The organism is Sphingobacterium sp. UBA5996 (genome assembly GCF_002429765.1).
Classification (GTDB): Bacteria; Bacteroidota; Bacteroidia; order Sphingobacteriales; family Sphingobacteriaceae; genus Sphingobacterium.
Window position 1 is genome coordinate 1 of sequence record NZ_DJAS01000010.1, and the last position, 57,671, is coordinate 57,671.

35 protein-coding genes (1 of these 35 running past the window's edge) are annotated in these 57,671 nt (G+C 42.3%); 24 read left to right on the forward strand and 11 right to left on the reverse strand.

What is annotated here, in order from left to right; all coding sequences use genetic code 11:
• Positions 1 to 55 precede the first annotated feature (55 nt).
• Positions 56 to 271: a hypothetical protein gene (locus B3E00_RS06700; protein ID WP_209575016.1), complete on the reverse strand. Its 216-nt coding sequence runs from the start codon at positions 269 to 271 to the stop codon at positions 56 to 58.
• 582 nt (positions 272 to 853) lie between these two features.
• Between B3E00_RS06700 and B3E00_RS06705 the strand changes: the two genes are divergently transcribed.
• From B3E00_RS06705 to B3E00_RS06715, 3 genes are all read left to right on the forward strand, one after another.
• A complete protein-coding gene (locus B3E00_RS06705) occupies positions 854 to 3,961 on the forward strand; it encodes a SusC/RagA family TonB-linked outer membrane protein (RefSeq protein WP_293937773.1) in 3,108 nt (1,035 codons plus the stop codon).
• Between the two features lie 7 nt (positions 3,962 to 3,968).
• A complete protein-coding gene (locus tag B3E00_RS06710) occupies positions 3,969 to 5,582 on the forward strand; it encodes a RagB/SusD family nutrient uptake outer membrane protein (RefSeq protein WP_293884960.1) in 1,614 nt (537 codons plus the stop codon).
• A gap of 249 nt (positions 5,583 to 5,831) precedes the next feature.
• On the forward strand, positions 5,832 to 7,466 hold the full coding sequence (locus B3E00_RS06715; RefSeq protein ID WP_293884961.1) for an alpha-L-fucosidase: 1,635 nt from the start codon (positions 5,832 to 5,834) through the stop codon (positions 7,464 to 7,466).
• Between the two features lie 20 nt (positions 7,467 to 7,486).
• On the opposite strand, the gene B3E00_RS06720 is transcribed toward B3E00_RS06715, so the two are convergent.
• A complete protein-coding gene (locus B3E00_RS06720) occupies positions 7,487 to 9,178 on the reverse strand; it encodes a trypsin-like peptidase domain-containing protein (RefSeq protein WP_293884962.1) in 1,692 nt (563 codons plus the stop codon).
• A gap of 234 nt (positions 9,179 to 9,412) precedes the next feature.
• Here B3E00_RS06720 and B3E00_RS06725 point away from each other — a divergent pair, with 234 nt between their 5' ends.
• From B3E00_RS06725 to B3E00_RS06755, 7 genes are all read left to right on the forward strand, one after another.
• Positions 9,413 to 10,000, forward strand: coding sequence for an RNA polymerase sigma factor (locus tag B3E00_RS06725; protein WP_293886269.1), 588 nt, complete (start codon positions 9,413 to 9,415; stop codon positions 9,998 to 10,000).
• 66 nt (positions 10,001 to 10,066) lie between these two features.
• On the forward strand, positions 10,067 to 11,263 hold the full coding sequence (locus tag B3E00_RS06730) for a FecR family protein (protein WP_293884964.1): 1,197 nt from the start codon (positions 10,067 to 10,069) through the stop codon (positions 11,261 to 11,263).
• Between the two features lie 112 nt (positions 11,264 to 11,375).
• Positions 11,376 to 14,747, forward strand: coding sequence for a SusC/RagA family TonB-linked outer membrane protein (locus tag B3E00_RS06735; RefSeq protein WP_293937775.1), 3,372 nt, complete (start codon positions 11,376 to 11,378; stop codon positions 14,745 to 14,747).
• Positions 14,748 to 14,770: 23 nt separating this feature from the next.
• Entirely contained in the window at positions 14,771 to 16,264 is a 1,494-nt protein-coding gene (locus B3E00_RS06740; RefSeq protein WP_293937777.1) for a RagB/SusD family nutrient uptake outer membrane protein, read from the forward strand.
• Between the two features lie 11 nt (positions 16,265 to 16,275).
• Positions 16,276 to 17,082, forward strand: a complete 807-nt coding sequence (locus B3E00_RS06745) for a DUF4843 domain-containing protein (RefSeq protein ID WP_293884967.1) — start codon at positions 16,276 to 16,278, stop codon at positions 17,080 to 17,082.
• A 1-nt stretch (position 17,083) separates the two neighbouring features.
• Entirely contained in the window at positions 17,084 to 18,532 is a 1,449-nt protein-coding gene (locus B3E00_RS06750; RefSeq protein ID WP_293937779.1) for a PKD-like family lipoprotein, read from the forward strand.
• Positions 18,533 to 18,592: 60 nt separating this feature from the next.
• Complete coding sequence (locus tag B3E00_RS06755; protein WP_293937781.1) at positions 18,593 to 19,735, forward strand: TlpA disulfide reductase family protein; 1,143 nt, start codon at positions 18,593 to 18,595, stop codon at positions 19,733 to 19,735.
• 131 nt (positions 19,736 to 19,866) lie between these two features.
• Here B3E00_RS06755 and B3E00_RS06760 read toward each other — a convergent pair whose 3' ends face one another.
• From B3E00_RS06760 to B3E00_RS06795, 8 genes are all read right to left on the reverse strand, one after another.
• Positions 19,867 to 20,718, reverse strand: a complete 852-nt coding sequence (locus B3E00_RS06760) for a sialate O-acetylesterase (protein WP_293937783.1) — start codon at positions 20,716 to 20,718, stop codon at positions 19,867 to 19,869.
• 71 nt (positions 20,719 to 20,789) lie between these two features.
• A complete protein-coding gene (locus B3E00_RS06765) occupies positions 20,790 to 22,520 on the reverse strand; it encodes an RICIN domain-containing protein (RefSeq protein ID WP_293937785.1) in 1,731 nt (576 codons plus the stop codon).
• 30 nt (positions 22,521 to 22,550) lie between these two features.
• Positions 22,551 to 24,236: an endo-1,4-beta-xylanase gene (locus B3E00_RS06770; RefSeq protein WP_293937787.1), complete on the reverse strand. Its 1,686-nt coding sequence runs from the start codon at positions 24,234 to 24,236 to the stop codon at positions 22,551 to 22,553.
• A 23-nt stretch (positions 24,237 to 24,259) separates the two neighbouring features.
• Positions 24,260 to 25,285, reverse strand: coding sequence for a DUF5627 domain-containing protein (locus B3E00_RS06775; protein WP_293937789.1), 1,026 nt, complete (start codon positions 25,283 to 25,285; stop codon positions 24,260 to 24,262).
• 16 nt (positions 25,286 to 25,301) lie between these two features.
• Positions 25,302 to 27,065, reverse strand: coding sequence for a RagB/SusD family nutrient uptake outer membrane protein (locus tag B3E00_RS06780; protein ID WP_293937791.1), 1,764 nt, complete (start codon positions 27,063 to 27,065; stop codon positions 25,302 to 25,304).
• Between the two features lie 21 nt (positions 27,066 to 27,086).
• Positions 27,087 to 29,966, reverse strand: a complete 2,880-nt coding sequence (locus B3E00_RS06785; RefSeq protein WP_293937793.1) for a SusC/RagA family TonB-linked outer membrane protein — start codon at positions 29,964 to 29,966, stop codon at positions 27,087 to 27,089.
• Between the two features lie 26 nt (positions 29,967 to 29,992).
• Positions 29,993 to 31,891, reverse strand: coding sequence for a RagB/SusD family nutrient uptake outer membrane protein (locus B3E00_RS06790; protein WP_209574978.1), 1,899 nt, complete (start codon positions 31,889 to 31,891; stop codon positions 29,993 to 29,995).
• A gap of 13 nt (positions 31,892 to 31,904) precedes the next feature.
• On the reverse strand, positions 31,905 to 35,087 hold the full coding sequence (locus tag B3E00_RS06795; RefSeq protein ID WP_293937796.1) for a SusC/RagA family TonB-linked outer membrane protein: 3,183 nt from the start codon (positions 35,085 to 35,087) through the stop codon (positions 31,905 to 31,907).
• A 441-nt stretch (positions 35,088 to 35,528) separates the two neighbouring features.
• Here B3E00_RS06795 and B3E00_RS06800 point away from each other — a divergent pair, with 441 nt between their 5' ends.
• The 12 genes from B3E00_RS06800 (at position 35,529) to B3E00_RS06855 (ending at position 54,763) form a co-directional block, all read left to right on the forward strand.
• Entirely contained in the window at positions 35,529 to 39,605 is a 4,077-nt protein-coding gene (locus B3E00_RS06800) for a two-component regulator propeller domain-containing protein (RefSeq protein WP_293937798.1), read from the forward strand.
• 182 nt (positions 39,606 to 39,787) lie between these two features.
• A complete protein-coding gene (gene fsa, locus B3E00_RS06805; protein WP_209574973.1) occupies positions 39,788 to 40,456 on the forward strand; it encodes a fructose-6-phosphate aldolase in 669 nt (222 codons plus the stop codon).
• A 7-nt stretch (positions 40,457 to 40,463) separates the two neighbouring features.
• Positions 40,464 to 41,321 (forward strand): transketolase, encoded by an 858-nt coding sequence (locus B3E00_RS06810; RefSeq protein ID WP_293937800.1) that lies wholly within the window; start codon positions 40,464 to 40,466, stop codon positions 41,319 to 41,321.
• 28 nt (positions 41,322 to 41,349) lie between these two features.
• Complete coding sequence (locus B3E00_RS06815) at positions 41,350 to 42,309, forward strand: transketolase family protein (RefSeq protein ID WP_209574970.1); 960 nt, start codon at positions 41,350 to 41,352, stop codon at positions 42,307 to 42,309.
• A 12-nt stretch (positions 42,310 to 42,321) separates the two neighbouring features.
• A complete protein-coding gene (locus tag B3E00_RS06820) occupies positions 42,322 to 43,155 on the forward strand; it encodes an alpha/beta hydrolase (RefSeq protein ID WP_293937803.1) in 834 nt (277 codons plus the stop codon).
• Between the two features lie 107 nt (positions 43,156 to 43,262).
• Positions 43,263 to 45,719, forward strand: a complete 2,457-nt coding sequence (locus B3E00_RS06825) for a glycoside hydrolase family 95 protein (protein ID WP_293937805.1) — start codon at positions 43,263 to 43,265, stop codon at positions 45,717 to 45,719.
• A 28-nt stretch (positions 45,720 to 45,747) separates the two neighbouring features.
• Positions 45,748 to 47,307, forward strand: a complete 1,560-nt coding sequence (locus tag B3E00_RS06830; protein WP_293937807.1) for a glycoside hydrolase 43 family protein — start codon at positions 45,748 to 45,750, stop codon at positions 47,305 to 47,307.
• A gap of 6 nt (positions 47,308 to 47,313) precedes the next feature.
• Complete coding sequence (locus B3E00_RS06835; protein ID WP_293937809.1) at positions 47,314 to 48,690, forward strand: glycoside hydrolase family 43 protein; 1,377 nt, start codon at positions 47,314 to 47,316, stop codon at positions 48,688 to 48,690.
• 133 nt (positions 48,691 to 48,823) lie between these two features.
• Complete coding sequence (locus tag B3E00_RS06840; RefSeq protein ID WP_209574965.1) at positions 48,824 to 50,887, forward strand: hypothetical protein; 2,064 nt, start codon at positions 48,824 to 48,826, stop codon at positions 50,885 to 50,887.
• Between the two features lie 332 nt (positions 50,888 to 51,219).
• Positions 51,220 to 52,620: an MFS transporter gene (locus B3E00_RS06845; RefSeq protein WP_209574963.1), complete on the forward strand. Its 1,401-nt coding sequence runs from the start codon at positions 51,220 to 51,222 to the stop codon at positions 52,618 to 52,620.
• Between the two features lie 14 nt (positions 52,621 to 52,634).
• Positions 52,635 to 53,786, forward strand: a complete 1,152-nt coding sequence (locus B3E00_RS06850) for an endo-1,4-beta-xylanase (RefSeq protein WP_293884986.1) — start codon at positions 52,635 to 52,637, stop codon at positions 53,784 to 53,786.
• 5 nt (positions 53,787 to 53,791) lie between these two features.
• Positions 53,792 to 54,763 (forward strand): glycoside hydrolase family 43 protein, encoded by a 972-nt coding sequence (locus tag B3E00_RS06855; protein ID WP_209574961.1) that lies wholly within the window; start codon positions 53,792 to 53,794, stop codon positions 54,761 to 54,763.
• Positions 54,764 to 54,780: 17 nt separating this feature from the next.
• On the opposite strand, the gene B3E00_RS06860 is transcribed toward B3E00_RS06855, so the two are convergent.
• Entirely contained in the window at positions 54,781 to 55,644 is an 864-nt protein-coding gene (locus tag B3E00_RS06860; RefSeq protein WP_209574959.1) for an AraC family transcriptional regulator, read from the reverse strand.
• Between the two features lie 397 nt (positions 55,645 to 56,041).
• On the opposite strand from B3E00_RS06860, the gene B3E00_RS06865 reads away from it, so the two are divergent.
• Positions 56,042 to 57,058, forward strand: a complete 1,017-nt coding sequence (locus B3E00_RS06865) for a zinc-binding alcohol dehydrogenase family protein (RefSeq protein ID WP_209574957.1) — start codon at positions 56,042 to 56,044, stop codon at positions 57,056 to 57,058.
• A 578-nt stretch (positions 57,059 to 57,636) separates the two neighbouring features.
• Positions 57,637 to 57,671: the beginning of a hypothetical protein gene (locus B3E00_RS06870; RefSeq protein ID WP_209574955.1), read on the forward strand. The gene runs 139 nt beyond the window's last position; the window shows 35 of its 174 coding nt (coding positions 1–35); its start codon is at positions 57,637 to 57,639; its stop codon lies off the right edge, out of view.

Here is a 57,671-nt window from a genome sequence, read left to right on the forward strand (position 1 = left end):
CTGTCATTTTGAGACAGCCTCATAATGACCTTAGTCCAATAGCTAAAAATAATGTCTATTTTTCCTCAAAGATAGATTGGCATGGATTGGTCTGTTTTCCTCTAATATTTTTAACCCCCTTGCTGTTTAGCCATTCGGTAAAATGATCGGGATTTTCTGGTATAAACTGGATGACTTGACCATTTTTCAGGAGCAAGGAAAATATACCACAATTAGCAATGAATTTTTTGATTTCATCGGAACGGTGTTTCAATGGTGAAAAATATTCCATAACATTTGGCTCTTTTTTTAGTAGGTTGGATAAAATATCCAAAACATCATTAAATGGTTAATTCATTCGATTGCTTAAATCATATCAAAGATGCAAAAAAATATCTAATATTTCTTTAAATGATTAGAAATTATTGTGCTGGTTTTTTGATGTAAAATTGTTTTCGTTGAGCGATTGAATTACCGTATTTTGATACAAAATCTTAGCAACCGTTTCTAAAAGAGCGTGATTTTGTGGTATTTGGCGCGATATTCAACATCTTCATTGGCCGCTTCGATCCTGTGTTTTAAACATTTTTACCCTTCTTTTAAATATTTGTTGCAAAGGAATCTTAATGAAAACAATAGTTTTGCTTTATAACCAACTAGCAAATGGCTAACTCATTTTACAAGGAATGAGCTGATAAAGGGAATGATGATTTTTTAAGCATACACCTTATTGAAGAAAGCTTATATTATGTGGCGATATGCCACATATTGGGTGAGTATATACAATTTGAAAGTAAGTAATAACCAATTCATATCAATAAATAACCAAGTACCTGCCTTAATAGGCAGCAAGAAATTTATATCAAGTAAGATTATGAACAGAAATTATGTGTCATCTTTCTTTTGTTTTTCCAAAGAGAGGAATAGGAAAGTGAAGTGGTTGTTAATAGCTTCCATGTTAATGTCCATTGGACGACTGTCTGCTCAAGAAAAAGTGATCCATGGGAAGATCATAAGTGATCAGGGAAAGCCCATTATCGGGGCATCGATCAGAGTGAAAGATAAAACACTCAGTACATCCACAAATGAGAAAGGTGAATTTGTGCTCAAGCTCAATCCGGGCGAGACTATTATTGTGTCCAATGTAGGTTATAAACTCGTCGAATATGTCATTGGTAACTCTTCAGAGGTGAGCATTCCACTTGTTGCCACAACCATTGCGGTGGATGAGGTTGTGGTGGTTGGATATGGTAATCAGAAGAAGGTGGATCTAACATCTTCTATTGCGGTTGTCGATACTAAAGATCTTGTAAAAGTACCTGGAGGAACGATAGCCACGCTTCAGAGTGCTGTGCCCGGTGTGCAGGTAACCAATGGAGCTATTCGTATCCGTGGTGTAGGATCCATTAACGGAACTGATCCCCTCTATGTGGTAGACGGCATGATCGGCGGGGCAATGCCCGACGAGAATAATATTGCCAGCATTCAGGTGTTGAAGGATGCTGCATCTAGTGCCATTTATGGTGCCCGGGGTGCCAATGGCGTTATTTTGGTCACCACAAAACGGGGTAAAGCCGGAGATGTGAAGATTGATTACAATGCTTTCGCTGGCATCAAAAATATCTCTCATGATGTACCGCTATTAAACGGACAGCAGCTGGCGGAATTGATTAATGAGGAAATGTATAATAAAGATCCTTCACGTCAAGACTACCTGGCTGCGCTCGCTAAACCGACGGCCATTGGGGAAGGATATAACATGATGGATGAACTGTTGCAGACCGGCAATTACCAACGGCATAATCTTTCCCTTTCGGGTGGTTCTCAAAATGCCAATTTTCGGTTAAGTGGTATTTATGCTACAGATAAATCCATTATTATTCAAGATAAAAACAAGTATTATGGCGCCCAATTCATCTCTGATTTTACCAAAGGTAAACTTAAGATAGGGGAAACACTTTCCTTGGGCTATACCCGCCGGAACTGGAGTGATAAAAATATCATCGATGCGCAGAAGTGGTCTTCGACATTGCCGCTATATGATGCGAATAGCAGTACCGGATTTGCAGGAGCTGGCAACGGAACCGACGTGCAGAGTGCATTGGCAAATGCATACCTCAATAAAAACTTCAATGATAACTTTTCGGTAAACGGGAATGCCTGGGCTACCTATGAAATTATAAAAGGACTGGTCTATAAATTTAATATGGGAATAGACCTTAGCCGGGTGCGGAATGAGGGTTACATTGGCAACTACTCGGTCGGTCAATATCAAAACCATAGTCCTGATGAACTCAATATATCCAGTAGTCAGAATAACCGATGGTTATTTGAAAATACGCTGACTTATGAAAATAATTTTGGCAAACATGCCATTTCGGCTTTGGCAGGTATCACGTCGGAAGAATCCCGTTATAATGCGGTGAATGCCGGGGCCCGGGGGTTGCCAAGTCCAGATGTTTTGATTCTCAATTCGGCCTCCTTGGCGAGTTCCCGCCTGGTTGGGTCAGGCGTGGGGCAGTCGGCCATGTATTCTATGCTTGGACGTGTCAACTATAATTACGACAATCGATATCTCCTGACATTTAATATGCGACGGGATGGATCGGCCAACTTTAGCAACCAATATCGTTATGGAAACTTTCCTTCGGTATCTGCGGGATGGCGCATCAGTCAGGAATCATTTATGAAAGCATTTCCTGCAATCAGCGAATTGAAGCTCCGCGGTAGTTATGGACTTCTGGGTAATTCGGATATTGCACAATATCAATATCAACGGACGGTTAGTTTTGATCATGTGTGGTATTATCTCAACAATGTGATGGTGACTGGTGCTTTACCACAGACTCCTTCTAATCCGAATGTAAAGTGGGAAAGCCAGTACTCTACTGATATTGGTGTCGATTTGGAACTTTTTGATCATAAATTGGCTTTGACTGTCGACTATTACAATAAAAGGACTGAAGACATGCTGATCAATGTGCCTATTTCGTTCACTGCTGGGTATGGCAACAACTTTCCGGTGCTGAATGCCGGTAGCATACGGAACAGGGGCTGGGATGTCTTAGCATCGTATAAAGATCGAGCAGGCAATTTTAGCTATCAAATCGGAGCCAATATATCTTTTGTGAAAAACCGTGTGCTCAGCTTGGGCAATAATAATGAAATTTTGTGGGGAAGTATCTCACCTGGCGGAGAAAATGTAACGAGGACAGCCGTTGGCCGTTCAGTGGGGGAATTTTGGGGCTACACAACCAACGGTTTATATACAAACCAAGCCCAATTAGATGAAGATAAAGCTTTTGCGCCCAATGCAGCACTTGGGGATGTGCGGTTCAACGACCGAAATGGCGACAAGGTCTTAAATGATCAGGATAAGGACTTTTTGGGAAGCCCAATACCCGATTTTAGCTATGGGTTCAATGCTGACGTGAGTTATAGCAGTGCTATCGGGATTTTTGATTTGTCGATGATGTGGCAGGGAAGTCAAGGGAACGATATCTACAATAATAGCCGCTATTGGGGCGAGGGAATGTACCATTACTATAACAATTTTGCTTCTACGCTGGATCGCTACCGTGCGGAGGAACTTATCTTCAAAAATCCAGTATCCGGTGAAACGACAGTGTATCCCAAAAATACAGATACCGATATTCCACGTGCTGTGCTTGGTGATCCTAATCAGAATTTAAGGGCTTCGAGCAGGTTTGTTGAGGATGGTTCTTATCTGCGGCTCAAAGTCGTCAATATTGGTTACAGTTTTTCTAGCCCAACGCTTGAACGCTGGAAGATCGACCGATTACGGTTTTATGTCGGCGCAAAAAACCTGCTGACCTTTACCAAATATTCGGGGTATGATCCTGAAGTGGGGTCGGGCGATACACGCTCGAATTTGAGCCGTGGAATTGATGGGCAAACGCCATGGGGACTAAGCTTCCCAAATTCTAGAGAGTATTTTATGGGTATTCAATTTACATTCTAACCACGATATGGACATCATAAATAGACACTATATAAAACTTGCTGCTGCTGCTCTGCTGTTACAGTTTTCGAGTTGTAAACCAAATTTGGATCTCTCCAATCCGCAGGAATTGTCGACAGACACCTATTATAAGACAGCAGATCAATTGGAGAATTCGGTTATACCTGCATACCAGGCGCTGATCGGGCGTACGCAGGGTGGATATGCACGTAGTTTGTATTTTGAGCTTTTGGCTCCTGGAGATGATTACAACCACACGTTTAAGTGGGAGCCTATGTATCAGGATAGCTACAATACGCCTGCGAGCGATGGGATGACAGCTCAGACCTGGAGAGATTTTTGGAACGGGGTATTTGCGGCTAATTTAGCTATCGACCGTATTCAGAAATTTGAGGGCGAAATAGACCAGAATAGAAAAAATAGACTGCTGGGGGAAGCGTATTTTCTGCGAGGTTTGAATTATCTGCATCTGGGAATGTTGTTTGGAGAAACCATTCCGCTAATGAGTAAACCTGTTGAAACAAATGAAGATTATTATCCAGGCAATGCACCGGCGGGAGCCGTTTATGCGCAGATCGTGGATGATTTCAAGAAGGCATCGGGATTGTTGCCAACACGGGCAGCACTTTATGCCGACAGTAAAATGATCGGTAGAGCGACAAAGGGTGCTGCACAAGCTTATCTCGCCAAAACTTACCTTTATAAACCCATTTTGGCCAAAGGACAGGCGGCGGATTTTGCAAATGCTGAGATTCAATTAAAAAGTGTTATTGATAGTAAGGAGTACCAGTTGATGTCCTCTTACAGGGACAATTTCTTGGAGACAAAAGAGAATAATCAGGAGTCTGTTTTTGAAGTGCAGCTTTATAATGGCCCGGGTTGGCTAGGTGACGATATATCGAGTTCGTGGCGATGGCAGGAAATCGGCATGTTTGACGGTACTGGTGGCGCTTGGTGGAATCTCGCTCCCAATAAAATGGCGCATGATCAATTTGAGGACGGCGATCCTAGAAAGTTCATGACTTTATGGTGTGAGAATGGTGCGAATTTTACGCAATTGGATGGTAAGGTCACCACTTATACGGACTGGATGAAAAATTTAGCGACTAATAAGGATTTATATGGCACAAGAAAATATTGTCCTGATGTTCAAATAGCGGATTATGATAATGGTAACAACGACCGCATTTTTCGGTATAGTGATGTGCTGCTTCTTTATGCGGAGTGCCTCAACGAGCGGGGGGATGTCACCGGAGCCAAGCAATACATCAACCTGGTTAGGAAGCGTGCCAATAATATCGTTCCCGATGAACAGCCGCATCTTTGGTATCAAAAATCGAATGGAACAATTCCTGACGTAGACGGATTGCTTGCGCAGGGTTTAGTAAAAAACGGTGTTTCATTGAATACCGTCAAAAATATTATCGTTCATGAGCGATTTGTCGAATTCCTCGGTGAATATCAACGGTATTTTGACTTGTTGCGGTGGGGAATGGCTGATCCTGTCTGGTTGGAGCCGTTGAAGAAAGGGGGCTGGTCGCCAAAAGCCATGTATTATCCTTTCCCTCAAGCTGAACTGGATAATAATAAAAATTTAAAAGGTAATGAGATGAACAATTGATCTGAGAAAGTTATTGGTTATTTATTCATAGTTAGTGTTAGGTGGGGGTGCCCTTTTTAGGGCACCTTTTTTATTGCCTAACGGCACAAAAAAAGGTGTCTGTGTCGATATTGTATTAGTATTCATCGATTATGTAGTTTCTTTGTTGGTTCAATTCAGGTATTTTTGATATTCAAGAAGATAACAGATTATAAACCAAATGCCTTTGTCGAACATCTTTAGGTGAGGCATTTCGCAGATCATCATATCATGGACAGAAGAACAGCAATTAAGTTTCTCGGTGCAACTATTCCGACCCTTTTCCTTGGTAAATTCAGCGCGGCACATGCGTACCTCGGAAAAGCTCCTTTTCACCCCGACTGGCGTTCGCTAGAAAGCTATCAGGTTCCTAATTGGTTTAGGGATGCTAAATTTGGTATATGGGCACATTGGGGGCCACAGTGTGAGCCGGAAAGGGGGGATTGGTATGCGCGAGGCATGTATCAGGAAGGGTCGGATCAATATACATACCATGTTCAAAAATATGGGCATCCTTCCATTTTTGGGTTTAAGGATGTTATTCATCAGTGGAAAGCTGAAAATTGGAATCCTGAAGAATTGATGGAATTGTACAAAAATGCTGGAGCCCAATATTTTATGGCCCTAGCGAATCATCATGATAATTTGGACCTTTACCGCAGCAGCCACCATAAATGGAACAGCGTCAATGTTGGCCCTAAAAAAGATATTGTGGGCGGTTGGGAAAGTGCAGCAAAAAAAAGAGGGCTTAAATTTGGCGTGAGCGTTCACGCAGCACATGCTTGGACCTGGTATGAAACGGCTCAGCGAAGTGACAAAGAAGGAAAGTTTGCCGGAGTTCCTTATGATGGTAAATTGACAAAAAAAGATGGTGTAGGGACATGGTGGGCAGACTACGACCCTCAGGAGCTTTACGCGCAGGAGCATGAACTTAGTTTGGATAGCAAAGACGATCATACCGTCCATCGGCAATGGCATTGGGATGTCGACTCTGGCGTGAGTGTACCTAATAAAGCATACTGTGAAAATTTTAAAGCGCGGACGATGGAATTGATCCATAATTACAATCCTGATATCGTTTATTTCGACGATACGGTGCTACCGCTTTATCCAATAAGTAATGTTGGACTGGAGATTGCCGCCGATTTTTATAATAAGAGCATGCAGGAAAATAATGGTAAAGTTGATGTAGTCATTAATGGGAAGATCCTGAATGAACAGCAACGTAAATGCTTGGTATGGGATATCGAACGGGGGCAAAGCAATACCATTGAACCGCAGCCTTGGCAGACCTGTACTTGTATAGGCTCTTGGCATTACGACCGTCGTATTTATGATAATAATCACTATAAATCTGCTAAAACTGTGGTCCACATGTTGATTGATGTGGTCAGTAAAAATGGTAATTTATTATTAAGTGTACCTTTGCGGGGAGATGGTTCTATTGACGAGAAAGCGAAGGCGGTGGTGCAAGGAATAGGAAACTGGATGGCTGTTCATCAGGAAGCCATCATTGGAACGAGACCATGGCTTATCTTTGGGGAGGGACCTGCACAGGAGGAGGCTCCGTCATTGAGTGTTCAGGGTTTCAATGAAGGGAAAGGAAAAGCTTTTACCAGCGATGACGTCCGTTTTACCACGAAGGGGAATGTCTTGTATGCCTTTATTATGGGGATGCCGACCGAAAAGCAAATCAAAATTAAGTCTTTAGGCCGTTCGGCCCCGAATTCGAGAAAAGTAAGGCGGATACAGCTGCTCGGGAGTGATGATCGTATTTCCTATCAGCAACTCGACAATGTTCTTCAGGTCTCCTTACCTGAGAGCTTCGTTCAAAACAACATTGCGATGGTATTAAAAATAACGTAAAGTTTTGATTTTTTCTGTTGCTACAGCATGTGTTGGAGGCTGGATAAAAACGCTATAATTGTATCTCGCGGGATAGCAAGGCAGGCGGTATGACTAAAGCGTGCAATGTTGAAGCCTATGAAGTTACCGTTGCTATCGATCATCGGACTCCCGCATTCGTCGGAATGGATACGAGAATCGTGGATAAATACTCGCGGAAAATTATCCCTTCGCAATGACTTCCCTTGCGGAATGTTGTTTGCGGGATGCGGGTTTTCCCGAAGGTTCCATTTGGAAAGAATAAGTTTCGTTTGCAGCTCGTTCACGCCACGTCGGAAGCGAACTTCGAGTGTATCACCTGCATAAAATTGTTGCATCGCCGCGTTGATTTTAGCGGCGCTCGCCACATCATGTCCGTTTAATGCGATTATTTCATCGCCAGGATGAAGTCCAGCTCGGTCTGCAGCACCCATGCTATCTAATTGTGTTAAGGTTGGAAGGCCTTGAATTTCTTGCATCTGCGCATCGAAAGTTCCGGGGATGGAAATTCTTGGAAATCTTTGGGGCAACATGCCGAGGACGCCGGTTTTACGCTGACTGGCCGAAAGTAGCGACCACAACTTTATTCCAAGTAAGGAATCAGGAATGCCTTGTGCGGTAGTCTTGGTTATTGTGAAAGCGGGAAATTTATGGTCACTGACCAGCGCTATAAGGTCGTTTTTGTCATCTCTAAGCAGGATCTTCAAGGCATAGGCTTTGTCTCCAAATTTGATAATTGGCGCTTCGCCGACCTGACTGCTTTTGGATAAAATTACCTGTTTATTGTTTGTCAGGTTAAAAGCAGTGCCTAAAATATGCAGGCTATCTCCACCTAATGTACTACTGATCGAAATGGACTGAAATTTTGTTTTCGGAGGTTTTGCTGTTTTTTCTAATCCTAATGCCATGAGTTTCACCGCTAAAGGATCACTGTCCATTGAATCGTTCGCCGTGGGGTAACTATGGATCGCTGCTGGCTGGGTCAATGATCGCCAGTATCTGCGGTAGCTGTTTACGGGAACTTCGAAATTGGTGCCTTCAGGAGCATCAATACGGCTATGAAGACCAATTACGCGCCCTAGCGCATCAAATAAGGGACCGCCAGAATCGCCTGGTTCCATAATACTACTGCTTTGAATAAAACCATATTCATCCATTTTTTTTAGAATGCGTCCAGCACGGAGAAAGGGAATATTGAAAGGTAGTGTTTCCGGATACGATAGTCCAAAGCAGCGTTGGTTTTCAATGATGGATGAGGACCAGCCCATTTCTGCAAAAGGCCAGGGGCCTTCGCCCTGCATTTTCATCATGGCAATATCGGGCAAGTTATGCTGTTGGTCGACGACCAATCTTCCGAGCGCCTTAGCAATACCTTGGCTGCCATCGGAAAAAATAACTTGATAATAATTGCCGGGCTTTGTGGCATGTGCCACAGTGAGAATAAAGCCATCTGAGCGTACAATGACACCACTGAAAGGCGCACTATTTTGTTGGCGGCTTGCACTGTCGATACCAAATAGTTTTATGGAAGCCGCTAGGGCACGTTCAATAATAGGCCTCGGTATTTCGCGGTCGGCGGTATGCCTCTCCTGTGCTGGGCAGTAGGCGGAAAATGTGGTGAGACACAGGATTTTCCAGATCATAAAATATCGGAGCATGCTGTTTTCAGGAAATTGTCTGGCGGAACGTGTCATACTACAAAGAAGCTGATTTAACGGTTTAGGTTTGGCTTTGAAAAGCATAGCTCAAAGGTAGCGGATTTGTGAGCCAAAAAACAAGAGTAAGGATACAGTTCTGAATAAATTACTGACTTTAACTGATTTTCAAAGCAGTTTGCTGAAAAATTTATGGCTGAATTACTAAAATTATGAAAAACTCAATTATCTTTATCCACGAAAAGATGTACCGCTAGCTAAACGAATCTACCCATGAATTATACGAGCGAAAAAGAACTCCTTGAAGCTTTCCTAAAGGGAGAGGAGCAGGCTTGTGCGCATGTTTATAATCGTTATTTCAGCCGTATCTGTTTATATGCATCAAGCTTTGTGGATGAAAGCAGAGAAGCGCAAGATATTGCCGAAGAGGGCTTTATTCGCTTGTGGGAAAGTGGACGACGCTATGAGAGCCTGTCACATCTGAAGGCAGCCCTCTATCAGGCTACCCGGCACGTTGGGATCAATCATCAGACCGCCCGGAGCAGAAGATTGAATCGGGTGGATAGTTATATGGCGCAGCAGGAACAGCATCAAAAATCCTATCTGCATGAAATAGTTTATACTGAAGCGATGGCCGAGCTTTATGAAGCTATTCAGAAGCTTCCACCCAAAGCTCGCGAAATTATACAGTTGAGCTATCTCGAAGGCAACAGCAACCAGCAAATTGCGGATCTACTGCAGTTAAGTATCCAAACGGTAAAAAATCAAAAATTACGTGCTCTAAGCCTTTTACGCCAACATTTGAAGCGCGATTCTTTTAATTATCTACTCTCATTGATCGTTCTTTTTGGAAAAATTTAATTTTTTTTCAGTTGTCTTTGGTACTTTTTTAAATCGGTGTGGTATCTATAGATGAAATAGCTCAAAATGGATCCTAAAGAAGAAGAAAAACTTATCCTTATCAGTTCGCTTGTACTGCGTGAAATGCGGGGAACGCTCAGTGGCGAAGACCGTCTTTTTTTGGAGAGCTGGCTGCAAGAATCGATATGGAACCAACAGGTCTATCAACGTTGCCTGGATGAGGCACAACAACGTGAGGGGTATGCCCGTCTGGCGCATTTTGATAAGCAACATAATTTCGAGTCGCTAAAGACTAAAATTTCGTTCCATTCTTCAAAGGAAAGAGTTGGACTCGTGAAGCGTCTATGGCCTTACGTCGCTGTCGCGAGCGTGCTTTTGGCACTGTCTGTCGTCTGGTATTGGTTTCAGGACAACGGTCATCCGGTTGAAACGCAGCGCACAGTTGCAATTGACCGGCTTCCAGCCTCACATCAGGCTATCATTACACTTTCGGACGGTAGACGGTATGCATTGAATAAAGATGAAAAACAAGTGGTTATCAATGGGGGTAATATACGCTATGACGACGGTCATGAAGTAGCCTCGATCGATGCGGCGGTGTCTGCCAAAATAGAAACTCCTCGTGGTGGTACCTATGATGTCACTTTGCCCGACGGCACGCGGGTTAAGCTGAATGCCGGAACGATACTTTCTTATCCAACGGAGTTTGCAAAGGACAAACGCGAGGTCAGTCTCCAAGGCGAGGCATTTTTTGAAGTTGCCAAAAGAAAAGATCAGCCTTTTATAGTCCATACCAAAAATCAGCAGGTACAAGTATTTGGAACGCAGTTTAATATTAACGCGTATCCGACATCAACCCAAATTAAAACAACTCTGCTAGAGGGTAGCGTACAGGTAAAGGAACTGATCAAAGGCCAAAAAGTAAACTTGCTGCCTGGAAATCAGTCGGTCAACACTGGAACGCAGCTGATCAAACAATCCGTAAACGTACAGCAGGAAATCGCCTGGGTATACGGCAAATTTAATTTTGATGGAAAGTCACTTCGGCAGGTCATGGATGAACTGTCCCAATGGTATGCGGTTGATGTGGTTTATAAGGGCGATGTGCCTGATGTTTCCTTCTTTGGAGGAACATTCAGAACGAGCAAGTTATCAACCATCCTCAATATATTAAAAGATCAGGATCTGTCGTATCATCTGACGGACGATGGGAAACTCATCATTGAACATAATGATTCTAAAGCACAGAAAGGAGGCCATTAGAGAACAGAGAATTATACTTGACCACACAACATAAATTAACAATTTGGACAGTTAATCCACTTAGCTAATCAGTGGATTCTGCAATCTAACCTAACTAAACTAACTAGAATTAATGAAATTAAGTTGTTTTTCACAAGCGACCAGAACCCTTTTATGGCTAGTTTTTGCTGTCTTACTCCAGCTGGGCCAGAAGGTAAATGCGCAAACAGTAACCTATTCCGGGCGCAATGTTCCGCTAATGGATGTGCTGCAGGCTATCAAGATTCAGACGAATTATGAGGTGCTCGGAACCAAAAAAATGTTGGAATCGGCAAAGCCAACTTCCATCAAAGCGGACAAAATGCCCCTTAAATTATTTCTTGATAAAATATTAAGTCCGCAGGATATAGGCTATACAATTGAATCGAAGACAATTTTCCTGGAACGGAAAGCTAGTCCACCGAAAGCTGAACCCAGAAGCCTTCCACAAGGGGGAAAACCATTGCAAAAGCAGATCCGGGGGCAAATCCTGGGAAAAGACCGGGTGCCTCTTTCCGGAGTGAATATTTCACAAATGGGTAATACCATTGCAGTAGCCGATCAAGAAGGGCGTTTTTCCTTTGTTGGCACAACGCAACCGCTTACATTAAGTCGGGTTGGTTATAAAAACTTCACCCTCGCTTTGATTGAAACTAAAGACGATTATAGCATCGTGATGGAAGAAGAGGCAAATGCACTGGAGCAAGTGGTTGTTACAGGTTATCAAGTGCTAAAAAAAGATTCCTATACGGGAACCGCGATTACCAAAAGCGGTGATGAACTGCGGCAGGTAAATCCGCAAAACGTGCTACAAGCGATGCAGGTATTCGATCCATCGTTTAAATTACTCGACAATAATCTTGCGGGCTCCAATCCGAATGCCTTGCCAAATATCAATGTGCGTGGATCGTCGTCACTGCCTACTGGTAGCGGTGAGGTATTACGAAGAGATAATATTACGACGGCCATCAATATGCCGGCGTTTATTTTAGATGGTTTCGAAGTCAGTGTTCAAAAAGTGCTCGACCTTGATATGACCCGAATAGAGAGTGTTACAATTTTGAAAGATGCGGCGGCGACAGCGATCTATGGCTCTCGAGCGGCCAATGGCGTTATGGTCATCACAACCAAGATGCCTAAGGAAGGTAGACTGCAATTGACTTATACGCATGAAAGCAATGTAAATACACCTGATCTTACAGGATACAGTTTATTACATGCAAGCGATAAATTAGCTTATGAGAAATTAGCAGGACTATATGATCCGGTCATACAGCAGCGATCAAAAGAAGAGCTGGATGAAAAGTACTATAACAAATTAGCGAATGTATTGGGTGGGGTAGATACGTATTGGTTGTCCCAACCCGTTCGCACTGCGATTGGACAAAAACATGGCCTTTACGTTCAAGGTGGAGCTGAAACTTTCCGCTATGGTGTAGATTTACGTTATCAAACTCGACCTGGGGTAATGAAGGGTTCAGGACGAGATCAGTATTCTGGAGGCTTAAATTTTACGTACAATGTGAAAAATAAGCTCCGATTTCAGAATGAACTTGCGGTAACGATAGTGCGAGGTACGGAATCCCCTTATGGCTCATTTTCTGAATACGTGAATATGAACCCATATTATCGAATGACTGACGACAACGGCAATATATTACAAGAAGTGGATACATGGAACCGGCGCACAAACGAGGGTAACTTTAATCGAGAAGTTGTATTAAATCCACTTTATAATGCAACATTAAATAGTTTTAATAAACTCAGCTATACCGAATTGCTGAACAACTTCTCAGGGGATTTTGATTTGGGTAATGGTTTGCGCTTACGTGGTCAGGTCAGTTTATTAAAACGCCTCAACGCAAATGACAATTTCCGCTCACCGTCGGCAAATGATTTTTATACCTATGCTACTTCCCGTACAGACGAAAAAGGCAGCTATGAAAGTTATTCAAATAACGAATTATATTGGGATGCCAATCTACGCTTAAACTGGATGCGTACCCTTGATAAACATAATTTTAATATTGTTGGAGGTACTAATATCCGCACAGAAAACTTCGATGAGCGTTCATTCAAGGCGATAGGATTTCCAAATGACCGATTTACTAGTATAGGATTTGCTAAAGGTTATGAAGAGGGGGGAAGTCCGGCAAGTAGCATCAGTGCTTCACGATTATTTGGTGTGTTTTTAAGTTCAAATTATTCCTATGACAACCGTTTTTTGTTTGACGCCACATTTCGTATGGATGGTTCATCAAAATTCGGAGCGAATAGACGGACGGCCCCATTTTGGTCGACTGGTATTGGATGGAATATGCATAAAGAATCGTGGTTCAGCAATGACGTCATCAGTCAATTAAGATTAAGGGCAACGGTGGGTCTTACAGGATCGGTACAATTTGATCCATATATGGCCCGTACCACCTATAGTTATGATAAAAGCAATTGGTATTCATCGGGCTTGGGGAGTTCAGTTAGGAATTACGGAAATGAAAACCTGACTTGGCAAAAAACACAAAACACGGATCTTGGGATCGACCTGGGGCTTTGGAAGGATCGTTTGACGATATCGCCACGTTATTATTATAAAATTACACGGGATATTTTAGCTGATATTAATCTAGCTCCTTCGACGGGTTTTAGTTCATACAAGGAGAATTTAGGTGATCTGGAAAACAAAGGTTTTGAAATTAATGCAAATTGGATTCCGATTCGAAATGAGCAGTGGACCCTGAGTTTGATGGCCAACTTGGTCCGAAATAGAAATAAGATTGTCCGGATATCAAATGCCCTAAAAAGCTATAACCAGCGGGTCGATGAGGCTCAAGAGGGAGACGATTTAAAAGCTGTACCGTTATTGCGCTATAACGAGGGACAATCTTTGGATGCAATTTATGCTGTTCCCTCATTAGGTATTGATCCAGAAAGTGGAAAAGAGGTATTTCTGAAAAAGAATGGTCAATTAACGTATGATTGGGATTCACGTGATATTGATGTTGTTGCTGTGGCAACGCCAAAACTGGAAGGATTTTTTGGTGGAACTTTGCGGTATAAACAATTTATGGTGGTGGCCTATTTTCAAGCTAGGTTTGGTGGAAAAACCTATAATCAGACGCTGGTTGACCGCGTCGAAAATGCCGATCCACGCTATAATGTGGACAGTCGCGTGTTAGCGGAAAAATGGAAAAATCCTGGAGATGTAACTTTCTACAAAAGCATTCAAGATCTTGGCCAAACCCGTGTTTCTTCTCGCTTTATTATGCCCGATAAATTGTTGGCCCTTCAATCGTTTAATTTATCATACGATGCCCGTAAAGAGTTTGCTAAAAAATTGGCTTTATCTAGCCTACGTATAGGTGTCATAGCTAATGATTTGTTCCGTTGGTCTTCCATTAAGGTGGAAAGAGGGATTACTTATCCTTTTGCACGAAGAGTCACATTTACCCTTCAGGCTGGTTTATAATCGAAAATATAAGAGTAGACAATATGAAAAATATTCATAAAATTTTAATACTGATATCCACATTGAGCTTATTTTCCTGCGCTAAATGGTTGGATATACAACCAGAAAGTGATGTAGACAAAAATGTGCTTTTTTCTACTGAGGATGGGTTTAAAGAGGCATTGTTAGGGGTGTATACGCGTGCGTCAAAAAGTGACTTGTACGGATTGGAATTGACCATAGGAACGCCAGAAGTTTTGGCTCAAAATTATGTCATGGCCAGTGGTGATAAATTAAGGTACGAGGAGACTAAAAAATTTAAATATCAAGACGCTAATTTTATTACTAGGAAGGATAACATTTGGAAGGGTCTGTACAATGGGATTGTAAATTCGAATTTAATTTTAGAAGAGATCGATAAGAAGCAGAAACTATTTGTAGGCAATAACTACGCATTAATTAAAGGAGAAGCTTTGGCATTGCGGGCTTATCTTCATTTTGATGCGCTTCGACTCTTTGCTCCTTCTCCGATGCTAAATAACAAGTCCGATGCCATTCCTTATGTAACAAGCTATTCGAATAAATCAACCAAGCTTTCTACGGTGGCGCAAGTGCTGGACTCAGCAATTCGAGATCTGGAAATAGCTAAAAATCTCCTAAAAGTGGACCCAATTAGGCAGCCTTCTTATCTAATAGGCTACCCAATTATAACGGATACTTTAAAAAATTCAGAGTTAAATAGCAGTGAGCTGTTTTTACAAAATAGAAGACACCGATTGAATTATTTCGCTGTTTGTGGTTTGCTGGCTAGGATTTATTTGTATCAGGGCGATCAAGTGAAAGCCTTAGCTAATGCCAACGAGGTTATCAATGCGAACAAATTTCCGTGGACCAATAAAACAGATTTTTTGGCTTTAGAACCTGATAAGAAAGATCGCATTTTTTATAAGGAATTGCTTTTTGCTTGGTATATACCTGCCATGAGTGGAACTTATAATAATGACTGGTTTGTGGACGGAACGGTCGGGATGTATTTGGACGAAGATGAAACGCGAACCATCTATAATGTTGCTGGCGATGGGGGCACGGATATACGATTCACCCAGTGGTTTGAAAGCAGAAGTTTGGGCACGCAACGTGCATCTACACTTCTGAAGTTTAGGAGAAATTCATTTAGTGACAGTTTTAGCGCTAATCTACATTATTTGGTCGCTCCGGCGATCAAATTAAGTGAAATGTATTATATCGCCGCTGAATGTACTTATGACAGTAATCCTACTAAAGCGCTAGCATTAGTGGATGAGGTGAGGGAACACCGCGAGATCGGGAAAAAATTGCAAGTAAGTACAAAGAATCAATTTATCAGCGAACTAGTCAAAGAATACCGAAAAGAAATGTATGCTGAAGGGCAATTGTTTTATCTCTATAAGCGGTTGAATTTACCAATCAATGGCCAACATGGTGAGGTTATTCCGGCTAAACAGGAAATTTTTGTCTGGCCGCTTCCTGATGATGAGATTATTTATGGACAACGTTAAAAGATAATTACATGAAATTTAACCCTATTTTATTTATGTTATTAGGCCTGCTCTTGCTGTTTTCTTGTAAAAAAGCAAGCTTGATAACCTACGGCCAACCAGCAAACGTCTATTTTGACCTGAATGATGTCGATCGGGATAGTATCATTTACACCTTTGCTTATGATTTGGAAAAATCGAGTGATACAGTTTACGTTCCCGTAAAGGTTATGGGGTATCGCGAGGCTAAACCTCGAAAATATGAGGCCTATGTTGTAGCTGATTCATCTACGGCTAAAACAGGAATACATTATGACAAACTGGAGACGGCATATACCCTAAAGGCAGAAGAAGGCCGAACTTACTTGCCCATTATTGTACATAATGTAAAGGATCTGGAGCATCGTGCTGTATCATTGATCATCAAATTAAAAGAAAATTCAGATTTCGGTATCCGAAATCCAGATCTTATTCGTGTCAAATTGGTTTTATCCGCAAAATTGGAGCGCCCAAGTTGGTGGGACAATTGGTTGAATAATTATTCTCAAGTGAAACATCAGTTATTTTACATTGTAACTGAGCAGAAGTCGCTAACCACAAATGGCTTAGATGCCCCTAAAAATCTATATTTCGTCAATCTTTTACTAGCTATGTTGAACGATCCATTTAAATGGGTCAACGATCATCCGGAAAAAGGTTATGCACTAACTACAAAAGATAATGGCGAAACATATGATTTTTATCCTATTAATAATCCCGGTAGGAAAATATTAATTAAGAGAAATAATTCCACTGGTAAGTATTTCTTTATTGATGAAAATGGAAAGGAGGTGAGATAACATGAAATTCAACAAACTTAAGCTAACTGCAATAATTAAATATAGTTTTATCCTTTTAATTTGCACCTTTTTTTACGGTTGTTACAAGGATAAGGGGAATTATTCGATACATATTCCCAATGAACCTATTGTTCAGGGATTGGATGCAGTCTATGAAGTACGCGTCGGGGATAGTTTGATCATTAAACCGAAAATAACGGGTGTAGAGCTAAGTAATCTATCGTACGATTGGCAAATTAGTGCGCCAGAGACCATTGATCCAGAGGCAAATCATTACAGCGGGGCGACTTTGCGCCTGGCGTTTGGGCTGGGAGCAAATCGATATAAGGTGAGGTTTACCATTTCAGATCTTAGCAATAATATGAAGTATTTCCATGATTTCTATATTCAAGGAATTACTGAATTTTCCAGAGGTTCACTTGTGCTGTCCAACGACAAGGGCGTAAGCAAACTTACTTTCATAAAACCTGATAACTCGATTTTGCCAAACATTTATGAAATTATTAACAATGAGGTGTTGCCATCAGAACCGCTTCACATTATTTATGCCAATCACTCCATTGCCAATACTCCATTAGCGTATTGGTATATAGGAAAGCATGGAGGGGTTCGCATGACTTTGGAAGAGCTTAAAAAAGAAAAGGTTAAACCCGGTACACTGAAAGAAAACTTTTTCTTACCACCAGAAAATATCGATGTTGGGGATTTGCAAATGTATGAGCAAGGGGTGCTGCTTGGGGTTATCAATGGTAAATTTTATGGTGGGGCTACCAGCACCTGGAATCAAAGTAATACTTACGGCATGTTTGGAACACCTGCAGATGGAAATTATGTGTTGGCGCCACAGTTTATTATTACGAAGGTACAAAATGACCATTTCATTACAGCCTATGAAAGTAACAAGAGACAGTTTGTACGGGTTAATCTGTATGGGGGTGCGATGTATTTTGGTACGCAATACAGTACGGTTGGCAGAGAAGTATTTGATCCGACTAATGTGAAAATGGATCTTATGCAAATGGTACAGATTAATAGTACGGATATTTATGCGTATATGAAAGATGATGCAGGGAAAATATATGAACTTAAATTTAAGACCGATTTTATGCGGGAATTTAAGTTTGAGGCATTACAGAAAAAGCTGTTTTCTCATTCCGAGTGGATACATGCAGATACAAAAATGGTGGCGAGCCGTGTAGGCTATATTTATATAGCTTATCAAGATAAAGTATTTAGATATAACCCATTGAATGAACAAGTGCAAGAATTGCAAATGGCTTTCAAATCAACAGTTACATTACTAAAATTGGATGAAAGTGAGGATACGCTGATTGTTGGCGCCGGAGGATCGCTTTACTACTTAGCTGTACAGGTTGGAAAAAATGGCGAGCTTGTCAAGAAAATTGATGGGATTCCAGGCGATTTGGTGGATATAACTTGGAGAAAGTAACATTAACAAAATATTTAAATAACTCAAATAACTCAAATAACTCAAATAACTCAAAAAACGATGAAAATTTTAAAAATTGTGCTATTCCTGTTCGCTGTTAGCCCTTTTGGGCTGTACGCACAACAAGGCGGCTTTTACATAAAAGGAACTTCACCAAAAGCTTTTAATGGTAAAAAAGTGTATCTAGATTATACAAAAGACGGATTTCCAGTCTCGGATTCATCGGCTATTGTGGATGGAAAGTTTAGTTTCAAAGGAGCTGTTGAGGAGCCTGCTTACTCCAGAATGGTGTTTGATCAGGACGGTAAAGGTAAATTGATCGCACAAAATATCGGAGATCGGTTATACTTTTATTTAGGCAATGAAACTTACAACATAGCTATCAAAGATTCGCTGCGTACTGCTGCCATAAAAGGATCGCCGCTGCATGATGCTTACGTTTCTTATTTAAAGGAAATTGGCGGTGGTTTCATGGATATCATTGATGCGGGGAATAAGGCTTTTGGGGCTGTGAAACAAGATGCTCCTGATGCCAATGAGCAGTATAAGGCTATCCATGAGCAGTTTGAAGCACGGTTTGAAACACGACGGGTTAAAGAGTTGGCTTTTGCTGCCAAAAACCCCAATTCGATCTTTGCGGTGGATGCACTTATTGATGCGGCCAATAAACGTAAGCTCAGTGAGATCGAACCGCTATTTTTAAAGCTGTCCAAAGAGGTGCGTCAAACCACGAATGGGCGACAGCTGGAGGCTCGTTTCTTAGCGGAAAGAAGTGTGAAAATTGGTCATAAAGCACCTGATTTTTCACAGCCCGACACCCAGGGGAAAATGATCAAGGTATCGGACTTTAAAGGCCAATATGTGCTGATCGACTTTTGGGCGAGCTGGTGTAGCCCCTGCCGTGCCGAAAACCCTAACTTATTGAAGGCCTACAACAAATATAAAGGTAAGGGGCTAGAAGTACTTGCAGTCTCTTTGGATGATACAAAGGGGAAAAATGCCTGGTTAAAAGCGATCAAAGATGATGGTTTGCCCTGGGTACATGTCGCAGATCTAAAGGGCTGGAGCAATGAGGCCGCGGTATTGTATGGTGTGCGTGCTGTACCGCAAAATTATTTGGTAGATCCTCAAGGAAATATTGTTGCTATCAATATCAAAGGTGAACTGTTACACCAGGAGTTGGCCAAAATTTTTGATAATTAATGGTCAGAGACGCCGTATTGTTATTCCCTTTAATTCTAAAAGGATAATATTTTTGGAAGAAATGGCAATATCGACGAGCATCTGTATCGCTGATTATGTTTTAAGGCTAGGGATTGGATTCCCTAGCTTTTTTATTTCGTTGTTTCTGTTAACAATTTAAGCATGCTTGCCGCATAGTTTTTACCCAGCTTTCGGTATCCAGCGGGGCTGAAATGCAATCCATCGCTAATCCCTTCGCAGCCTGCGGAGGATATAATATGAGCTGTCGGTACAGTGGCGGGTAAAGTTTGGATGATGCTGTTCATACTAGCGCATTTGCCACCGGCTTCGGCCGATAGGAGTTCGCCTGCAAGTAGGGGCACTTCATCTGCTCTCAAGTGCAAATCGCGCAATAGATTTTCATACACTTTTTTCACTTTATTAGGCCATTGGCGATCGCCGGTGTTGGATTCGCCCTGATGAAGTAAGATGCCTTTGATTACACCTTTCTGTTGTGCTATCTTGGCTAATGCTACAAGTCTTTGATACGGATTATTGTCATAAGCTGCAAGCATGGATTTCATCCACTCCGGTGCTTTTGCCACATAGCTGGCCGTGCTGTCTTGATCAAATAACTGTATATGACAACCACCTACCGAAACGTTGACGACACCGATCTCGATATTTTGAGGAAGATTTTCTGTAAGCGTTCTGCCAAAATAATCTGCCGGTGTAAGTCCTGTGTGGCAGCGCGCGAGCGGTGCACGGGCGGGAGCCCACTTGCCATACTGCCTTCCCAATTCGGGACAGTCTACTGCCGCAAGTACATGGAACCGACTATTGGTGATGGTATCCTGTGGTTCGAATTGGCCATGCCCCTCCATATTGGATTGTCCAAAACAAAGGTATATATGAAAGTTTTTGTCTTGGGCGAAAGCTGCTGTTCTTAAAACGTTCCCCAGCAGGAAGATGAACAGCAAGATTTTAAATGGTGTTTGTCGCATCGTGGAATTTTTTATATTTCTAAAATTAACATATTTCGCGGTAAGCACAGCTTACCGCGAAAAGATATTATTTAGTTCATTGCTATAAATTTGAATTTGAACAATTGACAGGATGTACCGTAGTAGTCCCAAAGCTGCAGGTTGGAGTTCCCATCCATTGTACAGCTGGGGATATCCCATCCGCGTGTGGCATCGACTTTTGATACGATTTTGTAATATCCATTTGCTACAGCCGTTACCTTCCATGTCTGAGCATCATTGCTGTAATTCTGCCAGAGGCGGATGGAGGTTCCGAGTGCATTGCTGTTACTGGCTAGATCAATGCAACGATTGCTCGCACTCGCTTTGGATACAAAGCGCCAATATCCGTTACCGGCATCGATCGCTACCCATCGTTGTGCATTTGCACCATTTCTAGTCCAGGGTCTGAGTACAGCACCATCGGCATCCTGACCTGATTTTAAATCAAGGACTTTGTTAGCGTCGGTTTGGAATTCAATCTCGTAAATTCCATTATTGACCAGACTAGTGACATTGCAGTTAGACATCGGATAATTGGAGGCAGCATATTGCTGAAACCATTGTTTGCTTGGTGCTGCACATGCTTCCCAATCGTTGTTGTAGGCTGTGCCACCATTGGGATCTCCTTTGTGGAGCAGATTGTCCGGAGCAAGAAGATTCCAGCTCACATTGCCGGACTGATCCACGATATACTTTAAATTTGCTCCAAAGCCATTGCCACCAGCGGTACCTGTGGAACCTGTACCGAAGGTACCATATCCTTGTGGAGCCCAGTCTGTCTCTGTAATCGCGATCGGCGCAATGTCAGCAATAGGTTTCACGTTAGTATTCCAGGCACTTTGAAAGGCTTGATAGGTATTGACACCACCCCAGTACCCTGGATATATATGTACCGCATAGCCGATGTTACCACCGGTAATCTGGTTATTGACATAGCCTTGGTAATGGGACTGCCAACCGGTACCGGGTATCCAGCATACGTTATTGGCACCGTTGTTACGGATAATATTTACCAATGGCTGGAAGAAATTTTTCAGTGCAGCGAAATGCTCGCTGCCAGTCATCCCCCAGGTACCATTTGTTCCCAATATTTCAACGGGCTCGTTGGCCAACTCAAACATCACATTGTCTGCATTCTTCAGTGAAGCGTGTTGCGAAAGAAAAGTCCATACCGTCTTAAGATAAGTATGATACGCATCGTTTACTGCAATACGGTGTGGGCATACCCCCGGCGGACGTAAGATAACATACATACCTCGGCTACGGGCGTGATTGATCAAAGGAATAATAACCTGGTTGGTGTAGGTAACCAAGCGATTATAGTTAAACCTGGAGATGTCGTTTTCAGGAATGGGCGCTCCTGGATCGTTAGTCCAATAAGGGTCGATGTGGAGACGAATGTAATTCAGGTACCAACCATCGGCTGCACTGCTGAGTTTGTCAATGACGGCTTTGTTGTAGTTGAGGGCACCTTGTACATTGTAGTTATCCCAGGTACAGTACCCTGAGTTGGCACCGTACTGACAGCCGTTGAACCATGGGCTTGGAGTAATGGCGACCCCATGAAGGACGATGTTGTTATCGCATGGATCTTTGAGGTACTTTCCTCCTACATGTAATGTTGGAGTTGGGCGAGGCCAGTTTGTAACGGCTTGCGCAGAAACATTGGATTTAAGACTTCTTTCGGATTCGCTGGTTAGCGTTTTTTCTTCCAGCCGCGAACAGCTGAAAAGGAAGGTCATTAAAAAGACCACCAGTAACCACATGTTGTTTGTTCTCATAATTTAAATATTTAAGGGTGATTAATGATCTTATTTTTTAGCTACCAATGCCTCGGCCACTGCCTGATAGGCTGGCTTTCGGACAAATCCTTCGGTCCATAAACCAATCGGCTCTCCGCGACGCCAGAATGAACTCTCCTGATCGGGGCTATCCAATGGGCTCCATATGGTAATACCGTACTGCTTATCCTTTGGAATGATTTCGAGATATTTCTCAACGACATATCTGTACAGGTCAGCTTGTTTCTTATACATTTCAGCCGTGGCATTGCTAGTCTTGATGCCATTTCCTAAGCCAATGTCCAGCTCGGATACTTTGATCACCTTACCTGTGGAGGCCAATAGATTGAACATACTGACGATATTGTCTTTGCTGGTATTGATATCAATGTGCATCTGGGTGCCGATCCCATCTACTTTAACACCTTTGCTTTCGATGTAGCTGACATACGCGATTAGCCCCTTACATTTGTCGCCACTGCCTTCTAAGCCATAATCATTGATGAATAGGAGATCGTTGGCATTGCCATATTTGCGGGCAAGCTGGAAGGCTTTTACGGCATAATCTTTCCCTAAGTAATCTTGCCAGTAGAATTCGTCATCCGCCAGATCGGTCTTTCCGATTCCGGTCTTTAAAGCATATTGGTCTGGCCAGTCGGACATCGGTTCGTTGACGACATCCCAAGCTTTGACGTAACCTTTGGTTTTTTCCAGCATACCAGCAATAAATGTCTCCAGCGCTTTGGTCAGTATGGCTTCTTTCTCTGCCGGTGTTTTTTCAATAATGTAGCCTCCCAGACTGCCATAGCCCTCACCATCTGCTGACTGTGCCCTAGTGGAGTTGTTTCCCCAGCCGCCCCAGCCATCTATATTGCTTTCAAAATCCCCGTTAGCAATCAGATTAGCTGAACTACCGGTCTTTGTGAGCACAACTTTGTCGATGAATATAGTACCGTCGTATTGGCCGAAATTGATAATAAAATTATTTCGAGCAGCAGTCGCTGTTACTTTAAGCTCGTAGGCTTTATAACTTGTGGTCAATGCCAATGACCCCATATTGTCTGCGGTATATTCGGGGGTGCTCTGCAGATCAATGCTAATATTGCCTATTTTGTTGCCCCGGGCGACGATCTTTAAGACATACTCTTTCCCCACCTCGATGGAATTAATGGCATAGGCTGTCTGTGCTTCCCAAGGGTTGACAACGGAAGGATTACTCATTTTTAAAGCATGACCAGCTAGGGCTGGCCCGTCGGAACCTGGTATTTCCACAGGTGCTATTAATTTATTGAGATAGGCCGCATTCTGTCCCGAGTGCCAGCACAGCGTATGCCCATATAAAGCCATATTGTTTTCCTGTGCGGCCGTGATAAGCTGCTCCACACGGGATAGGTTGAGGCTACCGTCTGCCTGCACAATGGAACCATGCTTCATTTCATAGCCCATGACCATTTCTTCAAAATTTCGGTTGGCTAAGCGGTAAAGCACCCCTTTATTTAAATAGTCGTTTATATTGAGCGCCACACCCAGCTTAAATCCGGGGTTGGCTTGCTTATCCAAATAACTTTTTAATGGGTTGTAGGCATTTATATCTTCTTGTGCAAGTACTTTCTCCGGTTTGTCGACGGCGTATTCCAGGGCATGATATTTGGAACATGAACTCCATACGGCGCCGAGCGAAAGTAGGATGACGATAGTTTTATTGATTTTTTTCATCGCGGTTCATAATTGATTTGATACTACTTTTTAGTGGGTGTAAAAGTTTCCATTTTGACAGATCTGTCCCGCATCACGAGGGTATCCTTGCTTGTGACACTCATTTGTGCCATATCGATCGTATAGGATAGATAAAGTGCATCTCTGTCTGCATTGCCCCAGCTATTTTTTTCGCCCCGTTTGACAAACTTTCCGGTCCCTGACGCGGATACACCCGCGCTGCCCGAGCTAACGCTGCAATTGTTATCATCATCAAAAGTTAAGTTCAGATTGACATTGATATTAACATTATCAGTTCCCTTAAAAGATAGCGGCAAAATCGACTTTTTAAGTGCTGCTGTGCTGACGCTTTTGACTTCATCTTTTTCGACATAAGCCTGGTGCCTGACAACATTTTTAGTCAAGTTGCTGTTAGCACCTTTGCCCACGATCTGGTCGGTGCCTCGGCGGAGATAATTGCCGTGCCAAGGATTGATATATTTGAGTGCATAAAAGATAAAATCTTTTGGCGCGACATCCCAATCGGATGCGATAGCCCTATTGGCTGCCTGTAAAGGAGTTTTACCGGATAAGATAGAATCAGCATTGGCAACTTTTGTCATCCTTAATGGGAGGACGTAATAGGTCTCCAAAGATTTAGGGTCGGCAAAAAATGCGTCTGTCAGCTGTACCTCTACACCGCCCGTGAGGCTACCATTTGGTATGCTGATCTGGTTGCTGGCAAGTTGGTAGTAACTGGTCGGCAAAGGTGTGATCGACTGCCCATTCGGGTAGCTGAGTCCATTTGTGAGGCTGTTGTCGACAACGAAGTCAATACGAATATCTTTCTTGTTGTTATACACGCCGCCCGTAGTGGCCATGACTTGAACCTTATGTTGATTGTCGAGGGTGTTGTCAAAGATGTCTTCGCCCAGCGTTACCGTTCTGACGGGTGTCTGATAGGCGAAGTATACCGATTGAAATTCAAAGTCTGGGAACTCCCAGTCATTATTTTTGCAAGACGCCAAGCTAACTAAGGCCATCGCGTAGAGGATATTGATCTTTTTCATCGTGTGCTTGTTAAGTTTAATTCCAACCTATATTTTGTATAAGATTACTGTATTTAAGTACCTCACTGTAGGGGATTGGGCCATAATTCATATAGTTTTCATAGACTCTATTTTCTACAGGTATTTCGGTATAGTTATTATTAGTGATGCTTATTCCCTTGGCGGCGACATTGATGTCCATTTTCCAACGGCGGAGATCCCAAAAGCGAAACCCTTCAAAGCAGAGCTCCAGTCGGCGTTCGTTTCGGATCAGCTGCCGCATTTGATCTTTATTGTTTTTTACTTGCTCGAGGTATGGATCACCATTGTTGGTGCCTACACCTGCACGCCTGCGGATAGCTTTGATGATATCGTATGCAGAGAACGTAAAGGTTCCCATGCCGGTAGGTCCCCAAGCTTCATTAGCAGCCTCGGCATAGGCTAGATACATTTCTGTCATGCGTATACGTGCGTTGAAATGCATTTGCTGGGTTGAAGATGATGGATTGAGATTGACATCCTGACGTAGGAGCTTTTTCAGGTAATACCCCGTCCGTGTGGAGGTTTCCACTTTGTTTAAGCCGTCATTTGTTGGACTATTGGCTGTTGTATTGATCGCTGTATTGCTGACCCCCGCTGTTGCTCCATTGACAATGATATAGGTTTTCAATCGGGGATCCCTTTTGTCGTAAGGATTGGCCGTATTATAGGCCGAATTGGCATCGCCAATGGGATATCCATTCTCCATGGGGAAGGCATCGACCAGGTTCTGTGTCGGGTTGAGTCGCCCTCTGCCAAATAGTGTGGGCGGAAAATGGTCTTGCTCCATACTATTGCTATTTCCTTTGTCGGTGCGCCAAAGAATTTCGGCCGGATTGGATCCGGAGGTCACGCCATCGACCACATCTTTATTGTACCAGGTAAATCCTTTAGGATCGATGCCACTGGCTCCACCTTTGGCTTGAATGACCTGTCCTGCATAGTTTGCGGCTTGTTCCCAAGTGGTTTTGCTCCCTTCACTGTATGCTGGACTTGCAGCCAGAAGCGCTGCTCTGGCTCGAATAGCTTGTGCGATGCGTTTGGTCATCCGTAGTTTAAATGTAGCGCCAAATACACGATTGTAATCATTGGCGTTTATAGATCCTGCATATTTGGCTGGAACCTGACCATCGCTAGTTATATTTTCATAATCCATTGGTAGTAGGTCTTCTGCATTTTTTATATCATCGTACAACTGTTGCATACAGGCTTCAAATGAAGCTCGAGGTTGATTGAAATCCGAATTGACGGTCTCGGGAGTCAAATGAATAGGTACGCCCAGTATTTCCCCTGTACTTGACTTGCCGGCATGTGCTTGTAGGAGATGGAACATAAATAGCGCACGAAGACCGTAGGCTTCGCCTTTCATCCGGTCGTTGAATAGGGCGCTGACTTTTGGTTCCATTGCCCATTCTACCTGATCGGTTAAGGACAGAAAATTGTTTAAATATTGTATGGCTGCGTAGCTGTTTCGCCATTGATCGAAAGGGTTGTTTATGCTTGTCCACTGTCCGGTTGCCGTTTTTAGAAAAGTATTGTTCTTGTCGTTGCTCACGGCATTGTCGGTTGCTACATCGTCAAAGCTGTAACTGTTGCTCGGAATCCGGTTATATCCATTTAGGAGCAGTCCCTGGGCATACAAAGGACGGCTATTGGCTGTTTCAATTTCGAGATTGTTCTCTAGAGCCGGCTCAAACATATCTTCGCAGGAAGAAAATAACAGGCTGCTCAGGATAGCTATCGTTAGTATTTTTTTCATCATTCTCTTTTTAACTATTCATGATTAAAATAAAGCCTTTAGACCGACGTTGAAAAATCGGGTTTGGGGCGCTTGTCCAATATTCAATTGCATGGTTTCTTTCTCTTTTGCAATCATCAACAGGTTGGATCCATTAGCATAAATTCCCAGTTCATGGATAAATTTGGAGCTGAGTATACGTTTGGGAAAATCGTAGGAAAGCTGCACTTTGGACAGATTGATACGATCGCTCTTATAAAGCCAAAAGTCTGAGCTTCGAAAGTTATTATCGCTGTTGAAAGTGGTTAGGCGTGGGTAAGTTGCGGTCTCCTTGGTCGACTCGGTCCAGCGGTCACGCACGGCCACCGAATATTTATCCTCTGCATCTACCCAAAAATATGAACTGTTTTTCATGGCCTTGGCACCGAATTGGCCTGTAGCAGCTGCAAATAGGGTAAAGTTGTTCCATTTCACTGTTAGGTTCAGTCCTAGTGTAAGTGGCGACCCCGCCCATCCGCCTTTGCCCAAATATACTTCGTCTCGTGTATCGATGGTGCCGTCTCCATTTTGATCTTTATACTTAATATCCCCTGGCTTTACTTCCCCAAATGAGGAGAAGGCCGAATTGTCGATATCGGACTGGCTCATATAAAAACCGTCGTGCTGTAAACCCCATAATGCATCGAGCGGTTTTCCGGCTCTATTTTGATAGCTAAACTGATAGAGTTCGTCCCTCTTGACTGCTTTTGTCGTATAATACATGCCATTGAAACCCAGCGATACAAAAGTTTGGTTGATCTGTTTGTTCAGATTGATGCCGAAGTCAATTCCCCGGCGTTCGTCAATGTTATAATTGATATAGGGAAGATCCGAGTAAACAGGCCAACCTGTCATGAAATACATGGGATATTGGGTTGTGGCCTGTACCAAACCGCCGCTCATACGATTAAAAAAGTAAGCGGTAGTGAAGGTGATCAGGTTATCGTAAAGTCCTCCTTCCAGGGCGACGTTAAATTCCTTGCGTTTTGGAAACTTCATGCTTGGATTGTCCCCTCTTCGTCTGTCAAAAGAGTGCACCAATGCACCATCTGCCCAGCTATACCAAGCTCCGTCGTTGTAGGTGTAATAGCCTTGATAAAGGAAATAATCGCTAATGTCCAGATCGGTGTTTAGAATACCTGCTGAAGCGGACAATCTTAACTCGTTGACGATACTACTGTTGGCGAGGAAGTTTTCTTTTGACAAACGCCAGGCAAGTGCCAGTGTTGGGGATAGGGCTTGCCTGTTTCCCTGTGGTAATTTTGCAGAGTGGCTGTAAGCGCTACTAAAGTCAACATAATATTTGCTTGAATAGTTGTAGCCTAATTGTAGTCCTAGGTTAGCATTGCTGACTTTATGATAGCTGCCGGAGGCAGCGATCTGAAATGCATTGGCCAAAAGGATTGCCGAAACATGGTGGTTGTTATTGTAGGTGCGGTTAAAGTTTAGGGAGGGATTGAGTCCGATGGTCTGCCGATAGGTACTGCCGCTGATATTCTGGATACCTGAAATGCGGTCATCGCCATACTTTGTGAGGCTACTGATTCGATCTTTTCCATCGTAGTTATTCCATGAAGCCTGATACACCGCATAATTGTTGTTGTAAGACTGGTTGTAATTTGACTGATAGTCCACGGCGAGGTTAGTTTTAAAAACAAGGCCTTGCAGTATATTTTTCAAGTCAAAATTCAAACCCGTATTAAATTGAAACTGCCGGTTGAGATAACGATTTGTGCCACCGGCATAAATATTTGCAAAAGCATTGGTTTGGTCAAGCTGACTTCCCCCCAGGAGATATTTGCCATCGATAAGAAAATTACTGTTGTTGACATAGACCATCGAGTTGATGTCTCCTTCTTCAATCATATCAATCGGGATGAGTGGGGAGAAGCGATGTGGCCGTATCGTGGCCGCTGCATCCCAATAGTTTGCATTTACTCCTTTTAAAACATAGAAACTGGCTGCTGCATCTACATTTAATGAGATGAGGTCGCTGACTTTGACATCTATATTACCGCGCATATTAAATCTATTGGCACCACCATTTTTTTTCGCTTGTCCAAAATTGAGCATAGAACCTTCTGACCAGAATCCAAAGTTGGTATAGTATTGCGCCCGCTGGTTGCCCCCCGATATTTCGGCAGTCGCATCGTAGCGGTTGTAATGATCTTTAATATAGTCCGATGAATAATAATCGACGTTAGGGTAGCGAAAGGGGGTTGTTCCAGCTGCATGCTGATAGATCGTTTCAGCACTATAAAGCGGTGTTAACCCATCATTTTGTCGGGCTTCGTTATACAATGTCATATATTCTGCTGAGCCTAAGTATTGCGGATAGCTTATCGCAGCGTTGATACCAGCATTCGCCCTGATTTTGATCTTCTGCCCCCCGGCCGTTCCACGTTTTGTGTTAATGCTGATGACGCCTTTGGCCGCCCGGCTCCCATAAAGTGCAATGGCATTGACTCCTTTTAGCACACTGATCTGCTCGATCTCTGTGGGCATCACATTGTTGGCATCGCGCGGAAATCCATCCACTAAGACCAGATAACCGCTCATTCCCCAAATATTTCCATTATAACCTGGAATAAATGCGTCGAGATTTTCTAGACTGTAGGTATTATAGCTCTTATCGAGCAATTGAGGAATATTGATGGTCTGCACATTGCCCATGAGATCATTTTTATGAACTTTGCGGAATGCGACTTGTACAATTGATGTACTATCTGCGCCGCTACTGTCTGGACTTGCGACTGTCAAAAATTTCCGGAATATATTTTTATCTGTTATAGCGTTTGGATCATGTGATGCTTTGGCCATTCCTTCAGTGGTGGCGATCGAGCTTAATCCAAGACATAGTGCTATCGTTAATTTTTTGTACTTCATTTTTTGAATGATTAAATGAAAACTTGTTACCAGCCTGGGTTCTGATAGAACTCGGGATACATACTGACATCTCTGACTTTTAGTGGCAACCAGTAGTGTTTGCTCGTGAATTTGCGCTCCAAAATGATATTCTCTTGAATATTGACGACGCGATTTTGAGACGGATCTTGGTTGTTAAATACGCCTGCTCGATCAAAGGAAACCGCTTTTTTTAAGGTGTAAGGCGCTTCGGTCAATAACAACCAGCGGCGCAGATCATTAAAGCGGTGCCCTTCGAAAGAAAGTTCGACAGCACGTTCGCGGCGTAACTCGGGAAGCAGGGATTCGGCAGAACCGAGAAACTTACTGTCCACATGTCCCACGCCAGCCCGGTCGCGTACGATATTGATTGCGTCGACCGCAGTTTTACCATAATTATCTGCTTTGCCCGTAGCCGAATTGGAAGCCATCATGGCAGCTTCTGCATACATCAGATAAACATCGGCAAGGCGCATGTAAGGGACGTAAATATGGAGCGTGGTTCCGTAACTATAAGCTTGGTCATATTTATTGGCTGTCAAAGGGATAAATTTACGTAAGACGTAGCCTGTCTGACTACCGGTACGGGTATCTCGATAGCTTCCGCCTGTATATAGGTTGGCATTGCGGTTTTTTTCTTCTGATGCGGACATGTTGCCCTGAACTACTTTTGTGCCGTCAAAGATGATATCCTTATAAAAACGTGGATCCCGATCTTTCCAAGGATATTCGGCATTATATCCCGACTCCGAGTCGGACTTAGTAATGTCCTTTATCGGTAAACCGCTTTTCATGCCATAGTAGTCAACATAATTTGCGGTTGGATTGAACTTAAGGTCGCCATCTCCGACCTCCAATGGGATATATTGTTTGCTCGTCCCCCAGTTAGATGCCCATGCATCAATGTAAGGCCCTCTAAAAATAGCTTCTGTGCTGCCGGGCATGGCCCAGTTTTGTCCGGTAGTATAAAAGTTTAAATGGATATTCGCTAGCGGTACCAGCGCATAATTTGTCTGGCCGCTTTCGACCAGAGAAAGCAATTCGCCAAAGGCTTGGGCGGCTTTTTTACAATAATCGGCGTGATAGGTTTTACTTCCTGTAGACTGAAAGTTCATCAACGGACTACCTGCCCAAAGGTAGTTTTTGCCAAGGTAGGCCAGTGCCATGATCTTATTGATGCGCAACTGGTTTTTACCCAGCGTACGTTTTCCGGCAGTAGTATTGTCCCAGTCGATGGGTAAAAGGTTTGCCGCTTCCCTAAAATCGGCTGCGGCAAGATCTGCACAGGCCTGATAGCTCAGTCGTGGTAACCGGAGCTTTTCGTCGCTCGGAAGTACATAATTAATGTAGGGCATACCGCCAAAATATTCCATCAGCCGGTGGTGAAACCAACCTCGGAAAAATAACAATTGCCCCTTGATCAGATCCTTTTCTTCTTGTGTTGCTTCGGTCAGTTTATCGATGTTTTCTAAGCCTAAGCTTATTTTGCGAAGCCCAAACCATGAGGCGCTCCATAGGTCGCGGAAGGCACGGTTGGCGAATACATCGTCGTTTTTGGTGGTGAAATCACCCTGATCCATCCAACCGGCACCCCAACCATCAAAGTCTCTTTGCCAACCCCAAAAATTACCTTCGTCTATTTTGTTGACGAAATGAAAATTGTTTGCTGTGGAAGTTATTTCATCTTCGCCCCAGTTCCAGGAGTTGGTCCAGTAGTTGTTGCTGAAATTGACTACACAGTTATACAGCTCTTCGGTGTACCCCTGGAAGTTTATAAAATTTTTAAATGCTTCTTTGGATGATACGTTGGACTGCTCTTCTTTATCTAGATATTTATTGCAGGAGAGTAATGATGTGGATGACCACAGCACACCAGTTATAAAGATTACCTTGAAATATTTTTTCATCTGTCTAATTGCTTTAAAAAGTAATGTTTGCACCTAGATTAAACCGTTTTACAGTAGGATATGCTCCTTGGGAGGCCCAGCCTGTACCGGCATAATTGGATTCTCGGTCATCGGGCATTTTCGACCAGAATACCAAGTTGTTGCCGTTTAGGAATAGGCGCAGATTCTGTAGCCCCATGCGCTTGATTACGCTCGATTCACGATTAAAATTGTAGGCTATTTCAGCGGTCTTTAATCGAATGTATGAGCCATCAAACATATACCTGTTGCCGGCGTTATAACTGCTCGGTTGCGATAGCCAGCGTGGGAGTGGCACATCGGCATTGATATTATCCTTTGACCAATAGGAGCCTTCATCGTAGGCCAGATTAAGCTGTCCCGAGAAACTATTGAAGACAACCTGCCGGGTGACATTATTGACAGCATACCATTGCGTCATGACACTGAAATTTTTCCAGTCGAAGCCAATTGTACAGTTGTATGTGTTTTGGGGAACCGAAGGAAAGGCATAAGGTATATTATCCTTGGCATCAATAATACCATCACCGTTATAATCCAAGATGTGATAATTACCGGGAAGCTTTGCAAGGTCATTGCTTTCGTGAATGGTGCTGCCATAAAGTTCGTCCCAAGTATTGTAATATCCCGAGCTCACGTAGGAATAGGTTTGATTTACCTGTTTGTTATCCGGTTTCTGATATTCTGGTAGCAATTCAGCTGCATCAGCATTGATGACTTTATCCTTAGCATGGGTAAAATTAATATCAGCCCATATTCTCCATGCGGTATTGAGTTGCTTATTAAATTTAAGTTCGACTTCATAACCTTTATTTTCTATCTCTCCAAGGTTGGCCGTTGGGGCCTCAACACCAAAATAGGATGGAATCGACCGTCCGCTACCGGTAATAAGTACATTCGTCCTATGATCTTTGAAGAAATCTACCTTTCCGGAGATTTGTCCATTGAAAAGTCCAAAATCTACACCGAAGTTTAGCTTCTTGACTTTTTCCCAGCGGATATTTGGATTTCCCAGTATATTTTCTTTATACCAGATGTACGGACTGGTATTTCCATCGGAGTAGGAGAACCGACCGTCGACACCCATTCCTGAAGTACCGCCATAAGCCCATTGCGTAAGATAGAGAAATTGCCCACCACCACTGTCGTCACCAATATCACCATAAGAACCACGCAGCTTTAACATACTCAAAAAGGATAATGGTTTTAAAAACTCTTCTTCTGAAACTAACCAACCAATACCTCCTGAGTTAAAAAAAGCAAATCTATTTTCAGGTGCGAATTTTTCTGAACCGGTATAAGCACCGTTATATTCGAGCATATATTTGTTTTTATAGTTGTAGGTTGTGCGGAATACCCAGTCTTCCCGATAGGAGGGAATAGTACTGCCTCTTCCGTATTGATTACGGTTGACTAATCCCATAGCCGAAATATTGTGGTTTTGAGCAATGGTAGTTGCATAGTTTAATTGCAACTGATAAAATAATCTTCTATAAGTGAGTCTGTCGTCAACAAATCCTGCTCCTGTTGTCCAGTCAATCCCTTCCACAAAATCAAATCTATTGGTGCCATCGAAAGGGATCTGGTAAGTCGGAAGTCCAGTTTTGGGATCTATCCACTTGCTCTGTGTGTTATTATTCGCGTCGTTGATACCGCGGTTGGCTTCCACAAAGGTGTTGTCCAGTGACAGCGTTCCACGCACATTAAGTCCTTTTGCCAAAAATTTGAGGTCCTGTTCTAGTGTAAAATCTGTTGTGATTCGGCTTGTGGTTGTATACTCTGTTCCACTGATGGCCAGTACACGTGCGGAGTTTATTCCCGCATTCGGATTTGGCGCATTGAATCCCCAGGTACCATCCGAATATCGTGGATATATTACATCGGGAGCTACGGTGTAGGCTGCAATCCAATAGGAATAATTGTTGCCGCCGCCAAATGGACTTTTTCGGACACCACGGGAGCCCGCTAGATTTGTTGAAAATTTGGTCGTTGGCGTAAGCTGGAAATCCAGATTCGAGCGCACATTAAGGCGGTTGAAGCCATAGCCTGCTTTATAACCCCTGGCGTTTTCAAATTGGCGGAACATATCGCCTTCATAGAGGTAATCCGCGTTAGCAAAGTATTTGACAAATGGGGTGCCACCGGCAATATTAATACTGCTGTTTTGTGAAAACGCTTGACTTCTAAAGAGTTCCTTCGCCCAATCGGTATTTACATAGCGTTCTCTTTCGGTTTGATCTACCGGAAAACGATATTTATTGATAATATCCTGCGGTGAATAATCGGCCCAACTTGTAGGGTTGATGCCCAATTCATACTCAATCACCTTATTGCGTAGCATCAATGCATCATAAGAATCCATTTTGCCTGGAAGCTGGGAAACGGTCTTTACAATGTTGTTGACGGTACCCCTTATCATCATTTGTCCTTCTTTACCCCGCTTAGTGGTAATTAAAATAACGCCGTTTGCCCCTCTAACACCATAGACAGCAGTTGCCGAGGCATCTTTTAGTACAGAGATTGTTTCAATAGAACTGATATCTACCGCGGATAACGGCCTTTCCACACCATCGACCATCACTAAAGGGTCGGTATTATTCCACGTGCTTCGGCCGCGGATCACGATACGAGGATCCTCTTCACCAGGCATACCTGTACTTGCAGTGGTAATTACGCCCGGTAGATTGCCTGTCAGTGCGGCACCTACGCTGGAAACACCTCCTGCGCGCTCAAGAATTTTACCGGAAGTCTGCGTAATAGCTCCTACAACGGTTTCCTTTTTCTGACGACCGTACCCGACAACTACCGTTTCTTCGATTTCGATTGACTGATCGGTTAACTGTACTTCAATGGTGTTTTTATTGTGGATATCGACTTCTATTTTGCCATATCCTAGCTTAGAAACAGTCAACAAAGTATTATCTGCCGGGACCTGGATTGTAAAAGCTCCATTATCATCAGTAGCCGTGGCCAGCGATGTGCCTTTTACCCGAATGGATGCACCGCTCACTTTTTTATGGTTACTATCGACGACAATGCCCTTTATCTGTCTTTTGGCCTGTGCAAAGAGTGTTGCTTGCCCCACGTAAAGTAGGAAAAGCAGTAAAGTGAATGGTTTAGCTATACCCCATAGCTTTTTCCAACGCCTTACTCGTGTGATTTTATATGTAATCATCATCGCATTTTTGGATTGATAAATAGGTTGAAGAATTATTGGTTAAATGTTCTTTAATTGGCGTGATACTTTTGTATCCCTATCCCCTTAGCTCATATTGATAGATATGAGGGGACAGTCAAGGATCATCAGATACTGTCATAAATTGTATATTATAATTGGTTAAATTCTCTATTATAACTGTTTCGCAACCGGTTGCATGGTTGAGATGCAATTTCCAACACTAGGAGATGCCTTTCAAATCAGTTTATAATTGTAAATCAAAGCTAGCCAATGTTAAATTTTTTGGATAGCAAGAATGTTTAAATGAAGGAAAATAATGTCAAAAATTGCCATCCATACAGCATAAATAATCGTTTCGACTAGTTTAGTAGGTATTAATTTGATAATTTAGTTGACAGTTCAGCATCGATTTTCTGTGCTGCAGATTACACACCTAAATATATGATACGGACATTACTGTTATTTACTTGGCTGTTGTTGACGTTTTTTTCTTATGGGCAAAACCAACCCGTAACCTTTCAACGCTATTATTCGAAGGACGGCCTTTCTTCCAATACTATCTATAGCATCTGTCGTGACAGTTATGGTTTTCTTTGGTTGGGAACAGAGGATGGACTTAATCGCTTCGACGGACGTCATTACAATGTATACCGGTATGACGCCAATAAGGAGAATAGTTTAATGGCTAACCATATTTCTGCGTTAAAGGAAGACAGAAAGGGGAGGATATGGATTGGTACGAACGGTGGTGGATTGAGTTATTATGATCGGGAAGCCGACCGAATTCGCTCCTATAATCTTACGCCTGATGGTAAATGGGTGAGTACTGCAATCAATTCGATTGACCAGGATGCGAATGGAAATATTTGGATTGCTTCTTACGGTGCTTTATATGTTTTGGATGTAGATAATCTACAAAAGAAGATGGATCCCACCTATAGATACATTTTGGAAACGTTTGCTGGTAAAGTAACGGGTTGCGTATTCCGGGATAGAAATAACAATATGTGGGTATCGTCGGAGAACGCAATATTCCGTATATCAGCAAACTTAAAGACCATAAAGCGTTTTGAGGTTCTTTCGGAACAGGATGGTTATGGAAATGGTATTGATATTACTTCCATTGTGGAAGATGATAAAGGCAGGATTTGGATGGGATCTATGCTAGGACTTAAATATTTGACGCCTGGAGATACCGAATTCAAGAAATTTAAATCGGAGGTCGGAAAAGGAGCGTTGAGCAGCCCCCGGGTTTATACCTTGTGCTATAATCAAAAGCAGGAATTATGGATCGGAACGGATAATGGTCTCGATGTATTGAATACCAATAATTTTACCGTTCGGACCTTCAAGCCGGACCCAAGTAATGTCCATAGCCTTTCTCATAAATCGATACGGTCGATTTGTATGGATAGCAGCGGGATCTATTGGATTGGTACTTTTCAGGGTGGCTTAAATAAGTTTGATACCAATTTAAGCCAGTTCAGCTTAAAAAGTCTTGACTTTTTGGAAGGAAGGAATGGCGATCCGGCCATCGTAACCTCGTTTGCTGCTTATCAAAATAAGATCTTTTTGGGAGTTGATGGTGGTGGTATTTGGAAATATGATCGAACAGCTGATCGATTGTCACCTTTTACACTTTCTGCTAGCCTGCCTAAAGATCTTACGGTACTAGCCTTGGAAAGAAAGCTCGATCAACTTTGGATCGGTACTTATCAGCAAGGGGTGGTTTGTTATGATTTCAATTCTGGAAATGTCAAACGATACACCGTTGGCAATAGGACAGACAACTTAAATAATAACGACATCTTTTGTTTAAAAGTTGACTTCCGGGGAGACACCTGGGTTGGGACAAATGGAGGTGGTATAAACATCATCCAAAAGGGAAGCGGGATTGTCAAAAAATACAAGCGAGCGGAGCCGTCAGATGATGGGATCGAGTTGCCTGGGAATTTTATACGTGCGCTGGCGGAAGATGAAGAACATAACATGTGGATAGGTACCTATGGATCGGGTCTAGTGATGTACGACCCTATTAAACGACATACTATAACTTATGATAAAGCAAAAAGTAAGCTTCCAAGCAATTATATATTAGCTGTACATACCGATAAAAAGGGGAATTTGTGGGTCGGAACAAATGGAAATGGGGTGGGTTTGCTACGAAAAGGGAAGACATTGTTTGAAACTCTTTCCGAGAAAGATGGTTTAGTGAATGGCGCGATCCAGAGTATTATTGAAGACGATATGGGGCGGATTTGGTTTTCGACGAATAAAGGATTGAGTTGTTACTCTCCGACAAATAATAAGTTTAAAAACTATTCAAATGCCGTAGGATTACAAGAAGGGGCTTTTATGCTTGGAGCATCGTTGAAAACAGATGATGGTGAAATTTACTTTGGCGGTCAGAAGGGTTTTAACCATTTTTATCCTGCTCATTTAAAAACGAATAGTAATCCTGCCAGGGTCGCACTAACGGATCTAAAAATTGACAATGTGGTTATTCAACCTTCAAACAAAGGTCCAATACAACAATCGCTCTTGACTGCGGATCGTATCAACCTGAAGTATAAGCAGAATTTTTCCATTTCTTTTGCTGCACTTAACCTCACCGTGCCCGAAGATAACCAATATGAGTACCGCCTTGTCGGTTTTGACAAAAACTGGATTCGAAACGGAAAGGAAAACAGCGCCTATTACACTAATTTAGATCCTGGAGATTATGTCTTTGAGGTACGTGCAAGTAACAATGATGGCATTTGGAACAGGGAAATTAAATCGATAGCTATTCACGTTGCACCACCATTTTGGCGTACAATTTATGCTTATTTATTTTATGTGTTTGCCTTTGCTGGGGTACTTTTGTCTATCAGGCATCGAGGAATTCAAAAGTTAAAGCAAAAATTTGCGCTGGAGCAGGAACGTATTCAGGCGAGGCAGCTTATTGAACAGCAAAAAAGAGATGCTGAGACCAAACATCAGTTGGATGCGATGAAGATCAGGTTTTTAACCAATTTGAGTCATGAATTTCGCACACCAATCTCTTTAATCATGGGACCCATCGATGCGTTATTGGCCAAAAGTAAAGATAACAAACTGGGCGATCAGCTTAATTTGATCAGCCGCAACGCCCGCCGGCTATTGAATTTGGTCAATCAGTTACTCGATTTTCGTAAAATGGAATACCATGAGCTAAAATTGCAGGACGAGGATGGTGAATTGGTGTCGTTTGTACAGGAAGTATACCGCTCCTTTCAGGACATGGCTTTACAAAAAGGTATAGATTATTCCTTTATTCCCTGTCAGGAAAAATTGTATTGCCGTTTTGACCGCAATAAGATTGAACGTATTTTATTTAATTTAATCTATAATGCCTTTAAATTTACAAAAAAGGGCGGGGATATCGCCGTAAGTATAACAATGGCAAATATGGTCGACAAAAAGCTTCATGTCAATCTTGAAGTTCGTGACACAGGTATCGGTGTTCCGGAGGAGCTTCAAAAGTCCATATTTGAAAGCTTTTTCCAATACGATAATGAGGGTAAAGTGGCAAGTCAAGGTTCTGGAATTGGGCTATCAATTGCCCAATCATTTGTTCAGATGTACCGTGGTGAGATTTCTGTAGACAGCCAACCGGGCAGCGGCAGTGTCTTTAAATTTGATCTGTGGTTGGATCAGGCTGAACCGCAATATGAAGAGGTGCCCGATTGTGAAGCGATAACGGCGGTACAGCCAGCTGAACTTAGGCAGAGTCCACTAGTACTGATTATTGAAGACGATGAAGATTTTAGGTATTATCTCTACGAGTCCTTAAAAGAACATTATCAAATTATTGAAGCTACTAACGGGAAGGACGGCTGGCAAAAGGCGCTTTTTCATCATCCCGATCTCGTGGTGAGCGATGTTCAGATGCCTTATATGAATGGTATGGAATTTTCTCAGAAGCTTGCCCAGGATAAACGGACAAAACATATCCCGGTCGTTTTACTGACTGCTTCACATGTCGATAATGGACTTGTCTGTGGCCTTGAGTCGGGAGCAGTCGGTTACCTGACTAAGCCCTTTGATATGGATGTATTAGTCGCTAAGGTTAACAGCTTGTTGCAGCTAAATCAGGCGTTCAAGGAAGTCTATAGTAAACAGGTATCTATTTTGGCTCCCGAAGTCACTATAGAATCCGAAAAGGATAAATTTTTACAAAAGGTACTCAAGTATGTCCACGATAATGTTGACAATCCACAATTATCGGTGGAAGCGTTAAGTGCTCATACGTTGATGAGCAGAGCCTCCCTGTATAACAAATTATTGGAACTTACGGGTATGTCACCCGTAGATTTTATCCGTTCAGTAAAATTAGAAAAGGCTGCGAGCCTGTTAGAGAAAAGTGATAAGTCTATTTCTGAAATTGCCTATGAAACGGGATTTGCCAATCCAAACTATTTTACAAAAGTCTTCAAAGCGAAGTATCAGATGACGCCGAGTGAATATATTCAATCGCAGAAAAGCGCGTCTGTGTGAGCGGTATATAATAGTTGTTAAAAGGTTGTTTTAGATTATTTTTTGAGAAGGGTATGCTGTTTTAAACATTTTTACCCTTCTTTTTTTTATTTGTTGCAATCCTATCTACCTGAAAACAATAGTTTTGTCTTATAACCAATCGCTAGGGAGCTAGCGAATACAAAACTAATCAACTAAAAAAAATGAAATTTTTTATCGATACAGCAAGTCTTAGTGAGATTCGCTTGGCTCAGAATTTAGGTGTCCTAGATGGTGTAACGACCAACCCTTCGCTGATGGCAAAAGAGGGAATTGCAGGAACGGTTCATGTTCACGCACATTACAAAGCTATCTGTGATATTGTAGACGGTGATGTAAGTGCTGAAGTGATCTCAACTGATTACAGTTCAATGATTGAAGAGGGTAAGCTCTTGGCGGCTTTAGACAATAAGATTGTGGTTAAGGTCCCGATGACCGAAGATGGTATTAAAGCGATCAAATATTTTAGTACTAAGGGAATTAAGACCAACTGTACCTTAGTATTTTCAGCTGGTCAGGCGCTCTTAGCCGCTAAAGCCGGAGCAACCTATGTGTCACCTTTTGTGGGCAGGCTGGATGATATATCTGTCGATGGGCTGGCACTGATCCGCGAAATACGGACGATATTTGATAATTACGCTTTCCCAACCCAGATTCTTGCGGCTTCGGTACGCCACAGTGCGCATATTCTGGGTTGTGCCAAAATAGGCGCAGATGTGATGACAGGGCCCTTGCAGGCGATCTTTTCACTATTAAAACACCCGTTAACGGATAGTGGACTAGCGCAATTTTTAGCTGATCATAAACGCGTTGCTGCGCAAAGTAACAATTGAGATGGTCATGACAAAACATAGTATACATAATTTAGAAGCTATTGTTAAGCAGGTACGGAGAGATATAATCCGAATGGTGCATGGATGCCAGTCAGGACATCCCGGAGGATCGTTGGGTTGTACCGAATTGTTGGTGTGCTTATACTTTGAGTTGATGCAGAGAAACGACCATTTTGACTTGGACGGCATAGGAGAGGATCTATTTTTCCTTTCCAATGGACATATATCTCCCGTTTTTTACAGTGTTCTTGCACGGGCAGATTATTTTCCGGTCGATGAACTTTCCACCTTCAGAAAACTCAATTCACGCCTTCAGGGACACCCCACGACGCATGAAGGACTTCCTGGTATTCGTGTTGCTTCAGGGTCTTTAGGACAGGGGCTTTCTGTCGCTATTGGTGCTGCACAGGCTAAAAAGCTAAACCATGACAATCATTTAGTTTATGCATTGATGGGGGATGGCGAATTACAGGAAGGCCAAGTATGGGAAGCGGCTATGTATGCCGCGCATAACAAAATGGACAATTTGATTGCCATTGTAGATTACAATGGCGCTCAGATTGATGGCGCTACCAATGATGTGCTTTCGCTGGGCGATCTACCGCGAAAATGGATGGCATTTGGCTGGACCGTTATTGAAATTATGCGAGGAAATGATATTGAATCGGTGATTTCGGGACTTCGAAAAGCTCAAGCTTCAACTGGCGTAGGCATGCCAGTAATGGTGTTGTTACATACGGAAATGGGGAATGGCGTCGACTTTATGATGGGTTCACATAAATGGCATGGCATTGCTCCCAGCGATGAGCAACTAAGCTTGGCCTTAAATCAGAATGCAGAAACATTGGGGGATTATATCGCCTAATACGCAAAGGATTTTGAAATAGATTAACATGAAAAAATATACATATACAGAGTCAAAAGACACGCGTTCGGGATTTGGAGCCGGTTTGCTTGAAGCAGGAAAGCAGGACGAAAATGTGGTCGCACTATGTGCCGACCTGATCGGTTCGCTAAAAATGAACGATTTTATCAAAGCCTTTCCTGAACGCTTTTTTCAGATAGGGATTGCAGAGGCAAATATGATGGGAATCGCGGCTGGACTTACCATCGGTGGAAAAATACCTTTCACAGGAACGTTTGCTAATTTTTCAACTGGGCGAGTATACGACCAAATTCGGCAATCAATTGCTTATTCGGATAAAAATGTAAAAATAGCAGCTTCGCATGCTGGTCTGACGTTGGGTGAAGATGGAGCAACCCATCAGATATTGGAAGATATCGGATTGATGAAAATGCTTCCTGGAATGACTGTTATCAATCCTTGCGATTATAACCAGACGAAGGCCGCGACACTAGCTGCTGCTAAACATAAGGGGCCAGTTTACCTGCGATTTGGTCGTCCCGTGGTGCCGGTTTTTACGCCCGAAGATCAGGAATTTGTGATTGGTGAAGCCGTGATGCTGAATCCAGGCACTGCAGTGACTATATTGGCGACAGGGCATCTTGTGTGGGAAGCCATCCGTGCGGGCGAAGAGTTGGAAACTTTGGGTATTGACGCCGAGATCATTAATATCCATACCATCAAACCTTTGGATGAACATGCGATACTGAATTCTATTGCTAAAACCGGATGTGTCGTTACCGCTGAAGAACATAACCGTATCGGTGGACTTGGCGATAGTGTCGCACAATTGCTGACAAAGAAAATGCCGAGGCCCCAGGAATATGTGGCTGTGGATGATAGCTTCGGTGAATCGGGGCCACCGAGTGCATTGATGGATAAATATGGCTTGAATGCAGACGCAATCGTAGCAGCTGCGCTGCGGGTACTTAAAAGGAAAGAGATGTAAATCAATTATAATATGAAAAAGATAATTTGCACACTATTGTGTGTTTTCTCCGTCAGCTTAATCGCTCAAGCGCAGCAGGCTGCTCCACAAGGATTTGATCTTGAGCGAGCATTGGGCTCAACTGGAAAAATAGATTCCATAGTTTATCCTTCAAAAACTGTTGGAGTAATGAGAAAAGCCTTAATCTATACGCCGCCTGGATATAATGCTGCAAAAAAATATCCTGTAATGTACTTGCTGCATGGAATAGGTGGGGATGAAAGGGAATGGTTCAGACATGGAACCCCGCAGGTTATTTTCGATAATCTATATGCCGAGGGAAAAATGGAACCCATGCTGGTGATTATGCCGAATGGCCGCGCTATGCAGGATGATCGAGCTGGTGGTAATGTGATGGCACCTGATCGGGTTGCAGCGTTTTCGACTTTTGAACAAGATCTTCTCAATGACCTTATTCCCTATGTTGAACATCAGTTTCCCGTTATCAAAGATCGCGAACACCGAGCGATTTTTGGATTATCGATGGGGGGCGGCCAGTCGCTGAATTTTGGACTGGCTCATATGGACACGTTCGCTTGGGTAGGAGGCTTTTCTTCTGCACCCAATACGAAGATGCCACAAGATTTACTCCCTAATCCACAAGAAGCTAAAGACAAACTAAAACTACTGTGGATATCCTGTGGTGATCAGGATGGCTTGCTTCATATTAGTAAACGTACGCACGAATACCTTTCGCAAAATGGGGTGCCTCATATTTATTATCTGGAGCCTGGAGGACATGATTTCAATGTGTGGAAAAATGACCTTTATAATGTTTCGCAATTGCTATTTAAAAATAAAAAATAAATCCCCTTTTAAGTAGGAATAAACTAGTACGCATTTTGCCTGTCTGGGGTTAACGTGGATAAGACTGAGGTTTAGGTCCGAAACGGTAAAAATTAGGATTAAGAGAAATGATTGAAAACCTTATTTGGAAACATATCATCACATTCATTGGAATCGTAACATTGCATACTACACTTTTGTTTGCGCAAAAGCAGTCGGCTTTAACCCTATGGTATGATCGGCCGGCAGACGAAAAGATATGGGAGCAAGCCTTACCGTTAGGAAATGGTCGGTTGGGTACGATGTTTTATGGAATTCCATCGTGTGAACGCCTGCAGCTCAATGAGGAAACTATTTGGGCGGGTGGCCCTTATCGGAACGATAACCCGAAAGGCAGTGGGGCATTAAAAACTATTCAGGATTATATATTTGATGGGAAATCAGCTGAAGCTGAAAAGCTTGCAAATGAAACTTTCTTTACAAAGACCCATGGTATGCCTTATCAAACTGCCGGCAATATTCTGCTGCGATTTCCGGGGCATGATAACTATCAGGACTATCATCGTGAATTGGATATCGAGCACGCTGTAGCGCGTTCTCATTATGCAGTAGATGGGGTAACATTTACTAGGGAGGTTTTCACTTCCTTTGCTGATGATGTGATCGTAATGCAGATCCGATCGAGCAAGAAAGGGAAGCTCAACTGCACCTTGGCGTATGAGAATGAGTCGAAGCATACTATTTTTAAGAGCGGTGATCAACTTGTTTTAGAAGGGCGAGGTACTGATCATGAAGGTGTTAAAGGGGAGGTTGTTTATCAGATTCATACCGGAGTAAACCTTACGGATGGAGAGCTAGTTGTGGATGACGAATCGATTAATATAAAGGATGCCACTTCCATTCGTCTTTATATTTCAATTGCGAGTAATTTCAAAAATTATAAACAGTTGGGATCGGATCCCTCCAAGGAGGCCACGGAAAGGTTGCAAAAAGCAATGCGTAAGGATTATGAGCTTGCTTTTCAGCAGCATAAAACCGCTTACAATAAGCAGTTCAACCGTTTTCAATTGCATTTGGGCAGCGTCAACAATGAACAGCAACAGCCTATTTCAACACGAATTGCAAATTTCGCCCATACGCAGGATCCAGCGCTAGTTACCCTATTGGCTCAATTCGGCCGATATTTGCTTATCTGTTCTTCGCAGCCAGGTGGCCAACCTGCTAACCTACAAGGCATCTGGAACCGCTCCATGCAGCCCGCTTGGGACAGTAAATATACGATCAATATCAATACGGAAATGAACTATTGGCCTGCGAATGTAACTAACCTGTCAGGAACCCTTCAGCCATTATTTTCCATGATTAAAGAACTCAGTGAAAGTGGAAAAGAAACGGCAAAAACATTGTATAATGCATCCGGTTGGGTAGCTCATCATAATACAGATATTTGGCGTGTGACGAGTCCTATTGATTTTGCGGCAGCTGGAATGTGGCCCAGTGGGGGGCTGTGGTTGTCGCAACATGTATGGGAGCATTACCTTTTTACGGGAGATCGTTTTTTTTTAAAGCAATATTACCCCGCTATGAAGGGCGCTTGTGATTTTCTTTTGTCTACACTTGTAGTACATCGTGGATATCCAGATCAGCAGTGGCTTGTTTTGAGTCCTTCAATTTCGCCCGAACAAGGTCCACTCGCTGCCGGAGTGACGATGGATAACCAGCTCTGTTATGACATGCTCACTCGTACCGCTTTGGCTGCAGAAGTTTTGGGTATCGATTCTAGCTACAGGGATACATTGCTAACTACGGCTCGCCGTATTCCACCGATGCATATCGGTCGATATAACCAGTTACAAGAATGGATGGAAGATGTGGATGATCCGCAAAATCAACATCGGCATATATCACACCTATATGGATTATTTCCAGGGAGCCAAATTTCACCTTTTGGCACACCTGAATTGTTTGAAGCAGCCCGTAATTCATTGATTTATCGCGGGGATTTCGCAACAGGATGGTCGATTGGCTGGAAAATAAACTTATGGGCCCGCCTTTTGGATGGAAACCATGCGTACGAAATTATAAAAAATATGCTAACCCTTTCTGATGAAAAGCATCCAGAGGGACGTACCTATCCTAATCTTTTTACAGCACATCCTCCATTTCAGATAGATGGTAATTTTGGGCTAACAGCAGGTGTGGCAGAAATGCTGGTCCAAAGTCACGATGGTGCTGTGCATCTCCTGCCAGCAATTCCCGATCGGTGGGGCGAGGGATGGGTAAAAGGCATAAAGGCGCGTGGCGGATTTGAAATTGAAATGCAGTGGAAAGAAGGAAAGATAAAGGAAGTGAGGGTATTTTCTACCTTAGGGGGCAATTTGCGGCTTCGTGCAGCTTCGGCGTTGGAAGGGCGTGGAATTCAGATCGCAAAAGGTCATCAGCGCAATGCGCTTCTCGCTCCAATGCGAATACCAAAACCTATCCAGTCAGCAGAATCACATCTGAAAGGAATTAAATTACCTCACTATTACGAATACGATGTGCTGACCATGCCAGGAAAATACTACACTTTAACGGCTGACTGAATTAATGTGGCCATTTAATCATTTTACTATGTTAAGAATGAAAATTAGTGCTTTTGTCTTCTGCTTTATGATCCTGTTTTTGGATTCATTAGCGCAGCAAGCCCGTAATCCAATCATCTTTGCCGATGTACCCGATATGTCCATGATACGCGTTGGTGATACCTATTACATGAGTAGCACCACCATGCACATGAACCCCGGGGTTCCGATAATGAAATCCAAAGATCTAGTCAATTGGACCTTGGTTAATTATGTGTATGATCGTCTTGGAGATCAGGATGAGCTCAATTTGTCGAATCAGAAGAATGCCTATGGGCACGGTTCCTGGGCAAGCAGTTTACGCTTTCATGATGGACAGTACTATGTAAGTACATTTTCTTCCAATACAGGTAAAACACATGTCTATCGCACGGCAGATATTGAAGGGGGACCTTGGGTTTCTACCGAGTTTAGACCGATGATGCACGATCATAGTTTATTCTTTGACCAAGGAAAAATTTATATGATCTGGGGTAGCGGACAGATCCATATTGCCGAATTGTCGCCCGACTTTTCAGGTATTAAAGCTGGGACAGAACGCGTGTTATTAGATGATGCTTCTTTACCTGCTAAGCCTAAAGAAGGTAAAGTGGGGTTGCCGGCTGAGGGGTCCCAAATGTTTAAGATCAATGGCTTTTATTACCTTTTTAATATTTCATGGCCAGCTGGAGGAATGCGCACGGTGATTGTCCATCGGGCAAGTCAACTGGAAGGTCCGTATGAAGGGAAAGTGGTTTTGCAGGATCAAGGTGTGGCCCAAGGGGGGCTGATTGATATGCCCGACGGAAAATGGTATGCGTATCTTTTTCAGGATTATGGTGCTGTAGGACGTATTCCATTTTTGGTCCCTGTCATATGGGAAGATGGATGGCCAGTGCTCGGTATCGGCGGAAAAGTGCCGTCTACCTTAAATCTTCCTGCAAATAAAAGTTTAATTCCCGGAATCGTTAACTCCGATGATTTTGACCGGAAACCTGGAGATGCGGCTCTTCCACTGGTGTGGCAGTGGAACCATAATCCAGACAATAATCTATGGTCTGTAACAGCGCGAACGGGCTTTTTGAGAATGCATACAGGCGATCGCACCGATGATTTTCTTTCGGCCAAAAACACCCTCACCCAGCGTACCATCGGGCCGACTTGCAGTGCAGCTATTGCTATCGAGGTTTCTAACATGAAAGATGGTGATTTTGCGGGCCTATCGCTATTGCAAAAAAATTATGGTTTAGTTGGTGTGCGTATGGAAGGAAATACGAAATCATTGGTGATGATCAATGCGACGACAGGCGTACCACAAGAGTTGGCCAAGATCGGCCTCAAACAGCAGCGTATATATCTTAAAGCAAGCTGTGACTTTACAAACAAAAGAGATCTCGCTCAATTTTTTTATAGTACAGATGGGCGCAATTGGAGCAGGATAGGTAATGATTTAAAAATGAGTTATACCATTCCTCATTTTATGGGCTATCGATTCGGACTTTTCAATTATGCAACCAAAGCCGGCGGTGGTTATGTAGATGTTGATTATTTCCATTTGACCGCAAATTAAGATAATATGATGAAACGATTTTTTATACAATCCCTATTCGGATTTTTGCTTCTATTTTTGGTTAAGGTGGGTACATTAAGGGCACAAAACCCCATTGTGCAGACTGCTTATACTGCGGATCCGGCCCCTTTGGTGTATAACAACAGACTTTATCTTTATACTACACAGGATGAAGAAGAATCCACCTGGTTTAACATGAACAATTGGCGTGTGTATTCAACCGATGATATGGTGAATTGGACCGATCATGGTGCGATTCTTTCTTATACAGATTTTGAATGGGCAAAAGGTGATGCCTGGGCGGCGCAATGTGTTGAAAAGAATGGTAAATTTTATCTTTATGTACCTGTCATTTCCAAAGTGAACAATCGAGGTGCGATCGGCGTTGCTGTAGGAGATAGCCCATTGGGACCATTTTATGATCCTTTGGGGAAACCATTACTGCAAAGCGAATGGGGAGATATCGATCCTACTGTGTTTATTGATGACGACGGCCAAGCTCATATGTATTGGGGTAACCCCCAGCTGAAATATGTTAAGCTGAATGAAGATATGATCTCCTATAAAGGTGATATTGTTGAGGTTCCGATGACTGCGGCATCGTTTGGAAAGAGGGAGGGCGACCCGAAGCGGCCTACGGGCTATGAGGAAGGGCCATGGTTATATAAAAGAAATAGTTTATATTATCTTTTTTGGCCGGGAGGTCCTTTGCCAGAATTTATTGGTTATTCGACAAGCCAAAAAGCCGAGGGACCTTGGAAGTACGGTGGTATAATCATGCCTGCGGAAGGAAAAGCCTTCACAAATCATCCTGGCGTTGTCGATTTTAAAGGAAAAACCTATTTCTTTTACCATAATGGTGCCTTACCTGGAGGGGGAGGCTTTACGCGGTCTGTCGCTGTTCAAGAACTGAACTTTAATCCAGACGGCAGTATCGATCCAACGAAAATGACAAATGGAATTACTCAAGCGACCGGCAAAGTGAATCCCTATGAACTTCATCAGGCTGAAACGATTGCTTGGTCCGAGCACGTTAAATCCTACCAAAATAAAAAGGTGGGCGTTTTTATAAAGGCAAAAAAAGATGGGGCTTTCACCTGCGTGAAGAATGTTGACTTTGGTGAGGAGGGAGCACGTAATTTTTTTGCACGGGTAGGAACGACGCATAATGGAGGTATCCATATGGAGGTACGTTTGGGAGCGGTTGATGGAGCGTTGTTAGGTACGATACAGGTGCCCATGACGGGGGGAGATGACAGATGGACTACAGTTGAGACAGCACTGTCCGATAAAGTATCGGGACTACACGATCTATATTTTGTTTTTAAAGGTAAGGCACCGTCAAATATCCTGTTTTTCGATTGCTGGAAATTTGGAAAGTAACATACTAACATGAAGCAAAGTAGTTTGAGCCAAGGGAAAAAATGCAACAGCATACAAGATAACTCAACAATTTAAGAAAAATTAATTTACTCAATTTATGAAGGGACTAAATATTGTCTTAAAAAAACGGACAATGGCATTTTTATTATCCGTTACAGGAATTTTATCAGCAGCAACAGCACTTGGGCAGCAGCAAAACCACCTCAACGATCCTAGTAAGGGGTTTGTGCACCAGTCTATAGGAAATCCTTATCTACCGCTATGGGAGCATCTCCCGGATGGCGAACCCCGTGTTTTCGAAGATCCTGACCAGCCTGGGAAATATCGTGCTTACATCATTGGTTCCCATGATTTACGTTTTAGCAGCTATTGTGGGCCTGACATTAGAATGTGGTCAGCTCCTATTGAGAATTTGAGCAGCTGGCGGGACGAGGGCGCTATCTTTACGTACGCGATCGATGGTAAATGGGATGTGATGTATGCGCCAGATCTTGTAGAGGTTAAGCGAAAAGATGGAAAAAAGGATTACTACTTGTTTCCTCATAGCAGAGGTGAGGGCCGTGAAGCGATGGTTGTTAAAGGTGACAGGCCTAATGGTCCCTTTAAACCTGTCAATCTGACTGAAGATGGCAAGCGTACTTTGCCTGGAAGTATCTTAGGATTTGATCCTGCCATTTATATCGAATACGTTACGGACCCTCAAGATCCTGATTTTGACATTGGATTCCGGGCATATGGTTTTTGGGGATTCCAACGTTCTATGGCTGCACAACTGGATCAGAAAACAATGTATTCGTTGAGGCCTGGTACGGAGGTGATCAATTATTTATTGCCAGCAAGTGCGCGATATGGCCAATTACGCGATCCAAAAGGAACTTCCTATCCTAATATTTTTGAAGGTGAGGATTTGGGAACCTTTAATTTTTTTGAAGCATCATCCATTCGTAAAGTGGGAAACAAGTACGTTTCGGTATATAGTGGTTACTCCGGCCCGGAATATGGCGTAGGAAGTTCAAATTCCACTTTGCGCTATGCGGTAGCAGACTCGCCACTAGGACCATGGAAGAGCGGCGGCGTTTTAGTCGATTCACGTGCTCCAGTCTTAAACAAGGACGGATCTGCTATTGAAACCAGCAATGCAGGTCATAACACACATGGTAGTATCGAACTGATCAATGGACAATGGTATGTATTTTACCATAGACCACCGCGTGGATTTGGCTTTGCACGTCAGGCGGTGGTTGAACCTATCAAAGTATCTTGGGATGAGAAAAGTGTTAAAGATGGCGGAATGGTGTCCCTAAGAGCGTTTGACCCCTTTCAAGAGAATTTGACTATTAAAGATAAACAAGGGAAAGAGTATAAAGGTGCAGAAGTGACATCGGAAGGATTTCATTTTTATGGATTAAATCCCTATCAGTATTATTCGGCTGGATATGCTTGCTACCTGTCTGATATCAGTTTGCAACAGGATTCATGGGATGTATGGGATAATCATATGCCGGTGACAAATATGAAAAACGGAAATATTGCAGGTTTTAAATATTTCGGATTTGGAGGTTTGGATCAAGATAAGTTTGGATTGAAAGCTTTTGAGGGGACTAAAATTGGAAATCAAACGGCTTTCAATGTGTTTATTACGCCAAAAACAAAAGCTGCCTTTAAGGTCAACGTATGGTTAGATGGCCCTTGGGATAACGAAACCTGGAAAGGTAAGCGAATTGCGCAAATTTCTGTTCCGGCGAATTCTGCGGCTGAAGTCAAGCAATTTACGGTCGACGTTTCCAAATTTGTAGATCAATTGGACGGTAAACACGCCTTATTTTTAGTTGCTGAGGGTGAGGAAGGAAAGCCGCTTTTCGATTTTATAGGCTTAGGATTTAGTTCGAAAGACAAAAAAATTGAACGTCCAATACCACCTTCGGTCACCATTACAGTAAATGGGACCAAACTAGCTTTACCATCCATTCCTGTACGATCTACGGATGAGAATGGTATTATTGGTTATCATGTTTATGAAGTTTCCTTTCCGATGGAAGCAAAAAGTAAAAACATTCCTTTGGTAAAAGCGACTGCCGATAATCCTGAAGTTAAGATTAAAGTGAATCAAGCTACTTCGCCGACGGGTTACGCTCAAGTTGATTGCCTTTATAGAGGGCAAACAAAAAGCTATGTGGTAAAATATCCTAAGAATTAAACGGTAAAAACTAAGCAGTTTAATAGCAGGTAGAAATGGGCTGTCCAAAAAAAGTTTGGGCAGCCTATATTTTTCAGGCTACGTAATATCTTTGACGATATCATTTCTGCTGTCCGCATACCGACAGTTAGATTTATTTTTAAAGAAGTAATTTTTACTGGAACGGCTCAGTGCTACGATGAAGATTTTTATCGATTTATTCTTTGTTAAGTGGGCTTTTTAAACATTTTTATTGGAATATAAAACATTTGTAATGGGTAATGGAAAAAAGCTACTTGTAGTTTTACCATTGTAATATAACTAATCGAATAACCAATTATATGGACCAAAATATGACAGAAGTGAAGCCTTTCAGAGGTTTTTACAAGCTTTCAACGAAGCAGCGCGTAGGGTTTGGTGCTGGCGATCTCGCACAGAATCTCATTTACCAGACTGTTTCGATGTATCTACTGATTTTTTATACCAATGTTTATGGGATCTCTGCAGCTTCTGCAGGAGTGATGTTTCTCATTGTTCGAATTGTCGATGTACTATGGGACCCCATCGTAGGCGCATTTGTTGATAAAAGAAATCCCCGCATGGGAAAGTATAGGTCTTATTTGGTGCTGGGAGGAATTCCGCTGACAGGATTTGCAATTTTGTGTTTTTGGAATGGCTTTTCGGGATCTTTAACCTATGCTTATATCACCTATGTTGGTTTATCGATGTTGTACACGTTGGTGAATGTTCCGTATGGCGCTTTAAATGCCTCCTTGACCAGAGATACGGATGAGGTTACAAAACTAACGTCTACGCGTATGTTTATGGCGAACGTGGGTGGTCTGGCTGTTGGATATGGGGTACCACTCATCGTAAAGTATTTCTCTCCAGATGGAAAGATAAACTCGAAAGATTCTGCCGAAGCCTGGTTTACAACGATGCTGATCTATGCTTTAGTTGGGTTAGTTCTTTTAATCTTTTGCTTCTCACAAACAAAAGAACGTGTCATCATGGATGAGAAAGATACAGATAATGTGCAGGTTTCCGACCTGTGGCGAGAATTTAAGCATAATCGTCCTTTGCGTATTTTGGCATTTTTTTTCATTACTGCATTTGCTATGATGGCAATCGGTAACTCGGCAGGATCATACTACATGATATATAATGTACATGCTCCGGATATGCTACCTTATTTTATGGCATTAGGATCTTTGCCTGCTTTTATTTTTATGCCTTTAGTGCCAGCCATCAAGCGGGCAATTGGTAAAAAGCAGATGTTCTATGTCTTCCTGACTATTGCAATCCTTGGAATGGTGATGCTATACGTTATTTCATCAAACGAAAGCCTCAAGGGAAATATTGTTTTGGTACTGGCTGCTCAGTTTATCAAGTCGACCGGAGTAATTGTTGCAACGGGATATATGTGGGCACTCGTTCCTGAAGTCATTTCCTATGGCGAATATAAAACCGGGAAGCGTATTTCAGGTATTGTCAATGCGCTTACCGGTATTTTTTACAAAGCTGGGATGGCCCTTGGAGGTGTCGTGCCGGGGCTGGTGCTAGCATATGTTAACTTTGATAAAGATAATGCAACAGCCCAGTCAGCACGTGCTGAAATGGGAATTCTATGGTTGGTAGCCATTATTCCAGCAATACTTTTAGTCGTGGCCATGTATGTTATTTCCAAATACGAACTGGACGATAGTACCATTGATGCAATCAATCAGGACATAGAGTCTAGACATACTTATTAATTAAAAACTAAATCATGAAGATGTTAAAAACTATTGTTGTGGCTGTAGCAGCCTTACTATCAAATCTATCTGCTTCAGCTACTTTGCAAAAACTGAAGCTGGCACCTGATTCATTGACCTTAAAGGAGGCATTTGAAGGTAAGTTTTTTATCGGAACGGCTTTAAACCTTGATCAGATCTGGGAGCGGGATGCCGCCGCAGTAGCTGTCGTCAAAAAACATTTCAATTCTATTGTAGCGGAAAATTGTATGAAAAGTATGTTCCTGCAGCCGCAGGAAGGCGTGTTCGATTTTAAAGATGCGGATCGTTTCGTATTGTTTGGCGAAAAAAATAAGATGCAGATTATTGGGCATACGCTCATCTGGCATTCCCAGACACCAGATTGGTTTTTTGTTGATAAAAATGGAAAAGAGGTGTCCAGGGATGTACTTATAGCACGCATGCAGAAGCATATTCATACCGTGGTGTCCCGCTATAAAGGACGGGTATACGGCTGGGATGTGGTGAATGAGGCCATATTGGATAATGGAGAATGGCGCAAAAGCAAATTTTACGAAATTATTGGTCCTCAGTTTATTGAATTGGCATTTAAATTTGCACATGAGGCAGATCCAAATGCGGAGTTGTATTATAACGATTATTCAACCGCCGTTCCAGAAAAAAGAAAGGGCATTATCGAAATGATTCGTCAAGTAAAAGCAGCGGGTGGTCGCGTCAGCGGAATTGGTATGCAAGAGCACAATGCACTGGATAATCCACCTATTGATGAGGTCGAAAAAACTATACTTGGATTTGCGGGACTTGATGCGAAAGTAATGGTTACGGAAATGGATATTTCGGTTTTGCCACATGTTCGTCCTAATATGGGCGCCGAAATTGGGGAGCAATATGCTTATAGCAAGGAGATGAATCCATACGAAAAAGGGCTACCTGCTAAGAAAATGGATGAGTTGGGAAGACGATACGTATCGTTTTTTAAGTTATACCTCAAACATAAGGATAAAATATCACGTGTGACGTTGTGGGGTGTTGGTGACGGAGACTCATGGAAGAACGGTTGGCCTATTCCGGGACGTACAGACTATCCATTATTATTTGACCGGAATTATCAGCCTAAGCCCTTTTTAAAAGATATTACTTCATTAACTCAAAAAAAAAAGAAATAGTAAGCATGAATAAGAGCAAGTATTTATATCCCAAAGATTATATGGCTGATCCATCAGCACATGTTTTTGAAGATAAAATTTACATTTATCCCTCTCATGATCGAGAAAGTGGAATACCGGAAAATGACAATGGAGACCATTTTGATATGCGAGATTACCACGTATTTTCTCTTGAGGATATTCAGGGGGATGTGGTTGATCATGGTAAGGTGTTAGATGTAAAAGACATTCCTTGGGCTGGTCGTCAGCTTTGGGATTCAGATGTGACGGAGAAAAACGAAAAGTACTATATGTATTTTTCCATGAAGGATAAAAATGATGTTTTCAGACTAGGTGTTGCTGTTGCAAGTCAGCCCTATGGGCCATTTATTCCGCAGGAGCATCCAATTAAGGGTAGTTATAGTATTGACCCTTGTGCATTTAAAGATACTACTGGAGACTATTATCTGTATTTTGGCGGTATCTGGGGGGGGCAGCTCCAATTTTATCGAAATAATAAGATTATATCACCCAATGAATTGCCTCAAGATCACGAAGATGCTTTGTCTCCAAAAGTTGTCAAGCTGTCTGCTGATATGCTGGAATTTTCGGAAGAGCCAAAGGATCTTGTCATTTTGGATAAAAATGGCACGCCATTGAAACATGGGGACACGGAAAAGCGATTTTTTGAAGCTTCTTGGATGCACAAATATCAAGGGAGATACTATTTTTCCTATTCTACAGGAGATAGTCATTTAATCTGTTATGCCACTGGAGACAATCCATATGGTCCATTTACCTATCAGGGTGTAATTCTATCACCGGTTGTCGGTTGGACCACTCATCATAGTATCTTGGAATACAAAGGTAAATGGTATTTATTTTATCATGATTCAGTTCCCTCAGGAGGAAAGACCTGGTTGAGAAGCATGAAAGTTATTGAGTTAACATATGATGAGAAAGGTCACATTATACCAATCGATGGATTGTCGTCGTAGATGATGTGAAGCACGATTTATCTACTTATTCGGCGTTTGTAACTCATTGGTGTTTCACCTGTGAATTTTTTAAATAGTCGATTAAAGTAAGAGATATTTTCAAAACCTAATTTAAAGCACAATTGTTGGATATTATCTTCATCGATTAACATCATCAATTGTGCTTTTTCTATTTTCTTTTGATTGATGTAATGTACAGGTGTGGCATTCATGTGTTTTTTGAACAGTCGGATAAGGTGATCTTTGGATATAAAAATCAGATTGGCAAGTTGTTCTATAGCGATCGGATGATGGATATTTTCGTCTATGTAATCTAGTACACGCAAGAGTCGTTTTTCCACCTGTGGTATTTTGTTCGTTGCTTCGGCTAGAAATCGGCTCATTAATAAATGAATGATAGCTTGGTTTTCGGCTGCTCTGGCGATAGGTGACGCCGTTTGCAGCGCCATGTTTTTCATTAATTCTGTTGAATTATCATAACCTTTCGGATCATACATTTTTAACTCACGACCGGGATTTAAATCGTAGAGGTGTTGAATGACTGTTGCTAACAGCTGATCTGATTTGATTTCCTTCGGGAAGGAGTAGCGGTCGAAAATACTCGATCTTAGCTCTGGATTTTCATAGATATGGATATAGTAGAGTGATAGTTTAGCGGAACAAGCGTAGCTATGTTGGATATACGCAGGTGTGAGATAGAGATAGCCGGGCCGAAGTTTGATGGTTTCGTCCGTTAAAATTATTGATGCTTCTCCTTCACACACATAGTGTATCCGCGCAAAAGGGCTCTGAATATCTTTGAAATTCCAATTCGCCTGATGTTCCGCATAGCCAATGTTCAATAGTGTAAAATCAAGTTTATTATTTTCGTTATTTATCATTACGCGAAGAAGAAATAGTTAGATACAATATTAGTCGTTTTCTTAAAAAGAATAGCGTTTTTAAAGTGTAAATATCGATAATGTTATAGTTGATTTATCTGTATATAGCGTTTTTTTACATATTTCTCTTTCTAAAACAGGATGTAAGTATTTGATATTTAGTTTGCTAATTTTTTATTTTCGTTGCTAGCAGTATGGTAGTGGATCATTGCGCTTGCATCGATATCGTGTTATTTTTTATCGTTAATGGAGTTTCTTTATCCGTTCTATATAATTATTTTTGGCTATACCATAATATCAAAGATCTCAAGCCAGTAAATCTCTTAAGTTTGAGCTTGAGCTTTGTTGTGATCAATAACAATCGCAAGTGCTATTTAAATCTTGATGCCATTTATAAATGAAAGCTATAAAAATAGTAAAAGAGGGACGTGTGGAAATCACGGATATTCCTCAGCCTACCGTTAAGGATGGACATGTCCTTTTAAAAATAGATTATGTTGGTTTCTGCGGCTCTGATCTGAATACATTTCGGGGCTTGAATCCATTAGTTCAGCTACCGGTTATACCTGGACATGAAATTGGAGCAACAGTAGTTGGATTGGGGACTGATGTTGGACCTGATATTAAGATTGGTACAAGAGTTACCGTAAATCCTTATTCAAACTGTGGTATTTGTACTGCATGTAAAAATAATCGACCTAATGCTTGCCGCTACAATGAAACGATGGGGGTACAGCGCGACGGTGCCATGACAGAATACCTTGTCGTACCAATACAAAAGGTCATTGTGGGTGGACAACTATCGTCCAAAGAATTGGCCTTGGTGGAGCCTATGAGTGTAGGTTTCCACGCCGTTGATCGGGCCGATGTCACCGACAGCGATATCGTATTGGTGTTGGGATGTGGTATGATCGGAGTTGGAGCGATTGTTCGGTCTGCTTTACGGGGTGCCACCGTTATAGCAGTTGACGTGAGCAAAGAAAAACTTGAGTTGGCAAAAATTCTCGGAGCGACATTCACCATCAATAGCGCTGAGGAAGACTTGGCGGCTAGCTTGGATACACTGACGCACTCCATGGGGGCTGACGTTGTTATCGAAGCCGTAGGACGCAAGGAAACCTACTTAGCGGCGATTGATGCCGCGGCGTATACAGGCCGGGTTATGTATATAGGTTATGCAAAAGAAGCTATCCCTTTTGATACACAGTTTTTTGTCAAAAAAGAGTTGGATATCAGAGGCTCACGCAATGCCACAGTGAAAGATTTTGCAGCGGTAATGCATTATTTAAAAATGAAAAAGTGCCCAATAGAACAGCTTATAACAGGAGTATATCGTGTAGAAGATGCACAGTTAGCTTTAGAATCATGGCTAAGAGATCCTGGGCGCGTTTTTAGACTTTTAATCGAATTTTAAAATTCTATATGTCTATTGTCAAGAACCGAACAATAGTGCGATGCATCATCTCTATGCCGAATAATGGAGCAATAATTTGTTTTTAAAAAATACAAAAAGCCTTTTTCATATAGCAGGAAAAGGCTTTTACTTAAATCTCTTATCAGTCCATAACTAATGTGCCGGAGATCCAAACTTATTTTTTCTTTCTGGATTTTTTCTCTTCTTCAGCAGGTAAATCTAAAATAGCCATCAATAGTAGATAATAGCCTTTTTCTAATCCCATTTTTTGTGCTTTTTGGTTGATAGTGTCCATATCTTTATTCAATTATTGTTTCTTAACTAATTTGTATTTGGTTAATTAGAATCAAATGCTATACCCAAAATACGCTAACTACGAGCTACCCGTATTTTTAAGTGGTAAATTGCGTAGAGTTTTCACTTTTTAACAAAAAAATACGTGTAATGTGGGTATTAAATGCGATGAAATTATAAGTTCGATACGCGTTTGGCGTAATAATAACCTGAACATGTTTGCGGTAAAACATTTTCAGGCCAATATTGTCTTTATTTCAGATTAATAATTAAAACAGGTATTTATGAAAAAGATAATTCCATTTGCACTGATGTCGAG

Bases quoted from the DNA above. Each gene is read 5' to 3' on its own strand.
- B3E00_RS06765 (WP_293937785.1), bottom strand. From the start codon at position 22,520: ATGAGAACAAACAACATGTGGTTACTGGTGGTCTTTTTAATGACCTTC.
- B3E00_RS06865 (WP_209574957.1), top strand. From the start codon at position 56,042: ATGAAAGCTATAAAAATAGTAAAAGAGGGACGTGTGGAAATCACGGAT.
- B3E00_RS06835 (WP_293937809.1), top strand. From the start codon at position 47,314: ATGATGAAACGATTTTTTATACAATCCCTATTCGGATTTTTGCTTCTA.
- B3E00_RS06740 (WP_293937777.1), top strand. From the start codon at position 14,771: ATGAAAAATATTCATAAAATTTTAATACTGATATCCACATTGAGCTTA.
- B3E00_RS06825 (WP_293937805.1), top strand. From the start codon at position 43,263: ATGATTGAAAACCTTATTTGGAAACATATCATCACATTCATTGGAATC.
- B3E00_RS06815 (WP_209574970.1), top strand. From the start codon at position 41,350: ATGAAAAAATATACATATACAGAGTCAAAAGACACGCGTTCGGGATTT.
- B3E00_RS06760 (WP_293937783.1), bottom strand. From the start codon at position 20,718: ATGCGACAAACACCATTTAAAATCTTGCTGTTCATCTTCCTGCTGGGG.
- B3E00_RS06735 (WP_293937775.1), top strand. From the start codon at position 11,376: ATGAAATTAAGTTGTTTTTCACAAGCGACCAGAACCCTTTTATGGCTA.
- B3E00_RS06725 (WP_293886269.1), top strand. From the start codon at position 9,413: ATGAATTATACGAGCGAAAAAGAACTCCTTGAAGCTTTCCTAAAGGGA.
- B3E00_RS06720 (WP_293884962.1), bottom strand. From the start codon at position 9,178: ATGACACGTTCCGCCAGACAATTTCCTGAAAACAGCATGCTCCGATAT.
- B3E00_RS06700 (WP_209575016.1), bottom strand. From the start codon at position 271: ATGGAATATTTTTCACCATTGAAACACCGTTCCGATGAAATCAAAAAA.
- B3E00_RS06785 (WP_293937793.1), bottom strand. From the start codon at position 29,966: ATGAAGTACAAAAAATTAACGATAGCACTATGTCTTGGATTAAGCTCG.
- B3E00_RS06730 (WP_293884964.1), top strand. From the start codon at position 10,067: ATGGATCCTAAAGAAGAAGAAAAACTTATCCTTATCAGTTCGCTTGTA.
- B3E00_RS06860 (WP_209574959.1), bottom strand. From the start codon at position 55,644: ATGATAAATAACGAAAATAATAAACTTGATTTTACACTATTGAACATT.
- B3E00_RS06780 (WP_293937791.1), bottom strand. From the start codon at position 27,065: ATGATGAAAAAAATACTAACGATAGCTATCCTGAGCAGCCTGTTATTT.
- B3E00_RS06770 (WP_293937787.1), bottom strand. From the start codon at position 24,236: ATGAAAAAAATCAATAAAACTATCGTCATCCTACTTTCGCTCGGCGCC.
- B3E00_RS06830 (WP_293937807.1), top strand. From the start codon at position 45,748: ATGTTAAGAATGAAAATTAGTGCTTTTGTCTTCTGCTTTATGATCCTG.
- B3E00_RS06800 (WP_293937798.1), top strand. From the start codon at position 35,529: ATGATACGGACATTACTGTTATTTACTTGGCTGTTGTTGACGTTTTTT.
- B3E00_RS06855 (WP_209574961.1), top strand. From the start codon at position 53,792: ATGAATAAGAGCAAGTATTTATATCCCAAAGATTATATGGCTGATCCA.
- B3E00_RS06750 (WP_293937779.1), top strand. From the start codon at position 17,084: ATGAAATTCAACAAACTTAAGCTAACTGCAATAATTAAATATAGTTTT.
- B3E00_RS06795 (WP_293937796.1), bottom strand. From the start codon at position 35,087: ATGATGATTACATATAAAATCACACGAGTAAGGCGTTGGAAAAAGCTA.
- B3E00_RS06705 (WP_293937773.1), top strand. From the start codon at position 854: ATGAACAGAAATTATGTGTCATCTTTCTTTTGTTTTTCCAAAGAGAGG.
- B3E00_RS06745 (WP_293884967.1), top strand. From the start codon at position 16,276: ATGAAATTTAACCCTATTTTATTTATGTTATTAGGCCTGCTCTTGCTG.
- B3E00_RS06845 (WP_209574963.1), top strand. From the start codon at position 51,220: ATGACAGAAGTGAAGCCTTTCAGAGGTTTTTACAAGCTTTCAACGAAG.
- B3E00_RS06820 (WP_293937803.1), top strand. From the start codon at position 42,322: ATGAAAAAGATAATTTGCACACTATTGTGTGTTTTCTCCGTCAGCTTA.
- B3E00_RS06710 (WP_293884960.1), top strand. From the start codon at position 3,969: ATGGACATCATAAATAGACACTATATAAAACTTGCTGCTGCTGCTCTG.
- B3E00_RS06850 (WP_293884986.1), top strand. From the start codon at position 52,635: ATGAAGATGTTAAAAACTATTGTTGTGGCTGTAGCAGCCTTACTATCA.
- B3E00_RS06840 (WP_209574965.1), top strand. From the start codon at position 48,824: ATGGCATTTTTATTATCCGTTACAGGAATTTTATCAGCAGCAACAGCA.
- B3E00_RS06810 (WP_293937800.1), top strand. From the start codon at position 40,464: ATGACAAAACATAGTATACATAATTTAGAAGCTATTGTTAAGCAGGTA.
- B3E00_RS06775 (WP_293937789.1), bottom strand. From the start codon at position 25,285: ATGAAAAAGATCAATATCCTCTACGCGATGGCCTTAGTTAGCTTGGCG.
- B3E00_RS06790 (WP_209574978.1), bottom strand. From the start codon at position 31,891: ATGAAAAAATATTTCAAGGTAATCTTTATAACTGGTGTGCTGTGGTCA.
- fsa (WP_209574973.1), top strand. From the start codon at position 39,788: ATGAAATTTTTTATCGATACAGCAAGTCTTAGTGAGATTCGCTTGGCT.
- B3E00_RS06755 (WP_293937781.1), top strand. From the start codon at position 18,593: ATGAAAATTTTAAAAATTGTGCTATTCCTGTTCGCTGTTAGCCCTTTT.
- B3E00_RS06715 (WP_293884961.1), top strand. From the start codon at position 5,832: ATGGACAGAAGAACAGCAATTAAGTTTCTCGGTGCAACTATTCCGACC.